Raw genomic sequence first — 45,969 nt, 5'->3', positions numbered from 1 at the left:
GTGCCCTCGGCATTCGTGGTGCTGGACGCTCTGCCGTTGACGCCGAACGGGAAGCTGGACCGGCGGGCCCTGCCGGCCCCCACGTACGCGTCGGACGCTTCCGGGCGGGCGCCCCGCACACCGCGGGAGGAGATCCTGTGCGGCCTGTTCGCCGAGGTCCTCGGCGCGGAGTCGGTCTCCATCGACGACAGCTTCTTCGACCTCGGCGGACACTCGCTCCTGGCCACTCGGCTCGTACGCCGGATCCGGCTGGCGCTGGGCGTGGAAGTCACGGTTCGGTCGCTGTTCGAGGCACCCACGGTGGCTCTGCTGGCGACAGAACTCGCTTCAGCTGTCACGGCGAAGACGCGACCCAAGCTGCGACGTATGCGCCCCCTCCAGGAAGACGGCGATTGACGTCGCCTTTCCACCCGATCGGCAAGAGCGGCGGAGCCTGAGGAGCAATCCTCCGGCCCGCCCGGCCCGCTCGCACGTTCTTCATGTAACCCGCTGCCTTGGTTGGCGGTGATCCCTCTGTGTGAGGGAGCAAGCGAAAGGTTGTTCCTGTGATTCCGGTGTCGTTCGCGCAGCGCCGTCTGTGGTTCCTCGGTCAGTTGGAAGGCGCGTCCGCGACGTACAACATCCCGCTTGCTCTGCGCCTGAGCGGGGTGCTGGACGTGGATGCGCTGCGGGCGGCGTTGGCGGATGTGGCTCGCCGGCATGAGACCCTGCGGACGGTGTTCCCGCAGGTGGACGGTGAACCGCGGCAGGAGATCCTGCGGGGCGCCGCGGGCGTACCCGAGGTCGCCGTGAAGTCCGTGGCTGCCGAGGACGTTGCCTCGGAAGTGGCCGATGTGACAGGCACGGGATTCGATCTCGAGCGTGATCTGCCGTGGCGGGTGACGCTGCTCGACGTGGACTCGGTCGATGAGTGGGTTCTGGTGATGGTGGTCCATCACATTGCGGCTGATGGCTGGTCGATGGCGCCTTTGGCGAAGGATCTGTCGGTGGCGTACGCGGCCCGTTGCCAGGGTGCCGTGCCGGCGTGGGATGCGCTGCCGGTGCAGTACGCGGACTACACGCTGTGGCAGCGCGAGGTCCTCGGTGACGAGGACGACCCGGAAAGCGTGATCGCGGCGCAGGTCGCCTACTGGCGCGAGGCTCTGTCCGGGATTCCGGAGCAGCTGGAGTTGCCGGTCGACTTCCCGCGTCCGGCGGTCGCCTCCCACGAGGGTGCATCCGTGGACGTGCATGTTCCGGTTGAGGTGCATGCCCGTCTCGTGGAGCTGTCCCGCGCCTGCGGTGCGAGTGTATTCATGACGGTGCAGGCCGCGCTGGCGGTGCTGCTGTCGAAGATGGGCGCCGGCGAGGACATCCCGATCGGGACCCCGATCGCGGGACGCACCGACGACGCCCTGGACGAGCTCGTCGGGTTCTTCGTGAACACGCTGGTCCTGCGGACCGACGTGTCGGGCGATCCCACGTTCCGCCAGATCGTCGAGCGGGCCCGGGAGACCGACCTGGCCGCCTTCGCGCACCAGGACGTGCCGTTCGAGCGACTGGTGGAGATCCTCAACCCGGCCCGTTCCATGGCCCGCCACCCCCTCTTCCAGGTCATGCTCACCTTCCACAACAACGCGCAACCCGACCTCGACCTCCCCGGCATCCACGCCCAGGCCGAGCCTGTCGGTGATGCGGCGGCCAGGTTCGACCTGTCGTTCAACCTCGGCGAAATGCACGCGGAGGACGGCACACCCGCAGGATTGCGCGGGCGGCTCGACTACCGGACCGATCTGTTCACGGCACAGACCGCGCAGAGCCTTGCGGACCGCTTGGCACGCGTGCTCGAAGCAGTTGTTGCTGTGCCCGATCGGGCCGTCCGCGAGCTCAGTGTTCTGGGTGCCGAGGAACGTCGGCGGGTGCTGGTGGATTGGAACGACACGGGTCGGGAGGTTCCGGATGTGACGCTGCCGGAGCTGTTCGAGGCACAGGTGGTGCGGACTCCGGGTGCGCCGGCTGTGGTGAGTGGCGGGGTGGAGCTCAGCTACGCCGAACTGAACAGTCGGGCGAATCGTCTGGCCCGGTATCTGGTGGCGTGTGGTGCGGGTCCGGAGCGGCTGGTGGCGGTTGCGCTGCCGCGCTCGGTCGACCTGGTCGTGGCGTTGCTTGCGGTGCTGAAGAGTGGTGCGGGGTATGTGCCGGTGGACCCGGAGTATCCGGCGGACCGGATCGCGTACATGCTGGCCGACGCCGACCCGGTCCTCGTGGTCACCGATTCGGTCACGTTGTCGGTGCTGCCTCAGGACGGTGTGTTCAGCGACCGCGGTGTGCTCTTGGACGAGCCCTCGGTGCGGGAAGCGGTTGTGGCGCTGAGCACGTCTGACCTTCTCGATGCGGACCGTTTGTCTTCGGTGGTTCCTGTGCATCCGGCGTATGTGATTTATACGTCGGGGTCGACGGGGCGGCCGAAGGGTGTGGTGATCGAGCATGCGGCGCTTGTGAATTATGTGGTGCGGTGTCCGCTGGTGTATCCGGATCTTGCGGGTTCGACGGTGTTGCATGCGTCGGTGTCGTTCGATGCGGGTGTGACCGTGTTGTACGGGGCGTTGGTTGCGGGTGGTTGTGTGGTGGTGGCGGCGTTGTCCTCGGCGGAGGCCGAGGAAGGGGTTGGTGCCGGGTTGCCGGTGTCGTTCCTGAAGGTGACGCCGAGTCATCTGCCGGTGTTGGAAGGTGCGGGGCGTGGTTTCGTGCCGGGTGGCCAGTTGATGCTGGGCGGGGAGGAGATTCCCGGTCATGTGGTGGCTCGCTGGCGTGAGGCGCATCCGCGGGTGTCGGTGGTGGCGCATTACGGTCCGACCGAGGCAACGGTCGGCTGCACCGACTATCCGGTGCCCGAGGACGCGGTGCTGTCTGCCGGGGCGGTTCCGATCGGCCGTCCGATGTGGAACACGCGGGTGTATGTGCTGGATGCGGGTTTGTCGCCGGTGCCGGTGGGCGTGGCCGGTGAACTGTACGTCGCCGGTGCGCAGTTGGCGCGTGGCTATCTGGGCCGTGCCGGTCTGACCGCTGAGCGGTTCGTCGCGGACCCGTTCGCGCACGTGTCTGGTTCGCGGATGTACCGGACCGGGGACGTGGTGCGCTGGAACACGGACGGAGTCCTGGAGTTCGTGGGCCGGGCGGACGCCCAGGTGAAGGTACGCGGCTTCCGTATCGAGCCCGGCGAGATCGAAGCAGTCCTGGCAGGGCACGGGCAGGTGGCCCAGACGGCGGTCGTCGTACGGGAGGACCAGCCGGGCGACAAGCGCCTGGTGGCCTACCTCGTGGCGGCATCCGACGGTGGCGCTGTCGACACGGCCGTACTGCGCGGATTCGTAGGGGACCGGTTGCCTGAGTACATGGTGCCCTCGGCGTTCGTCATGCTCGACTCGCTGCCGTTGACGCCGAACGGCAAGCTGGACCGGCGCGCCCTGCCGGCCCCCGAGTACACATCGAACGCGTCCGGACGGGCTCCCCGGACGCCCCGGGAGGAGGTGCTCTGCGGCCTGTTCGCCGAGGTCCTCGGCGTCAGCGCCGTTTCCATCGACGACAGCTTCTTCGAGCTGGGCGGTCACTCGCTGCTCGCGACCCGTCTGGTCAGCCGGATCAGGTCGGTGATCGGATCGGAGGTGAGCATCCGGTCCGTGTTCGAGGCACCGACCGTCGCCGGGCTCGCCGACCGACTCGACGAAGTCGACGTCACGGATCCCTTCGACGCCCTGTTCCCCCTGCGTCGCCAGGGCACGGGCAACCCGCTCTTCTGCGTGCACCCCGTGGCGGGTCTGAGCTGGTGCTATTCGGGCCTGATCAGGGAGTTGCCGGCCGATGTGCCGATCTACGGTCTCCAGTCCAGGGGAGTGGGCGGAGGAGAGCCCGCTGCCACCGTCGAGGAGATGGCCGTCGAGTACGCGCAGCTCATCCGCTCCGTGCAGCCCGTGGGGCCGTACCGCCTCCTGGGATGGTCCTTCGGCGGGCTCGTCGCGCACGCGGTGGCCGAAGAGCTCCAGAGGCAGCAGCAGGAGGTCAGCCTCCTCGCGGTCGTCGATGCCTACCCGACGTCGCAGGTACCCGACATGGACGACGACCGGCAGGGCCTCATCCGGGCCCTCGCCGAGGCCGCCGGCCTGACCCTTCCCGACGAAGCTGCCGGAGGCGATGACGCCGAAGGGTTCTCCAGCCTGTTGGAGGCCTACGCCGCGGACCAGATCGGTGAAGTGGCCCGGAGCCTCGACGTCGATGCGGACAAGGCCGCGGGCCTGATCGCCGTGATCGAGAACAACCGCAAGCTCGCCCGTTCGCTGACCCCGGGTGCAGTGGACGGGGGCCTCCTCTTCTTCCGTGCAGGTGTCGACAATCCGATGCCGATGTCCGGTAGCGAGGCATGGACTCCCCATGTTTCAAACGGAGTTGACGAACACGTGATTGAATGTGATCACGTCGCCATGATGCAGCCCGAGCCGCTTGCGCACATCGGCCGTGTACTCCGGGACCGGCTGCAGCCCGGAAGAGACCCCGATGCCTGATCAGCCGCAAGGGACAGGGCGGGCGCGCGTCCGTCACGTGACGCCGCCCTGTCCCTCGTACGGCCCCCGTGGGCCGCATCAGGTGCCCCGGCGCCACCCCCTGACCCCGCCTGTGCCCGCGCCCTTGCCTGTGACTGTGCCCGTGCGGGGGGCGACCTGAAATCGAGAGTGCTTTTGTCCTTTCTTCTTCTTTTCAATGCTTTCTCACCACGCAAGAGAACTGGAGTTTCTGTGACGTCTTCCCAGGTGAACACGGTTGTCGACGACTTCGAGCTGGACTACGTGGAGATGTACGTCCGCGACCTAGAGGCGCAGATCGCTCTGTGGCGTGACTCCTACGGCTTCGTGCAGGTCGCGGCGGGTGGATCCCCGGAGCAGGGGTTCCGGGCCGCGGTGATGAGCCAGGGTGCGATGAGGCTCGTACTGACGGAGGCGACGGCCGAGCAGCATCCAGCCTCCGACTACGTGCTCGCCCACGGTGACGGCATCGCGAACATCGCTCTGCGCACGGGGGATGTGCGTACGGCGTTCGGCCAGGCCGTGGAGAACGGCGCACGGGCCCTCGCGGAACCCGTGGAGCACGCGGGGGACGACGTCGCGGTCAGCGCGACGGTCTCCGGATTCGGCGATGTGGTGCACACCCTGGTGCAGCGGCGTACGGGCAAGGGCGCCGGGCTGCCCGCCGGGTTCCGGCCGATTCCCGGCGCCGGCCGGCCCACGGAGGCGGAAGCGGTTGCCGCGGACGGGCTCCGTCTCCTGGAGATCGACCACTTCGCCGTGTGCGTGAACGTCGGCGAGCTGGACCCGATGGTGGAGCTGTACCGGAAGTCGTTCGGGTTCAGCGAGATCTTCGCGGAGCGGATCGTTGTGGGAACCCAGGCGATGCTGTCCAAGGTGGTCCAGAGCCGGTCGGGTGAGGTGACCTTCACGATCCTCCAGCCCGACCCCGCGGCGGACCCCGGTCAGATCGACGAGTTCCTCAAGAACCACGTCGGATCCGGTGTGCAGCACGTGGCCTTCGCCGCGGACGACGTGGTCCGATCCGTCGGTGCGCTCGTCGGCCGCGGAGTGGAGTTCCTGACCACCCCGGACGCGTACTACACCCTGCTGAAGCAGCGCATCACCCTGAGCAAGCACTCCCTGGAGAGCCTGCACGCGCTGAACGTCCTCGTCGACGAGGACCATGCCGGACAGCTGTTCCAGATATTCGCGCGCTCCACCCATCCGCGGCGCACCCTCTTCTTCGAGGTGATCGAGCGGTGCGGGGCGGAGACCTTCGGAAGCTCCAACATCAAGGCCCTCTACGAGGCAGTGGAGATGGAGCGCATCGCGAAACAGGGTCAGCCGCTGTGAACCGCACCGGGCAGGACGCAGCCGGCTTGCGGGCATCGGCCGATGCACCGTGGGACGTCGAGCGGGACGTGCACTGCACGGAGGACCTGGAGCGGGCGGCACGGCAGGCCCTGGCCGCCGACGTGTGGGACTTTCTCGCCGGCGGCAGCGGCGCCGAGGTGACGCTGGCCGCCAACCGCGCGGCACTGAGGCGGATCGCCCTCGTCCCGCGCATCCTGCGGGACGTGGCGCACTGCGCCCTGGAGACCACGCTGTTCGGAGTGGAGCAGGCCATGCCGGTGGCCACCGCCCCCATCGCCTACCACGGCCTGATCCACCCCGAGGGCGAGCTGGCCGGCGCGCGAGCGGCCAAGGCGGCGGGAATTCCCTTCACCGCGAGCACTCTGAGCAGCTGCCCGATCGAGGACATCGCCGGGATCGGCGGCACCGTCTGGTTCCAGCTGTACTGGCTGCGCGACCGGAAGGCGACCTTCGAGCTGGTCGAGAGGGCGGAGGCCGCCGAATGCGCGGCGCTGGTGCTCACCGTCGACGTGCCGTGGATGGGGCGCCGGCTGCGGGACGTCCGGAACCGGTTTGTCCTGCCCCCCGGGGTCGAAGCTGCCAACCTGGCATGGGGATCGGCCTCCGAGGCCCACCGGGCGCGGGCGTCCGGATCCGCGGTCGCAGCCCACACCCAGGCCGCCTTCACGCCCTCGCTGACCTGGTCCGACGTGGAGGAACTGCGGCGGCTCACCCGGCTGCCGCTCATCCTGAAGGGCGTACTCGACCCACAGGACGCGCGGCGCGCCGCCGACACCGGGGTGGACGGCGTCGTGGTGTCCAACCACGGCGGCCGTCAGCTGGACGGCGCCGTCGCCGCCATCGACTCCCTCGAGGCGGTCGCCGAGGAGGTGGGGGGCGACTGCCGGGTTCTGCTCGACAGCGGGATCCGGAGCGGGACCGACATACTGCGCGCCCTCGCGCTGGGAGCCGACGCCGTACTCGTGGGGCGGCCGGTGCTGTGGGGGCTCGCCGCGGCAGGGGAGCGGGGCGTCGGGCGCCTCTTGCACCTCCTGGCGGAGGAACTCCGCGACGCCTTCGGCCTCGCGGGCTGCGACGGAGTGGCGGCCGCCAGGAAGATCCGCACCTTCAGGGGGGTCGGCTGACCCCCGGCCGCCAGGCGTCCTCCGCGCCACCGCGCCCCGCGGCGGCCGGGGGCGGACCCCGGGCGGATCCACACGTCTCCGGATGACATGTCAGTGCGGGCCCTGAGAAAGGAATGCGGAAATGGAGCAAAGGGTGAGCCGCCACTACGCGGTGTTCTGTCCGATATGCGGACGGCGCAGTATGGATGACGGACTGGCACTGTCGTGCAGTCGTGATCACGGGCCGGCGCTGCTCCGGTCCGACTACTTGGTGAAGGAGTTCGCGCCGAAGACCGATTGCGAGGGTCTCTTCCGCTACCGGGACTGGCTTCCGGTCACCCGGACGTTCCCGACACGGGCCCGCACGGTCGTGTTCCAGAGCGAGGAACTCTCCGCCCAGCTCGGCCTGCCGAACCTCTGGATCGCCTTCAACGGCTACTGGCCCGAGCGCGGTGCCTACCTCGAAACCGCGACCTTCAAGGAACTGGAGGCGTACGCGGTCCTGGGGCGCCTGCCGAGCGACCCGCCGGTGCTGGTGGTGGCCTCTGCGGGCAACACCGCCGCGGCGTTCGCCGCGGTCTGCTCGCGGTACCGCCGGCCGTGCCTCCTTGTCGTGCCCAGGCGCGGACTGGCCAGGATGAGGTTCCGTACGCCACTGGACCCGGCGGTGAAGCTCGTCGTGCTGGACGGCGCCGACTACTCCGACGCCATCGCCCTCGCCGAGTCGGTGGCCGCGCTCCCCGGCTTCCAGGCCGAGGGCGGCGTACGCAACATCGGCCGGCGCGACGGACTGGCCACGGTCCTGTACGCGGGCGTGGAAGCCATCGGCAGGATGCCCGACCACTACGTCCAGGCCGTCGGCAGCGGAGCCGGCGCCATCGCGGTCCACGAGGCGGCGGCCCGGCTTCTGGCCACGGGCCGCTACGGCAGTGACCTGCCGCGGCTCCTGCTCTGCCAGAACGCGTCGTTCGCGCCGCTCGCCGACTCCTGGAAGTCGGGGACGCGCCACCTCAGCACCTGCAGCGCCGATGACGCGCGGGCCGCGACGAGAACCGTCTTCGCCGACGAGCTGACCAACCGCTTCCCTCCCTACGCCGTCCGTTCCGGCGTCTACGACGTGCTCACCGAAAGCGCGGGCGACGTGCTGACCGTCGAGCGCAAGGCGGCGGAGTACGAGAGGGAGGTTTTCGGCAAGGCCGAGTCCGTCGACATCGAGCCGGCCTCCGCCGTGGCGCTCGCCGGGCTCCGCAAGGCCGTCCTCGACGGGCGGATCCCCGAGGAGGCCTGCGTCCTCCTGAATGTCACGGGCGGCGGCCGGGCCCGGCTGGCACAGGACCATTCCCTCTACGACGCGGAACCGGCCCTGGTCGTCGACCTCCAGGACGAGGCGGTGGAAGGCCTCGTGCCGCGGATCGCCGGACTGTTCCCGGACCGGATCCGCTAGACCGCACGCTCTCACGCACTCATTCACGTACGCAGGCACGCACCGCACGCAGGCACACAGGTCGCGCAGCGGGGAGACGTTACGGCGGCACCGTCACCCCTCGCCGAACTCCTCCTCCTGCGGTGCCCCCGCGTTGCGTACCGAGAGCCGCCACCCCGACGGCTCCTCGCTCAGTATGTGCCAACGGCAGTTGGACAGGCCGGCCAGCGACATCCAGCGTCCCGGATCCATCCCCAGGATGCGGCCGGCGGTCGCGCGGATGGTCCCGCCGTGGCTCACCACGACCAGCGTCCCCCCGTCCGGAAGTCGCTCGGCATGGCGCTCCACGACGGCGACCGCCCGCTCGGCCACCTCGGTGTCCAGCTCGCCGCCCCCGCGCCGTAGGGGCTCACCCCGCTTCCATGCCTCGTACTCCTCGCCGTACCCGGCCACGATTTCGTCGTGGGTGAGTCCCTGCCACCGGCCGGTGTACGCCTCGCGCAACCCCTCCTCGGGGGTGGCCGGGAGGAGCGTCAGCGCGGACAGCTCCCGTGCGGTGGCGGCAGCACGCTTCAGACGGGAGGTGATGACGGCGTCCGGGGCCAGGGCAGCCAACACCCTTGCCGCGCGCCGCGCCTCCTGCACGCCCTCGGGGTTCAGTTCGATGTCGGTGGTTCCCTGGAAGCGCTGTTCCCGGTTCCAGGCCGTCTGACCGTGACGCCACAGCACGATCCTGCGGCCTCTTGAGCTTGTGGCAACCATGTCCCGATGAAATCCCTTCTCGCGGTGCGGTGTTCGGTCCGACAACGGACGGCGGGGACGGATCCCCGCCCCGGGGACCCGTCCGCGCCTTCGGGGACGCTTCAGCGCCCTCGCCACACGGGCGGGCGTTTCTCCGCGAAGGCCCGCGGGCCCTCGCGGCATCCGCACTGTGCCTGCGGCGCTGCTCCCACGGGAAGGCCTCGGTGAACGCCTGCTCGAGCGGCAAGTCCACGGAACGCATCACGGCCTCCTTGATGGCGCGCACCGCCAAGGGGGCGCTGCGCAGCAGGGCCTCCGTCCACGCGCCGACCGCGTCGTCGAGATCCTCGTCAGGGACGTCGTCGTCGGCCTCGATGTCGTCCCAGACCTCGGCCAGCGTCTCGTGTATGCGCCGGTTCATCGCGTTGAGCACGGCGGGCCGGTCCAGGGTCACGTACGCGACGTGTCCCTTCTTCTCGTACCGGACCCCGCTCTGCTCGCCGCCGGTCACCGGCCCGGTCCCGCCTTCCCGGCCGAGGCCGCCGAGAAGCGGCCGACCTTGTCGAGCACGTCCGCGTCGTACAGGCTTCCACGCACAGCATGACGGCCACCCGACCAGGATGCGCGGTGGCCCAGCCGGCCGACGCCTGGCGGGCGTTGAGCCCGGTGTTGCAGCCCATGCCCACGACGTCCACGCGGCTCGTCTGCGGGCGGAGCCCCATGGAGTGGATCAACAGGGCGCTCAGGCCGGGAGTGAGGAAGCCCGTGGTGGTCGTCACGCAGAGGTAGTCGACCTCGTGCGGGTCTATGCCGGTGTCGGCCAGGCACTTCTGGATGGCTCGAGCCCCCATGTCGAGGGCGAGTCTCTTGTGCTTGTCCAGCAGCGCGCCCTGCGCCTCGGGGCGGCAGGTGCCGTTCGCGTCGCGCGGAGGCAGGGAGAGGAAGCGCCTCTCGATGGAGCTGTTGAGGAAGACGGACCGGACCTTGGAATCCGATATCTCGAATATGTCGAGTAACTCGTACTGGGTGTAAGAGGTTTCGGTCACTGCTGTCGCGACGCCCGCGATACGGGGTGCGGTCAGTGTACGGACGGGTGGTGCCTTGGATGGTTCGGGGAATCCGGTGTACGGGGGGTTCACCGATATGGTCATCGGAAGGTCCACCCCCACATTCGCGGCTTGCTGCGAACCAGCGTGTGCACGGTCAGCAACTTGTCGGTTTCCTTGTGGGTTGTGACGGGACCCGGGCAGCGGTCTCATCCCTGATGAACCGTGCCAGGCGCTTGACGCCGTCCGTGATCTCCGACTGGGACAGGTAGCTGATGGACAGTCGGATGCAGTTGGCTCCGCCGCCCTGGGGATAGAAGTAGGACATGGGCGTCCAGATGACGCCGTAGTCCTCCGCCGAACGTTCCAGGGCGGAGTTGTCCACTCGGAACGGCACGTCCATGGTGAGGAAGAATCCACCGGTGGGCCGGTTCCAGCGGACGCCGAGCGCGGTTCGCTCGTCCTCGGGGAAGGTCTCGTCGAGTTCCCGCAGAATGGCCTGCATCGCATCGCCGTAGTAGCGGGACGTCTCGACGTTGATGTCCGCGGTGCGGCCGTCGGCTGCCAGCAGCATCCCGCCCACGGCGGCCTGGCCGAGCGCGGACGTGTTCACCGTCACCATGCTCTTGATCTTGGTGATCTCGTCCACCAGCAGCCCCGTGGAGCCGTCCCGGTCGACGACGACCTGGTCCGCGACGGCGAACCCCACCCGTGCGCCGGGGAACAGCGTCTTGGAGTACGAGCCGAGGTGGACGACGCGGCGGTCGCGGTCGAGGGACTTGAGCGTGGGCACCTGGCGGCCGGGGCTGACCATCCGGTACGGGCTGTCCTCCAGTAGGAGGACGTCCTCGCGGGCGGCGAGCTCGAGGAGCTCTCCGCGCGCTTCCAGCGAGAGCGTGACGCCGGACGGATTCGAATGGTCGGGGACCACGTAGAGCGCCCGCGGGCGGCGCCCGCGGGCCCGCTCGGCCCGGATCGCGGCCTCCACATCGGCGCACCGCAGGCCGTCGGCCCGCTCTTCGACGGGGGTGAGCTCGATGTCGAGGAGGCGTGCGGCTCCGGTGATCCCCACGTAACAGGGGCTCGCCACCAGAAGTACGTCGTCGCGGCTCGCGAAGAGGGCCCGCAACGTCAGGAGCATGGCCTCCTGACAGCCGACCGTGACGACGATGGCCTCGGGCGGCACGTCGATGTTCTCGTCCTTGAGGAGCGAGTCGGCGATCAGCTCCCTGATCTGGCCGTGCGTGGGACCGTACTGGAAGACTGCGTCACGTATCTCGCCCGGGGAGTGACCGTTCTCGGCAAGGTGGTCCAGATAGCGGCGGATGTGCCCGAATATCTCTTCTACGTCGAAGAATCCGTCGTACGGGCGGCCCGGAGCGAATGAGATCGCCTCCGGATAGCGGTGCGTGATCCCGTTCAGGAAGTTCATCGTGTCGAGCGCCGGATCGGAGATGCTGGCGTGCAGCTCCTCCTTTAACAGATGATCGGCTGCCACGCAGGTACCTCCGCCAGGCGGCCATCAGATCGGCCGCCCGATTGTGATCTCGTAGGAACAAGATTTTTTGGGAAGGCTACCAGCATGTAACTCGGCAGCCCAGAGATTTCTGATCTTGTTCTGGGTGGTTGCCGCACCGATCACGACATGCTGTGGGGTTGCGTGGTCACCAGGAGACTGCGTGAGAGGTTGCTTGATGCAGGTGAATTGTCATTTTTTTCCCGGTAAGTTCCTCGCCGGGTGGGTGTGGTCTCGTCCGTTGCGCGCTTGGCGAGGTTGCCGATCGAGATGATGTGGATCATGGCTTCAGGGCTGGCGTTGACGGTCTCGTAGTCGCGGGCCGGGCGGCGGTGCATCATGATCCATCCGGATGGGTGGGCCGCGCAGCGAGGTTCTCACCGAGGCGAGTGCTTTTCCGTGCGGGCCTCCCGTCGAGCAGCAGCCCGTCCGATCCGCACGACGTATCACCCTGCACCTGCCCCACAACTGGCCCTGGCAACATGCCGGGACACACCTCATTCGACACCGTCCACGCCCCACCCGCACCAACCTGGCCCCCTGACCACCCCGCCAGACCGGCGGAAACAACCTGCCTATCCACGACCACCGACCGAAACCAGCTCACAAAACAATCGAGAGATCATCTTCGGAGCATGTCGGTGGATCGAGGCTTAGGAACGGGTGGCGGTCGCACAGCTGTTGCCCGTGGCCGTCGTGCCGTTGCTCGTGTCGATCGGCTTGCTGCGGTCGTACGGATCGACCTGGTGGGCCTCGTCGGCGGGCTGCTCGTCGGCCGTGCCGAAGGGTGGCACGAAGTAGCCAGTCGGGGCGGAGCAGCCGCCGTTGGTCATGTCGAGCGTGTACGAGACGAGGGACATCGTGCCTGGTTCGGTGATGACCTTGGCCGGGTCGTCCCAGCTCATCACCACCTCGCGCCGCACGATCGTACGGACGACCTCGGCGTCCCGCCCGCCGTCGCCTGCCGGGGTGACCGGGTACACGAAGGTGACGTCCGCCGTCACCTCGACCGCCCCCCGTTTCCCTTCCCGGTAGGTGAGCCGGCCGCGCGTCTTGACCACGTCACCGACCAGTCGGGACTGCTCCGGCCGGAAGCGGCTGAACAACAGCAGCGGGTCGGTCTTGTCAGTGGGCGCCGTCGACGACAAGGAGGTACGGAGATACTCCTGGACGTCCTTCTGATGCGGGTTCAGCAGCGCGATCGCCTTCGTGGGCCGCTCGCCGCGCAGCACGCGTGAGTTTAGCCCCGCGGCCACCAGGAAGTCCCGGCTCTGCCGCAGTGCCCGCTCGACCTGGGCGGCGTCCATCCAGCCGGTCGCCTTGGCCGGTGGCACCGTGATCCCTGCCGCTCCGTCGGCCCAGCGGGCGGCAGGCGAGCCCCGGAAGGGTTCGGCGAGGGTAGGCGGCAGATCCCGCTCGGCGCCGGGAGCCTCCCTGGGGCTTTCCGACTCGGCGGCCAACGGCGCCCCGTCCTGCCCACCGTCGTTGCCACCGAACCAGCCGACGACCTGCTGCGGGAAGAGCCCCACGACCAGAAGGGCCACGACCGCCACCAGCCCGGTCACGTACCAGCCTGTCCTGCGCCGGGGCCGGGCCGGTGAGTACGTACGCCAGCCTTCCGGCTGCCCGGAGCGCTCCCGCAGCCGCCGCTCCACCTCACGGGCGCGCGCCGACGGCTCCACGGGGGCCTCGGCCGCACCCGTCACCGATTCACGGAGGAACCGCTCCCACTCCTCTTCGGACACGGACGACCCGTCCTGCCCCCCAGCCCCGCTCACACCGCACTCCCGTTCTCTCTCGATTGCTCGATGCCCGATGGCTCGATCGCTCGACCGTCTGATCAGTTGACTGTGCACCGGTCCATCGAGAGCCGCCCGTATGATCGCATGAGCAAGCCGCCGGCCCGCCGGGGCGGTGAGATCCATCGAGCGCCTGCCGGAGAGGGCCTGGGGCGACTGTGCGCCGGACAGGCCGAGTTCGTCCGGGAAGACGGGGATGTCGCAGAAGCTGGAGTGGTTCTTACCGGCGACGGTCAGCCGGCGTTTCCAGCCGTCCAACCGGTTCCACGCTTTGCCCCAGATCGCGTCCGCGCCGCCGGGACGGTGCGTCTCGTCGTCTGTGCCGAGCATCATGAACGGCCTGCCGCCGAGTCCGTCAGCGGGCACGGCAGCGTGGAAGGCCCCGTCGATGTCGACGCCCGCCCGGATGCGGCGGTTGCCTGCCATGGCCGCCGCCGCGCTCGCACCGCCGACCGAGTGACCGGCCATGCCGATCCGGTTCCTGTCGATCAGGCTGGCGTACCGCCAGGTCGGGCGGGGTCCGGCGAGCCGGTCCAGGACGAGGCAGGTTGCGGTGTTCAACACTCCAGTGATTGACGCTGAAATGACGCTCGTTCCGATGGGGTGTCAGGCGTGTTGTGCGCTGGTCAGGCGGTCTGTCGGCCAAAGCCGGTCAGGCAGGATCCCCGAGAATTTCGTGGTGCCTGCTCGCCGCACGCAGGCGGGACCGCCTCCAGGAGTGGCTGGAGGATCTGCCGGTGATCCTGGAGTGCTCCGCATATCCGCCGCGGCCCCGGGCCTCGTTTGATCTCAGCGCGGGGAGAGGTCCTCGGGGAGGAGCAGCCGCAGGTCGTCCAGGCTCGGTACCGCGACGGTGCTCAGCCGTCCCGCCTGATGGGTCATCATCTGCTCCAGCGTCTGCCGGGCCAGCCGGGCGTTGCCGAACGTCGCCCCCCTGGGGATGCCGTCGAAGTGGGTCCGCAGCGCGTTGGCCGTGCCGGGCGCGCACTCGTAGCCGTTGTCGGCCGCGTGCATGCGGACGATCGTGACCAGTTCGTCCGAGGAGTAGTCGGGGAACTCGATACGCCGCGGGAAGCGTGAGCCGAGGCCCGGATTGGAGTTCAGGAACCGGTTCATCTCCGCGGTGTACCCCGCCGCGATCACCACCACCTCGTCGCGGTGGTCCTCCATCAGCTTCAGCAGTGTCTCCACCGCCTCCTGGCCGAAGTCCGAGGAACCGGCGCCCGAGCGGGGCGTCAGGGTGTACGCCTCGTCGATGAACAGGACGCCTCCCAAAGCCCGTTCGAAAACCTCCCGGGTCAGCTGCGCGGTGTGTCCGACATAGCGGCCCACCAGGTCCGCACGTGAGACCTCGACGAGCTGGCCGCGCGGCAGTACGCCCAGGGAGGCCAGCAGTTCGCCGTAGAGCCGCGCCACGGTTGTCTTGCCGGTGCCGGGCGGGCCGGCGAAGACCAGATGGTTGCTGATCCGGGGTGCGGGCAGGCCGGCCTCCTTCCTCCGGCGCGCGGTGGCGAGCAGATTGACCAGGTCGCCCACCTCGCGCTTGACGGCCGCGAGGCCCACCAGGGCGTCCAGCCGCAGCAGCGGATCCTCGTCCTGCCCGCCCTCCGGCGCGCCGCCCGCAGGGACGCCCACATCCTCCGCGGTCAGCACGGCCAGCTCCCGCTCGCCGGCCTCCGGCAGGGTGGCCAGCCGGGATGCCTGCCGGTCCACCATCTCCTCGAAGACCTTGCGGGCGGTACGGCCGTTGCCGAAGCCCGCGTCACGGGGAATCCGCTCGAAGCGGGTGAGCAGTGCGGTCCGCGCCGCCGGATCCAGCTCGTAGTGGTGGCCGGTGCACATCCGCTCCACGATCGTGACCAACTCGTCCGAGGTGTAGTCGCTGAACTCGACGCTGCGGGTGAAACGCGAGGCGAGACCCGGGTTGGACGCAAGGAAGTCCGTCATCTCCTTCGGATAGCCGGCCGCCACCACCACCACGTCCTCGCGGTGGTCCTCCATCAGCTTCACCAGGGTGTCGATCGCCTCGCGCCCGAAGTCGGCGCCACTGCCGCCGCCGTCGGAGAGCAGGGTGTACGCCTCGTCGACGAACAGCACCCCGCCCAGCGCCTTGTTGAAGGTCTCGGTGGTCTTGATGGCCGTCCCGCCGATGATCTGCGCCACCAGGTCCGCACGCGACACCTCCACCAGGTGCCCGGAGCGCAGCACGCCGAGCGAGGCGAGGATGGAGCCGTACAGCCGGGCGACGGTGGTCTTGCCGGTGCCGGGCGGGCCCGCGAAGACCAGGTGGCGGCTCATCGGCGGAGCGGGCATGCCGATGCTCGCCCTGCGCTGCGCCATCCGGTTGAGGTTGATCAGCGTCAGCACCTGCTGTTTGACCTCGTCGAGGCCGATCAGCGACTCCAGCTCGGCCACCGGGCCCGTACCGGAACGGGTTTCGGCCGCCGCCGGGGCCGCTCCGCCCGGCAGCCGCCCGTCGCCCGCCGCCTCCGCGTCCTCCGCGGTGCCCCAGGCGTCCGGGGCACCGTTCTCCGCACTGGCCAGCCCCTCGACGGCGAGCCGGTCGCCGGGCACCGTCTGGCGCACTCCGCTGCCCCGGTTGGCGCGGACGGTGCAGCCGGTCAGCGACACGGCGTCGGTGCCCTCCACCCGTATGCCGTCGGCGCCCGAACCGGTCACCTCGCAGCCGTTGAGGGAGGCCCGCGCGCCCGCGGACACCAGTACGCCGCACTCGGCGGACCCCGTCACCACGGCACGCACGGCAGCCAGTTCGCCCTCGGGTGCGATGTGGACGCCCGCGCCGCCGGACTCCTCGACCCCGGTGTCCCGCAGCGTGAGCGTGCCGAGCGCCCCGATGTGGATCCCGGCCCCGGCGGAGGTACGCAGCCGGCCCTTGCCGATGAACAGATTGCCGTGGCCCGAGACATGGACCGCCGAGTCGCCCGACCGCTCGACGACGCCCTCCTCCAGCCGCCCCCTGCCGTCCTTGGCGACCTCCACGCCGTGCCTGCCGGCGCCGGTGACCGTGGCCCGCAGCAGCAGCGGGTTGGCACCGCCGCGGATCACGATTCCGGACCCGCCGCTGTCCCGTACCTCAAGGCGGTTGAACTCGGCGGCCGAGTCCTCGTCGAGCAGTACGCCGGTGCCCTTGGCGTCATGGACGACGGTGTCCGTCAGCACCGGTGAGGAGAAGCCGGTGACGCGTACGCCGGGTTCCTCGGCGGTGGCGAACACGCACTCCTCGAACGTGCCACGGCTGCGCTCGGTCACCAACAGGCCGTGTCCGCCGGTCCGTTCGGTACTGCACCGGTCCAGCGTCGGTGAACTGCCGCCGCCCAGGACGAATCCGTGCCCGGTGACGTCGCTGACGGCGACGTCCTCCAGGACGACCGGCCCGGCGCTGTTCACGAAAACACCGACGACGGCCTTGCGGACCGTGCCGCGCACCATCCTGACCGAACTCTCCTCCTCGACGGCGACGCCCGGCTTGCCGGTCGCCGATATCGCGCATTCCTCCAGGAGGACGTGCGCCTGTCCGTTGGTGAGGACACCGTTGCCCTTGGTGTCCCTGAGCCGGCTGAAGCGCGCGGTGATCCTGCCCTGCTCACCGGCCACCACGGCGGACGTACCGAGGTGTTCGACGACGCAGTTCTCGAGGAAACTCTCGGCCGAGGAGGTGGACACCACACCGGCGCCCACCGGGTTGCTGATCCGGCACTGACGCAGCGCCAGCGACCCGCCGTCCCGCGCGAAGAGCGCCGACCAGGCCGAACCGTGGATGTCGCACCGGTCCATCGCGAGCTGCCCGCGCGGCGCGTCGACCACGGGCAGTTCGTCGTCGTGCCCGCGCAGCACGAGATCCCTGACCATCACCGCCTCCCCGGTGAGTGTCAGCGCCGTACCGCGCCGGGGCGCCAGCTCCACCGTCCCCTCGCCCTCGGCGGCGGTCAGGGTGATCGCGGCCGAGACCGTCAGGCTCTCCTCGTACCGCCCCGGAGCGATCCTGACGACCGCTCCGGCACGGGCCCGTGCGACGGCCTCCCCGACGGTGCGGTGGTCGCCCGTCCCGTCGGCGGCGACGGTGAGCATCTGGCGTGACACTTATCTGACCTCCCGGACCCCTGCGCCGTGGGTACGGGGCGGAGACACGCGGCATGTAGGGCGTGGGAAACTGCTTTGCCCATCATGCCTGTTGCCGCAGGTCGCCCGCCATGGTGGTCGGCGTTCCGGGCCCGCCGGGGCACGGGTCCGGGGAGCGTCGTTACCATCGGCGCATGCGATCTTCGAGGTCCTCGGTGTCCCACGCACTCGGGCCGGCAGCACTGGCCGCTCTGCTCCTGATACCCGGCACCGCGGCTCCGGCCGGTGCGGCGGGGGACGCCGACAGCCCCTCGCTGCCGGGAATTCCCGCCACTGTCGCCGACGGCCACCCGTGTACTCCGGGATCCGCCAAGAAATCTGCCCAAGTCCCCTGGGCGCAGAGCTTCCTGGGGATCGACAGGGCCTGGGAACTCAGCCGTGGCGCGGGGGTCAAGGTCGCCGTCATCGGCACCGGAGCGGACCTGCGGCGGGTTCCGGCGCTGGACGGCCGGGTCACCGGCGGCCCGGATGTGGTGGCGGGCGGCACCGTGCGGGACGACTGCGTCGGATACGGCACGTTCCTCGCCGGGATCGTGGCGGGCGGGCAGCAGCAGGGTGTCAAGGCGGCCGGCGTCGCCCCGGAGGCCGAGGTGATCGCGGTGCGGGCCACCGACAAATACGGTGCGACCACACCCGAGGCGCTGGCCAAGGGCATCAGGGCGGCCACCGACTCCGGGGCGCTGATCGTCCACGTGGCGCTGAGCGTCCCTTCCGCACCGAAGCAGCTCAAGGACGCCGTCCTCGCCGCGCAGAAGGCCGGTGCGCTGGTGGTGGCGCCCGCCTCGGCACGGGAGTGGGAGCGCGGCGCGGCGGCATCGCAGACGGTGAACGGGCCCGCCTACCCGGCGGCGCTGCCCGGGGTGCTCGCCGTTTCCTCGGTGGGGCCGGGCGGCGAACCGGAAGCACCGGGCACGGAGAAGGGGCGGCGTACGCAGCCCAGGCTGAGCGCCCCCGGTGTCTCGGTGATGGGGCCGGGGCCGGGTGGCCGCGGCCAGTTCACCGGCCGCGGCGACGCGGTGGCCGGCGCCTTCGTGGCCGGTACGGCGGCTCTGGTCCGCTCCTACCACCCCCGGCTGACCGCCGAGCAGGTCGCGCACCGGCTGGAGTCCACCGCCTACGGGGCCGTGGGTGACACGCCGGACCCCGGCATCGGGCTGGGGATCGTCGATCCGGTGCGGGCGCTCTCCGCCGTACTCCCCGAGGAACACACACAGTCCCCGGCCGTAACGGAGAACGCCTCCGCACCGGCCGTCCCACCGCTCGACCCGCCGGAGGCGCGCAACCGGGCGCTGGCCGTGGCCGGCGGGGCGACAGGGGTGACGCTGCTGGTCGCCTTCCTGGCGTTCGTGCTGCCCAGAGGGCGCCGCCGGGGATGGCGGGCCGGCCGGGCGGCAGGCCGTCCTGCCGTGGAAGCGGACTGAGCCCCGGCCATCACCGCCGGGCGGCAGCGGCCTCGACGTCCGGCGATCCTTTCGGCCGGTCTCGACATCCGGTGACCCGCTCGGCCGGCCTCAACGTCCGACGATCCGCCGCAGCCACCGGGAACGGGCATCGCGGGCGTCCTGGCTGAGGACCGCCTGCGGCGCCAGGGTGTCGAACCCGTGGAAGGCGCCGGGCCACACATGCAGTTCGGCCTCGCCACCGGCCCGCCAGATCGCGTCGGCGTAGGCCACGGCCTCGTCCCTGAAGGTCTCGGCCGACCCGGCCTCGATGTAGGCCGGGGGCAGCCCGGACAGATCCGTCGCGCGGGCGGGTGCGGCGTAGGGCGACAGGCCGGCAGCGCCGTACCGGTCGCCGAGCACCGCCTGCCACGCGGTCGCGTTGGAGGTCCGGTCCCAGGTGTCGAGGCCGGCCATCTGGTGGCTGGAGAACGTGGTGCCGCGGTCGTCGAGCATCGGGCTCAGGAGCAGCTGACCGATCGGGACCGGTCCGCCGCGGTCACGGGTCAGCAGGGCGAGTGCCGCGGCGAGACCGCCGCCCGCGCTCTTGCCCCCGAGAATGACGCGGTCCGCGTCGAGGCCCAGTGCGGCCGCGTCGTCGGCCGCCCGGACGAGTCCGGCGTAGCAGTCCTCCACAGGACCGAGATACGGCGCCCATGGCGCCAGCCGGTACTCGACGGAGATGACAGCGAGCCCCAGCGGCAGAGCCCATTCCCGGAGCAGCCGGGGAAGTACGGACCAGGCGTTGCCCATGATCATGCCGCCGCCGTGCATGTAGTACAGCAGCGGCAGGGGCCCGGTGGCACCGGCGGGCCGTGCGCTGACGAGCCCGACCTCCCGCCCGTCCCGGTCCACGGGCGTCCGCAGCTCCTCCACCTCGAACCGGCCGTCGGCCCGGAGTTCACCGAGGGCCGGTCTGGGGCGGGCGGCGGCATCCCGCTCCTGCCTGGCCGCGAGACCCTCCGGCGTCAGCGGCTCATGTGCCTCCGCTCCCATGGCCGCCAGCGCGGCACGCAACTCCGGGTCGAACGGAGGCGCGTGCCGCGCCGGTGAGTCGGGGCGGTGCTCCGACGGCCTTCCACCGGTATCCACGACAGGACCTCCCCGGACCGGAGGATGCCCGGCGGCATCCCGACCGGGACAGCCTGCCAGCACGACCGCGCCGGCAGCACCCGGGGGCAGTGCGCCGGACGAATCCCGTCCGGCCGTGCACGCGAAGTCCCGTCGCACGCCCGGTGGATGAAGTGAGCGGCACGGGACTTCGCGTACATGCCTAGGCTTCGCCCTCCGGGTCCGGCAGCAGCGGGGTCTGCACCTGCACCACACCCCTGCGCGTGATCAGCTGTGCCCGGCCGGGCGGCAACTGCCTCGGCTTGGTGTCGTTGAACAGATATCCCTCCGAGGGCGGGCAGGAGAGCAGCGCGGCAGGTGTGTTGACCTCCAGCAGACGGCGCAGCAGCGGGTCGTTCATCGCTCGCGCCGCGCCGTTGGCGCTGCGCGCCACGATCAGGTGCAGACCGAGCTCCGCCCCCTGGGCGAGGTAGTCGAGCAGCGGCCCGAAGTGGTTGCTCATGCTGCCGCCGGACACCATGTCGTAGTCGTCCACGACCAGGAAGACCCGCGGGCCGCTCCACCAGTCCCGGCGCTTCAGCTGGGCGGGCGAGATGTCCGCGCCGGGCAGGCGCTCCTTCATGGCCCGTGCGACGCCGTCCACCGCCTGCTTGAGTACGTCGACGGAGACGGCGTAGCCCAGCCGGTGCGACTCGGGGACGCTCTCCAGCAGCCCGCGCCGGTAGTCGATCAGCAACACCCGTGCCTCGGCGGGGGTGTAGCGGTCGGTGACCGCCCGGCAGACCGAGCGCAGCAGGTTGGTCTTGCCGGTCTCCGCGTCGCCCACCACCACCAGGTGCGCGGTCTGTGCGAAGTCGTGCCACATGACGTCGAGCTGGTTGCCCTCCAGGCCCAGCGGCAGGCGCAGATCGCCGTCCGCGCCGACCTCGGCGTCGGGCAGCTCGGAGGGTTCCAGGACCGATGGCAGGGTGCGGACCGCGGGTGCGGGCGGGCCCTGCCAGTGCTCGGCCACCTGGGCCACGGCGTCGGCGACGCCCGCCCCGAGGTCCGAGGCGCTGTCGCCGCCGTCCAGCCGGGGCAGAGCGGTGAGGAAGTGGTGCTTGGAATCGGTCATGCCGCGGCCGGGCGACTTGGGGATGGTCGCGGCGGCCCGCATATTGATCATGGAGTCCATGCTGTCGCCGAGCCGCAGCTCGAAGCGGGTGCCGAGCTGGTCCCGCAGCGCGGTGGGGATTTCCGACCAGCGGCCCGCCGCCACGATGAGGTGCACACCGTAGTTGAGGCCCCGCGCCGCCAGCGCCGTGAAGGTGTCCATGATGTCCATGAAGTCCTGGCGGATCGTGCCCCAGCCGTCGACGACGAGGAACACATCGCCGTACGGCTCGTCGGGCATCTCACCGGCGGCCCGGCGGGCGCGCAGCATCGCCATGGAGTCGATGCCCAGCTCGGCGAACTGCTTCTCGCGCCGGGCCACCAGCCCGTGCACCTCGGCCAGTGTGCGCTGCACCCGCTCCAGGTCCAGCCGGCCCGTCACACCGCCCACATGGGGCAGGTCGCGGAGCGAACCGAGCGAACCCCCGCCGAAGTCCAGGCAGTAGAACTGGACTTCGCGCGGAGTGTGGGTGAGGGCGAGCGACATGATCAGGTCGCGTACGAGGGTGGACTTGCCGCTCTGCGGACCGCCCGCGATACCGACGTGCCCGCCCGCGCCGGACAGCTCGGCCACCAGGGGCTCGCGGCTCTGGTCGAAGGGCCGGTCGATGATGCCCACCGGCACCGTCAGCCGGCCGTGCAGCTCGGGATCGATGGTGGTGAGACCCCGCTCGGCGTGCGGCTCCACACCCATCAGCAGGACGTCCAGCGACAGCGGGCTGTCCAGCGGCGGCAGCCAGACCCGGTGCGCGGGCCTGCCGCCCTCCCGCATCCGGGACACGGCCAGCGCGAGCAGGGACTCCTCGCTCTCCTCCACCGCCACCGGCTGCGGGTCCGGGTCGGGCGCGGGGAGCCGGGGCGCGGTCCACTCCGTGCGGTACGGGACCACCTGACCGGCGACGGCCGACGCACCGACCCTGCGGGCCCCCTGATAGGGCCCGGAGACGTACGCGGCCTTGAACCGGACCAGGGTCCCGGTGTCCTTCTTCAGGATGGCGCTGCCGGGTACGGAGGGCAACTGGTAGGCGTCCGGCACCCCCAGGACGCCACGGCTCTCCATCGAAGAGAACGTCCGCAGTGCGATCCGGTACGAAAGATGCGATTCCAGCTGGGTCATCCGGCCTTCGTCCAGCCGCTGCGAGGCAAGCAGCAGATGCACACCCAGACTGCGGCCCAGCCGTCCCACCATCACGAACAGATCCATGAAGTCTCGGTGTGCGGAGAGGAGTTCGCTGAACTCGTCGACCACCACGAAGAGCGTCGGCAGCGGCTCCAGACCGGTCCCCGCCGCCCGCGCCGTCTCGTACTCGAACGCCGACGTGTAGTTCCCGGCGCTGCGCAGCAGCTCCTGGCGGCGCATCAGCTCACCGTGCAGGGCATCCTGCATGCGGTCCACCAGGGAGGACTCGTCGGCGAGGTTGGTGATGACGGCCGAGGTGTGCGGCAGGCCGTCCAGGCCGAGGAACGTGGCGCCGCCCTTGAAGTCGACCAGGACGAAGTTCAGCTTCTCCGAGGAGTGGGTGAGCGCCAGCGCCAGCACCAGGGTCCGCAGCAGCTCCGACTTGCCGGAACCCGTCGCGCCGATCAGCACGCCGTGCGGGCCCATACCGCCCTGCGCCGCCTCCTTGATGTCCAGTTCCACCGGGGTGCCGTCACCGGCGAGCCCCAGCGGCACCCGCAGCCTGGCCCGTTCGCTGCGGTCGTCGCGCACGGCGTCCAGATCGACGGTGTGCAGGTCGGGAAGGCCGAGCAGGGTCGTCAGCTGCACGTCCGAGGTGAGTGCCTCACCGTTGTCCGTGGTGATGCCCATCCGATAGGGGGACAACTGCGTGGCCAGTGCCCTGGCCCGCCGGGGACCCAGCACATCGGGCCTGCCGAGCGCGGACGTGGTCTCCTTCCCCGACCGGTCGGTGCTGACCAGTTCGAGCTGCTGCCCGGCGATCCGCAGCCGCAGGGTGTGGCGGGACTGACGCCAGGGCAGGCAGCCGGACACGTCCAGCGTCACCGTGTTGCGGTAACCGTCGGTGGCCAGCCGGGAGTCGGCGGGCGTCCGGGTGCTGTCCAGGACCACGACGCAGTAGGGCTCCTCGGTGCTCGGGACGGCGTCCGTCTCGAATGCGGGCCGGCCGGTCAGTTCCTCGCCGAGCAGTGATTCGAGACCCAGGACGGAATCGGTGACCAGCCGCACGGGGCCCCCGCCGTCGACGTCCGTCGGATGCTGGGCGTGCGGCAGCCACTTCACCCACTCCCAGGAGTCCCGGCGGTCATGGTCCGCCAGCACCACGATCCGCAGGTCCTGCGGCGCGTGGAACACACTCAGCTGGGCCAGCAGGGCCCGCACCATCGCGTGCGCGGCCTCCTCCTGCTCGGACTGGAGCAGGACGCGTGCGTAGGTACGCAGATAGACGGCGACCGGCTGGTCGGGCACCGTGCCGTACGCCTTGATGAAGCGCCGCAGAGCGTGCGCGGACAGCGGCTCCAGATCCTCGACCGGCTTGGTGCTCAGCGGTGTCAGCTTCGTCGCCAACTGCTGTTCGCCCACCGCGATCCGCACCTCGGCGAAGTCCGCGTGCGCCGCCCGCCGCTCCCACAGCCTGGCCGTCGGCACCAGGCTCCACAGAGATGCCGGGTCCGGGTGCGACCATGCCTGCGCCTCCCGCTGCTGGACGATCACCTTGCGTATGCGCCTGCGGCTGATCGACAGGTACCGCATGTAGTCGCGCCGCTCACCGAGCAGCGCCCGCTTGCGGTCCCCGGAAGCCCGGACGATCTGCGACACCAGCATGCCGACGGCCGACAGCGCCATCAGGCCGATGGCGACGTACATCATGGGGCCGCCGCCACTGCCGGGACGCAGGAAGATGAGCACCATGCCGAGCGAGCTGAGCGCCATCGGCATGTACGTGATCATGTTGCCCATCGCGCTCTGCGTCTCCGGCACCGTGGGCGGCTCCTGGAGGCTCAGTTCGCCATGGGGCATCTCGGGGCCAAGACGCCGGGGAGGCCTCTTGAAGAGGACCACGCTCAAAGGGAATCGCCTTCCTGAGGGGTGCCGGCGGTTGCCGTGACGTGTCTTCGGGATGACGGAACGTCAAACGTCGGCGATACGGCCGACGATGCGGGAGTGCAGGCCGGGTGGTGGGTGGGGACGGGGCCGCCGATCTCGACGGCACCCCACAACGTACAGACTGCACGCGCAAGTTAATGTGATCAATCTGACCGCGTCGACCACCGTCCTGGAAGGCGATGAAACGCGCTTGACCGACATATCCGCGGCACCCCTGTGCCGCCTCACGGTGCTGACGCCCGACCGCTCCGTCGAACTCGCCGTACCGTCCGACATCGTGCTTGCCGATCTGATGCCGACCATCGTCGACCACGGGGGCACCGACCTCTACGAACGTGGCGCGCAGGCGGGCGGCTGGGTGCTCCAGCGCCTCGGCCAGGAACCCCTCGACGACGAGAACACCCTCGGCGACCTGGGCCTGCACGACGGCGAAACGGTACATCTGCGCCTGCGCGGGGACGCCCTCCCCGAGATCCATTACGACGACCTCGTCGACGGGCTCTCCAGCCGGCTGCGTGAACGCCCCGACTCCTGGCGGCCGGTGTGGTCGCACCACCTCATGACCGCGCTCACCCTGAGCACCCTCGCCACCGGCCTGCTGCTCCTGCTGCTGCCCGGTTCCACGGGGCTCAGGACGGTCTGCGCGGCGGCGACCGCGATCCTCCTGCTGGCCGGTGCGGCGGCCGCCTCACGGGCGGTCGGCGACGTCGGCGCGGGCGCCGCGCTCGGTGCGGCGGCCGTCCCCTTCCTCGCCCTGGCCGGAGCCCTGGTGCCCCAAGGGGCCCAGTCCGACGCGGAACTGGGCGCCCGGCTGCTCGCGGGCTGCTCCGCGGCGGCCGGCGCCGCCGTGCTCGCACTGGCCGCCGTGGGCGCGTGCGCACCGCTGTTCCTGGCGGCCGCACTGGCCGCGGTCCTCGGGGCGGTCGGGGGAGCCGTGATGCTCTTCGGCGTCCCGGCCACCGGCACGGCCGCCCCGCTGATCCTGGCGGTCGTCCTGCTGGGACACTTCCTGCCGTCCCTGGCGTTCCGCCTGTCGGGACTGAAGGTGCCGCTGCTGCCCACCAACGCGGGCCAGCTCCAGGAGGGCATCGAGCCCACCCCGGACGAGCGGATCGCCGCCCGGGGCGCCGTCGCCGACAGCTACCTCACGGGCCTCTACGGTGCCACCGGGCTGGTGGCCGCGGGCTGCCTCACGGTGCTGGCGTCCGAGACGTCCTGGGCGCCGCTCACCCTGGCGGCGGTCCTGTGCGCGCTGATGTTCACGCACGCACGGGCGATCGGCGGCGCCTGGCAGCGTCTCGCCGTCGTCCTGCCGGCCGCCTACGGTTCCGTACTGCTGACGGCGCAGCTGGTCCTGCGGACCGACGACGGGGCCCGGCCGCTGCTGCTCGCCGGTCTGCTGGCCGTCGCGGCCGTGCTCGCCATCACGGGCTGGACGCTCCCCGGCCGTCGCCTGGTGCCCTACTGGGGGCGCGCGGTCGACCTGCTGCACCTGCTCTTCGCCATCGTCCTCGTCCCGCTGGCCCTGCTCGTCGCCGGTCTCTACCAGTACCTGCGGGGCCTCAACAGCTGAGCCCGCTCTCCGGCGTCCGCCGCCGGACAGCCGGCGGATCCCGGGTTCCGGCGGCCGAAAGCCCCGGTACCCCGGGCCCTCGCGCGCCGGGCCGATGCCCGGTCGGAAAGGCAAGGAATGCAGTCCAGGCGGGACCAGGTCCACGCGCACATGTTCGTCATGAGCCGGCTGTCACTGGGAATGCTCCGGGACGACCCGGACGCCCCCGAGTCCGCACACCGGCGGACCACGAAGGGCTTCGTCATCGGCCTCGTGGTCGCGGCCCTGGCCGCGCTCGTCGTCGCGGTGTACGGGCTGGTGGTGCCCGGCGGCTCGAACGCGTGGAAGGCCACCGGAACGCTGGTGCTCGACGAACGTTCGGGCGCCCGCTACCTCACGCTCGACGGAGTCCTCCACCCGGTCCTCAACGAGACCTCGGCCAGACTGCTGGCGGGTGACCGGATGAAGGTGGTGAGCGTCAAGCCCGCCTCCATCGAGGACGCCCCGCGCGGCGCGACCCTGGGCATCGTCGGCGCGCCGGACCCGCTGCCGCAGGCGGGCGCGCTCAGCCGCGAGGCCTGGTCGGTGTGCGCCACCCGGCCCGATGCCGCCTCGGAGCCGCTCCTCACCCTGGCCGTCGGCCTGACCGCCGAGGGCAGGCCCGTGACCTCGGACGGGGCCACCCTGGTCCGTACCGTCCCGGGCGGCACCACGTACCTCCTCTGGCACGGCACCCGGCTGCGGCTGAACACCGCGAACTACGCGGTCCAGGCACTGGGTTACGACCCCGACGGGGCGTATCCGGTCCCGGACGCGTTCCTCAACGCCCTGCCGGCGGGCCCGGATCTGGCGGTGCCGGAAGTGTCCGGACGTGGCAAGGCGGGCCCCTCGCTGGCCGGCCGCCCGACACGGATCGGGCAGCTCTTCGACGGTTCCGGCGGCCATTACCTGCTGACGGAGCGCGGGCTGACCAAGGTCACCGCGCTGGAGGAGGCACTGCTGAAGGGCGATCCGCGTACCCAGCGGACCGCCTACGCCCAAGGAGCAGTCGTACTCCAGAAGATCGGTCCGGACGACCTGGCGCGCCACCAGGACCCGAAGGCGACCCGGCTCGTGGGAGCCGGGGGCGGTGCGGTCCCGACCGGTCTGCCCAGGCCCAGCCCGGTCGGCGCGGGGGAGGGCGTCTGTGCCGTCGTCGGCACCGCGGACGGCAGGCCGACGGTCTCGGTCGTCCTGCCCCGCGCGGACGCGGTGGGCGGCCGGGCGGTGTCCAACCAGCCCGGAATCACCGCGGGTTCCGGAGCCGCCGACCTGTTCGCCGTACGTCCGGAGGGCGGTGCCCTCGTCGCGGCACTCTCCTCGGCGGGCACCGGCACGGCCTACTACCTGGTCACCGAGTCGGGTGCCAAGTACCCGGTCCCCGGGGGCGAGAAGGGACTCCAGCGGCTCGGGTACAGGGCCGATCAGTCCGTGCCCATCCCGTCCGGTGTCCTCGGGCTGCTCGCGTCCGGGCCCGCGCTGGACGACACGGCCCTGCTGACGCAGGGACTCGTGGAAGCATCGAAGAACACGATGCCTCGATAGCCGATTCCCCCCGGTCTTAAGGGAATTGAGGTTCCTCTGAGGATAGGAGGGCCGGGGGCATGCGCTTTCTCCGGCTTTTCCGCAGCTCACGCACGTATCGCAGATGAACACTCAGATTGTCGGCGAACATTCGTGCCAAGATCCCGTACAGCGTATTAACCTGATGATCCGTCGACTCCCGGAGGGCGTGATTCCGGTGTGGTCGGCCTGTCGTGCGCCCGTGGTGCCGCCGTGTTCCCGCAGTGTCCAGGAGGACCCCCCCATGTCTGATGTCTCCGGCTTCAACGTCAACTCGGCCGACGGCCTGTCCAACGATGAAACAGCGATGCTCGAGACGCTGAAGACGCTGGATCAGCATCTTCGCGATATGGATGAGGCGGGCCGCAAGGTCAGGACCATCCAGGGTCAGGTCCGGGCTGCCTACCAGGCGGTTTCCTCGGAGACTCACGCGGCGGGCATCGACGAGTGGCTCAGGGCGCACGGCCGGGTCATGGAGCGCACCCAGTTCTTCCGCGAAGGCACCGCGATGGCCAACCGGCTCCTCACGGACGCCGAGCACGAGGCGAACACCTACGCCGCCGGTATCGCCGGCGAGATCAACCCCGGGTGACCTTCCCCGCCTTTCTCCCCGTCTTTCCTTCCCCGCTCTCTTAACCGCCTCACGAGGAGTTCCGCCATGACCGTCAAGATCAGCCACCAAGGGGTCCTGGACGCCATCAAGAACATGGACGCGGCCCAGCAGGAGATGAAGGAGGCGCTCGCCTGGATGGAGAAGAACTTCGGCGCGCTGCGCGACACCCTGAGCGGTCAGACCCGTACCTCCTGGGAGGAATTCCAGGCGGAGCTGGGCCGGATCAAGCTGCAGCTCGACGAGCAGTACGGGGTCGCCCGGACCACTCTCCAGCGGATGCACTCCCGGCAGATCGACGGGGACCTCGACGGCGGCCGCGGCCTGAACAACCTTCAGGGCAGCTGACCCGACCGACCGAATCGACTTCTGTGAGGTGTGAGCATGGCTGATGACGAGAAACCGGGCGACATCTTCCAGTCGACCGACGGCGTCTATCTCAGGTACGCGAACCAGGAACTCCCCACGTTCCGCCGCGACCTCACGGTCAAGCCGGACTATGTGAGCCTGGGATCGAAGATCCCGCTGGCTGTCGGAAACCCCGAGAAGTGCACGCAGGCGAAGGCACTCGAGGGCCAGATGGAGACGTACCGCGCCAGCATGCGTACGCGCTACGAAACGGCCATCACGCTCATGAACAACTTCTCGGCCAGCCTGCGTGACGTGGAGACCAAGCACCAGGACGCCGAGGACGACTCCACAGGCATGGGCGGTGCCCTCGCCGACGAGTTCTCCGAGATCTTGACCCCGAAGGGAAAGTGAAACCATGGCTGAGGTGCCCCCCGGGATGCCGGCCAAGTGGGAGGACATCCTCGCCATGTTTCACGACGGCACCACCAAGCTGCCGGACCGGAACCTGGTGGCGGGCCCGGGCGCCAAGAAGTGGATCACCAAAGAGGTGAACGGCCAATGGTTCAGCGGCACTCCGAAGCTCAAGGCGGAGGAGTGGGGGCTGGACGGCTACTACGCGTTCGCCTTCCCCACCAGGGAGGACGAACAATGGCTGATGTTCGGATTCGGTTACAACTGGACCGACTTCGGAAACGGCTCCGGGGCATTGGCCGAGTTCACCGGAGCGGCCGGCCCGATCCTCGGATCGGTGGCGGCCGGGACGAACAAGGACGCCAATCCGCTGTCGTCGAGCAAAGCGTCCCAGATCCTCAACAACATGGATGTCTGGACGGGCGGATGGGCGGCCAAGTTCAATGAATGGGCAGAAAAGGTGGGGAACGGATCGGAGGAACTGCAAGGGGAGTCCGCCGAACTCTTCGAAGCCGTTCTCCTGGCGGTGAAACGTTCGCTGCAAGAGACTCAGTCCTTTTACATGGGTGGTGCGATAAAGGAGGATCTCCAGGCGGTGAGCGATCAATTGGCGACCACCATAGGAGTGCTGAGGAAGAACTCCTGGGAGTGGTTCGACAAGCTGGAAACCGTGGGCACGGGCATCGAGTACCGAGAAGCCGGTGCCATCTCCATGGCGTTCACCCACCTCAAAGCGCAGTTCCTGAAGGTAATGAGTACCCAGAACCCCACGTCGGACCACGACGCGACGGTCAGTGGGCCTGACTGGATCGGTATTGAGGCCGCCGCGAAGGCGAGCTGGCTCGACGGGGTCAAGACCGAGCTCGACGACAAGTCCTCCCAGACGATGCTCGACCTGGCGACGGCCTACGACAAGGCGAGCGGGAAGCTCTCCGACGCGAATTCCGTCGTGAAGCCGACGTTCACCATCTCGCTGACGGCCGAGGAGCAGAAGGACTTCTACGGCGACACGGGTGCGGGCGGTGACGGTGGCGCGGGCGGCGCCGACGACATCCTCAACAAGTTCAAGGAGATGCTCGGCGGCGGTGACGGCGCGGGCGGTGACGGCGGCGGCACCGGAGACGGCTCCGGCGGTGCGGGCGGCAGCGATCTCGATCTCGGTGCCCCGCCTCCGGTCACCGGGCCGAGCGGTGGTGTCTCCGGTACCAATCTCCCGAAGACCAACAAGCTGGGCCTCGGCCCGCCTCCGGTCACCGGACCCAGTGGCGGCACTTCCGGTACGAGCAACCCTCTGGGCGGCGGCGGATCCCTGACCGTTCCGGCCGGATCGCGCATCGACCCCAAAACTGGTGCCGTCACCGACTCCAAGGGCAAGCCGGTCCTCGGCGCGGACGGCAAGCCGCTGATCGTGCCGCCCGGTTCGACGATCGGCCCCGGAGGGAAGATCATTTCCCCCGCGACCGGTGGACCGAAACCGCCGACGCTTCCCAGCGGCTCCACCTCCGGGGACCTGACGCGGGGCTTCGGAGTCGACGCCGAAGGCAACGTCATCGTCCCCAAGGGCACCAGAGTGGATGCTCAGGGAAATCTGATCGGCGCGGACGGCAAGCCGCTGACCAACATGTACGGCGGGAAACTCACCGTCCCGCCCGGCTCGCGGATCAACGCCGACGGAACCATCAGCGACCCGCAGGGCAAGCACATCACCGAGAGCAGCAACAACCTGAAGACCCGCAACCCCAAGACGCTCGACGAGCTGCTGAACGGCCAGCGCCGTCCGTCCACGTCGGGCGGCGATCTCTTCAGCGGTTCGAAGGGGGGCTCCGAGAACCTCCGCAGGTTGGTCGACAGCAACGGCAAAGCCCTTCACGAGCCGACGTCCGTGGTGTCCGGGCTCAGCAACCGGGCCCGTGCCGCCATGGGGCTGCCCGCGACCCCGGGCGTCCCGCCGACGCAGGGCAATGTGTCCACGCAGTCCCTCGGCGCCCTCGGGCGGGGCGGAGCGGGGGGCGGGACGGGGAGCGGCATGCCCTTCATGCCGCCGATGGGCATGGGCGGCGGCGGTGCCCCGGGTGGCGGCGGCAACGGCGGTGACCGGCAGCGCAACGTATGGCTCTCGGAGGACGAAGAGGTGTGGGGCACCGAGCCCGACGCCGGAACGGGCGTGATCGGACGATGAGTTCCGCAGGTGCAGAAGCGGGCGGGATACCCACCGGGAGCGAGGATTCCGCCATGCCGCCGGTGCCTGCCGACATCCGCGCGGCGGCGCGCACCGCACCCGAGCACTGGTTCGGCACGGTGGACCCCGCATGGAGCGGAGAAGGTGAACCGCCGCTGTGGGCGGTGATCGGGCAGTGGCGCTCCGACGCCGACGGCGAGATCGTCGAATGGCAGCGGAACGACAAGTACCGGCCGTCTCCCGGCATGCTCGGCTGGCCCGAACCGACCGACGACGTGGATGCCGCCATGCAGCTCGCGGCCACCGGCTACGGCCCGGTCGAGGGCGTCGCCCTGGCCGTGGTCACGGCCGAACTGGCCGTCCTGACCGCTCCCGGCGGTGGCGCGGTCAGCGCCTGCACCCCGGACGGCGACCCGGTGGTGCCGGTGTTCACCGCGCCCGCCCATCTGGAGCGGGCCGGCGCGCTCGCCCACCGGGTGCTGCCCGTCTCGGAGGCGTTCGCACTCGTACCCGAAGGCCAGGACCTGTACCTCAACCCGACGGGCCCCGTCGCTCTGCGGCTGTCCGCGGACGACCTGTCCCGCGCGGTCGACGTGCTGGAAGCGGCGGCGGAAGGCAAGGAGGAGCAGTACTGATGGTGTCGTTCCAGGAACAGCTCGCGGAGGCCATGGCCGGCCTCGCGGAGCAGACGAAGAAGATCCAGCAGGTCCAGGAGGAACTGGCCAGAGCGTCCGCCTCGGCAACCTCCAAGGACCGGATGGTGACCGCCTCGGTCAACGCCCACGGCGAGATCCTCTCCTTCAAGTTCCACACCGAGGGCTACCGCACGATGCCGGGGGCCCAGCTCGCCGAGGTGCTGAAGACCACCGTCAACGCGGCGCGTACGGAGATGAACTCCAAGGTCAGCGGCTCGGTACGGCCGCTGATGGGCAGTCAGGAGGAGCTGGCGAGCGGACTCTTCGGCGGTGGTGAGCTCGACGATCTGCTCGCTCCGCTGCGCGCGATGCAGCCCGAGGGGCTGACGGAGACGGTGCTGGGCGGCGGGCGCAAGCCGTCCGGCAACCGAGGCGAGGAGGACGAGTTCTATGGCTGACGGAACCCTGAGCGTTCCGGGAGATCTCCCGCGCCGGTTCACCCAGTTCGGCGCCATCTCAAGGATCGTCGGTGAACTGGGCGTCCTCAACGACCACATCAACCAGGAGAACAGGACTGCGGGCGGCAAGGACGATGTGTACGCGAAGGAGTACCACAAGTTCGTCGACTCGACGGGCAAGGGGCTCACGTACGGCCTCGAAGGCCTCTCCGATCTGCTCGAAATGGTCGGCATCAGCGGCAACAACGCCTCGGTCATCCTGAACGACGCCGAGGACGACGCCAACCACATTGCCGCCGGCTGAGCCGGCCGAACCCCGAAGACGCGGCACCACACAATGGCGATTGAGGTTTCCGAGGGGTGGGCGACCCTCCTCAAGACTCTGACCGGCATGCCCTTCCCGCAGGCGAACGAGGACACCCTGCGGGTGGTCAGTGACGAGTATCGCCAGATGGCCGAGAAGTTCCGTGAGGTGGAGGAGCTTCTGCGGCAGGTCGTCGGCCGCGTCGACGAGGACTTCGAGGGCGAGACCGCGACCCGGTTCGTGGCGTACGCCCGGCAGTTCGTCGAGAGGACGAACGGCAACGAGAGCATCCTCGAGCGGGCCTACGAGGACGCCATCAAGCTGTCGAAGAACGCCCACAAGACCGCTGCCGACATCGAGTACACCAAGTGGATGATCTTCGGCCAACTGGCCCTGCTCGTCGTGCAGATAGCCCTGGCCCAGGCCCTGATGCCGGTGACCGCCGGGCTGTCCGAGATCTGGGCGGCCGCGGCGATCGCCGCGTTCCGTTCCATGGCGGTGCTGATCCTCAAGTTCCTGCTGGCCCAGATCATCATGCAGACCATCACCGGCCTCGTCGGCGGCCTGCTGCTCGACTCCATCCTCCAGCTCACCCAGATGGGCCGCGGCGACCGTACGGAGTGGAACAAGAACTTCACCGCGGACGCCGCGAAGTTCGCCGCCATCGGCGGTGCGCTCGGCGGGCCCTTCGCGCTGCTGGGCGGCGGACTCGGCAAGCTGCTCGGCAATCTGACCGGCAAGGGCCTGGGGAAGATCCTCGGCAACGACGCGGGGAAGGTGCTGGGCAAGGGGCTGAGCGGGGGCGGCAAGGGCGCGGGCGGTGCCGCAGGCGGTGCGGGCAAGGCCGCGGGCGGGCTCGGTAAGGGTGCCGGTGGCGCGGGTGCGGGCGGTCTGGGCAAGGGTGCGGGCGGCGCGGGTGCGGGCGGTCTCGGCAAGGGCGCCGGTGGTGCGGGAGCCGGTGCCGCGGGCAAGGGCGCGGGTGCTGCGGGTGCGGGCGCCGGAAAAGGTGCCGGCAGCGCGGGTGCGGGTGCGGGCAAGGGCGCGGGTGCCGCAGGAGCGGGCCTGGGCAAGGGGGCGGGCGCCGCGGGTGACGGTGCGGCCGGAGCGAGCGGAAGAGCGGGAGCGGGCGCCGCAGGCCAGACGATCTCGGAGGAGTCCGCCCGCAAGCTCGGCGAGCGCCTGGGCAACATCATGGGCCGGACCAACGAATCCCTGAATCATGTGGGAGCGGACGGTGCGAGGGGGGCGGCCGCCGGAGCGGTCGGCCGGGAGGTCGTCAAGGACTTCGCGAACGCCTTCGAGAAGAACCTCGGGGACTCGCTCGGCAATGAGACCGCCCGGAACCTGGGCCGCGACTACGGCGAGGCGCTGGTCAAGAACTGGGGCGGCAAGGCCGACTGGCAGGGTCTGACCCATTCGCTGGACGACGCGCTCAAGCCGTACGTGAAGGACCTGGGGGAGAACGGAGTACGTGCGCTCTCGCATGACCTGCCCGGCTCCTTCGTACAGACCATCAGCAAGAACATCGAAGGGAACATCGGCTTCCGGATCGGTAACTTCGTCGGCGAGATCGCCGGTGAATCGGGCCACGCCGTGGTCACCGAGGGCATGTACAACCTGATCTTCGGGCCCGAGCACAAGTTCACGGTCAGCGGCTGGACCGCGGCCGCGGGCGCGGCCGGCGGCGTCATGGGCCGCGGAGTGGCCCATGGCTTCCAGGCCGTGCACCACGCGGTCTCGGGCCCCCCAGCCGCGCCGCCGCCGCGCCCCCCGGTCTTCTCGTCCGACTCGCCCACGCCGCCGTCCGGCGCGTCGCGGCCGAGCGCGGAGTCGAACACGACGGTGCGCGACGGCTCCGGCCCGAGGAACGACGCCGACAATCGCACGCTCACGGATTCGGCCTCGGACTCCGGTTCCGACAACGTCTCGCTGCGGAGCGGCGACGACAACGCCTCGGACGGCGACAGCCTGTACTACCTGGACGTGGACGACTTCTCGGACAGCCGGACGCTGTACTCGGGCGACGACGACGGGAACGCCGCACCGTACGACGTGTCCGGGGCGTCCGCCCCTTCCTTCGCCACCAGTTCGAACGACACGAACTTCACGAACGACGGCAACTACACGAACAACACGATCGAGACCAACAACACGATCGAGACCAACAACTCGAACAACAGCGACACGACGAACAACTCCGGCGACTCGACCACCAACTTCCTCACACCCGAGCCCCCCGTTCCGCCGGACTCGGTGTCGGAGCTGGACCTCCTGCTGAACAGCCTCCCCGACGTACCCGAGACGCTGCCCGCCCCGGACCAGGTACACGAGAACGTGACGCAGGAGCTCACGGACGTGAACACGCTTCTGGACGGCCTCCCGGACGTACCCGATACCCCGCTGGGCACGGTGCTTTCGCCGGAGGCGGAGCGGCTCCTGGCGGACCTGCCCGACGTACCGCGGAACGACCTTCCGCAGACGTCCGACGACGACGCGGGCGTGGGGTCGACCAGTCGGTCCGACGACTCCGGGCCGGTGAACCGGACCGCGAACGACCTCGATCGCCTCCAGGAGCGCCTGGACCGGCTGAAGGACCGGCAGAATTCCGACGACTCGGACTCCGACGCCGACCTGGCGGCACGGATGGCAAAGCTGCGGGAGGGCGACGCCGACGGCCTCGGCCGCCCCGCACGGGTCGACGAGCTCCGTGAGCAGTACCGCGCGGCCCTGGAGGAGGAGGGCGCCGACGGGCTGGAGCCCGACGGCACAACGACGGGTATCGAAGGCGACGGAGTCCTCCCGTACAACGGCGCGGGTGGCATCGCACCACCGCCGCGCCCCGTACCGACCGTGCCCACGGCGCAGGGTGCCGGCACCGCCCCCGGAGGACCACGGCAGCAGACACCCACAGTTCCGTCCCCGGACGGGCTCGATGTGGTGTTCCCGGACGTCCCGCAGAACGAACCCGGTGCCCAGCCCTTCACGGGGGACGAGCCGGACCTCGTGTTCCCCGACGTTCCCAAGGCCCCGCCCGGCACCGAACCCCCGGCCGGGAGCCGGCCGGATACGGAGCGGACCGAGAGCGACGGGAGGGGACCGGCCACCGAGGACTCGCCGAATCCTCTCCGTACGGAGTCGCAGGACGAACTGCCCTTCCGCGACGGCTTCGACGTGCACAACGACGGCGATGTCGATGCGCTGATCGCGCGCCTCGACGAACTGGGCAGCCTCACCGACGACCCGGTGAACCGGCTGGAGCAACTTCCCGACGTGCCCGAGGGCTTGACCCCCACCGAGCAGCGCAGGCTGACCAAGGACGTGGAGCGGGAGACCGATGCCCTGCTGGCGGATGCCCGGCGGGTGGGCGTCGACAGGGAGACACGGCAGCGGCTGAGCGAGCGCATCCGGGACGACGCCGGGGCGGGCAGGCACGCCGACGCCGCCGACGGCCTGCGGGAACTCGGCGACCTCGTCGCCGTGCACGGCCTCGGTGAACGCCTCCAGCAGTTCCGTCGTCACATGGACGGCGGATACGAGGCGCGGGCCGCGCAGCTGGGAATGCGCCGCACGGAGTGGCTGCGCCATGCCCTCGACATCGAGCAGTCGGCTCTCGCCAACGATCCCCGTCGGACGACCCAGCTGCTGGACGACTTCGAGAACCGTCTCGGCACCCTCGGGTCCGAGCTGAGCGCCCGCGCCGACAGCGCCCCCGAGGCGCTCCGGAAGCAGTTGGCCGACAACCGCCGGGCCGATGCGGAAGAGGCGGGCATGGACCGCGAGCGGTTCCTCGAATGGGAGGACCGCAGGGAGCAGGCGGCGACCCCCGAGGATCTCCGCAGAGTGCAGGTTGACTACGACGCCGAGCTGGAGACGTCGCGACGGCTCGCGACCTTGCGGGATCTCGGTGCATCCGAGACGGAGCTGGCCACCTGGAAGAACCGGTTCGAAGGACCGGGGCGGGGAAGCGACCTCGACGCGCAGTACGAACGTCGTGCGGCCACCCTCGGCAGGGAGGCCGAACTGGCGTCCTTCCGGGCGAGGCTGGACGCCATGCGCGAGGGCGGCCTTCAGCAGGAGTCCTCGGAGCCGCTGCCCCCGCCGCAGGACGGTGACGGCGGTCCCGGCGGTGACGGCACCCCCGGCCGGGACCGGAATGAGGACTCCCGGGCGGAGAATGACCGGATCCTGGAGGAGCGGCTCGACCGGCTGCGCGAGGGTACGGACGACACCGGGATGTCGCGCGAGGAGCGGCAGCAGTGGGAAGACCGGCGCGCGAACGCCGAGGACGACACGGCGAGGCAGGCCATTGAGCGGGAACAGCTCGACCGGATGGCACAGCTGGAGCGCGACCGGCGGCTGAAGGCCATCTCGGACGGCGACCCCGAGGGGGCGGAGCGCGGCACCGAACGCCGCGCCGCATGGCAGGACAGGCTGGACGAGGCGGCGGGCGACCCTCAGGCCATCGACCGGGTCCTCGACAGCTACGACGCCGAGACGGCGGAGCTGAGGCGTGAGGGGCAGGAGCGCCTGGAACAGGAACTGCGTGCTCCGGACCGCTTGCGGGACCTCGACCGCCGTATCGACCGCTCGCTCGACAAACTGCCCGAGGAGGTACGCGAACAGGCTGCCCACGACGCCCGCACGCTGGTGGAACGCCTGCGGAACCTGGTCACGACCGGCAATGAGCCCGGTACCCCCAAGGCGGACGACGCCGTGTCGGAGAAGCGCACGGACGTCCAGGACACGGATCTGGCGGATCTGACGGACACGTCGGGCCCGTCGAATGCCGGACCGTCGGCAACCGTGCGCAATCCGGTCTCCCGGACGAACGTCGACGAGGGTGCCGGCAACTCGGCGAAGACCCCGCGGCCGGCCGACTCCGAACGGGACAGGCGTGCTCCGGTGCAGCCGGGCGAGCAGCTGATGGAGGCTCCGCGGCATCTGGACGATGCGTCGGAGTCCGGAGGGAAGGACGGGGACAGCCTTCACTCGCGGGAGCGGGACAACCTGCCGTCGCCGAACGCCCGTCGTGTACGTACACAGACCGAGGACGACACGCAGTCCCTCCCCGACACGCGGACCACGTCGGAATCCGAACCGAACAACGACGTCGATCCCAAGTCCGACGACGCGTCCGACTTCACGTCCGAGGACGCTTCCGACCTCAGGTCCGACGACGACGCCGACTCCGTGGCTTCCGCTCCCAAGGACTCCGACATCCCCGTGAAGGAGAACGAGGAGCCGCCGGGCGGCCCTGGCGGTGACGGCTCCTCACCGGCGGGCTCGTCGGGCGCGCAGCAGCCCACGGCCCGCGACAAGGCCCTGAATGCGCTCTCGGCGGACGAGTACGAGCAGCGGATGTACCGGGTACGCCGCGACCGTCCGGACCTGACGACAGAGGAGGCACGCCGCGACGAGGTGTTCCGCCGGATCGAGAACCCGGGCGTGAAGGTGGAGAAGGCGGCCTTCGCCCCTCCGCTGCTGAGCGACAACGTGGATCCGCTCCCGCAGGAGCAGTCCAGTGAATTCGTCACGTTCGACGACAACGCGATGCTGCCGAAGTCGATGAAGGGCCACGGGCACGGACGGATCACCATCAGAGGTGCCGACGTGCTGGCCGAATCCGTCGCGAGGCGATGGAGTCTGCGCCCCGACGGGCTCGACGAGTTGAAGCGCGTGCTCGTCCAGAGTCCGCATACGCTGCTCAGCCCCCGGACCTTCATCCTGCCGACCACGGACGGCGGCCACCGGGAGATCTCCCTCTCGATGGAGAGCTACGGAAACTGGCGCCGCCACGCCGAGCCGTCGGCGTTGGCCGCCGTGGACGACGTGGCCGAGTCCGTACTGCACAAGGACGGAAACGGGAACGAGGGCAGTTCGACCACCTCGAAGACGGAAGGGCCGAAGGCCGAAGGGGCCAAGGCCGGCGAGTCGAAGACGCAGGAGCCGAAGGCGGAGGGGTCCAAGACCGCCGCGTCCAAGACCGACGAGTCGAAGACGGACGCCTCCAAGACGGACAAGTCCGAGACCGACGAGTCGCAGAAGAGCGCGTCGAAGACCGCCGAGGCCAAGGCCACCGACGCCCCCGTCAAGATCGAGACCGAACTCCGCACCCGCCCCGGTGCGACGGAGACCAAGACCCTCGGCACCTCCCGCGCCTTCGGAGTGGCGGTCCCGCTGGGGCCCTCCGCGGGGGCCGTCGGTGCGTTCGGGTCGGTGTCCCTCAGCGCACGGCGTATGGAGGCCTCCTACACGTACACCCAGGAGAGCCGCGCCCAGAGCAGTGTGACCGCGGTCGGCAAGGACGGCAGTCATCTGCATGTGAGCGACCTGCACATCGTCGTCGAGTCCTCGCGCGTCTGGGACAAGAAGGGCCGTGAGCTGTCCCCGGACCAGCAGCAGCCCGGCACCGCCGCGCAGCGGCGCTACCGCATCCAGGACGGAGTCACCTGGCGCGTCCCGGACAGCGTCACCGACCCGGCGATCCCGGACCGGCTGCCCATCGCCTTCGAGTTCGCGCCGGGCGCCCGGCCGCACCTGCTCGCACCGCTGAGCGTCACCACGGAGACCCGGCTGCTGGACTGGGCGCTCGCGAACTTTCCCGAGGCGATCCCCGGCAGCTTCCTCCGCCACCAACTGGCCGAGCTGTTCGGCGAGGAGAGCCTGCGCACGATGATCGCGCAGAGCTCCGGCGAGACGGTGGTCAGCGCCCCGCTCTTCGCCGGTCTCGGCAACCGGTCACTGGGCTCTGTCGAGCTCCGGCTGATCCCGGTCGACGCCACACTGCTTCAGGCGTCCGACAAGACCGAGGTCAAGAAGGCAGACGCACAGCGCTCCACCGCCACCACGGAGAAGAAGAACACCCAGGGCGCCGGGGTCGGGATCTCCGCCGGTCCTCAGCTGGCGCTGCTCCAGCCCGCGGGCACCCTGAGCCTCCAGATCGGGGGATCGGCCGCCCTGACGACCCAGCGTGCGGAGAGCAGCTACAGCGGCAACACGGCCGAGTCCGTGCGGACGCTCAACAGCCGCGGCCACTCGGGGCTCTACGACGTCCGCTTCCGGATCGAGCTGCGCAGGCAGGGCGGCGCATGGGAGTCGCCCGAGCCGGCCGAGAGGACCGCCCAGGCCAACCGGAACGACCCGAACGAGGAAGGCGCCTTCCTCACCGCCACCGTGCAGTTGCCACGGGCCGACGCACGCAGACTGGCCGGCTGGGACGACGGCACCGCACCCGTCCCGGATGCCGAGGCGCCCCCTGCCCCCGCGTATCTGTCGCCGTCGCATCCGGCGACGTTCGGTCTGCACGCGGTCCTGGACCTCGCCGCGACCCGTGACCCGGAAACGGTCCCGCCCCAGGTCTCCCTGACGGACGAACTGGTCGACCGCATCCAGGCCGGGCTGCACCGCGCCTACCCCGACCTGGTGCTTCCGCCCCGGCCGGACACCGCGGTCGACGGCGACCGGAACGGCGGCAGCGACCGGAAGTACAACACCGCGGTGCGCAACACCCATCTGCTGCGCCAGGCACTCTCCCGTACGGTGCTCGAAGGCTCCCTCGACCGCCTGACGAGCACCGGACTGCGGATCCAGCTGGAGCAGCTCGACTCCGTCAGCAAGCGGTACGTCGTTCTCACCGTGCGCGCGGAGGCGACGAACCGTCAGTTCGTGGGTGCCCACCACGATCTGGGTCTCGCGAACAACGTCCTGTCGACCCGCCGCGCGGACAGCGCGACCACCCGTACCCACGGCTGGTCGGTCGGCGTCGACGTGGGACTGACCGGGATCGAGCGCTTCGGCGGCACCGGGAGTATCGGCTACCGGTACGGCAGGCAGACCGCCTACGGCATGACGTACGGCCCGACGCTGACCCCGGACGGCGGCATCACCAGCTCCGGGTCGCAGCACCTGTGGTCGTACGACCTGGCCTTCACCGCCGAGGCCACCAGTTTCACCAGGCCGCGCCAGATCGCGCGGACCATGACCGGCGAGCTGCTCAGCACCCGGTGGTTCGTGAAGCAGGCCGCCGGGAGTGTCGACGTCCTGGCCATCGAGCAGGGCGACGGACAGACCGCCCCGGCCCCCGTCACCGGCCGCGTCACCCTTGCCGTACCCGCGTCGCTGTCCGTCCCCTCCACACTGCCTCTCCACCGGCCGGAGACGGTCACGGCCCCCGTGTCCGTGCCGATGGACCCGGCTCTGGCCGAACTTCTCTCCTCCGGGAAACCCGTCTCCACGGATGACTGGACGCCTCACGCCCTCTTCGGTGGCCTGCACTCCGTGCAGAGCGTCACCTCGCCCGAAGTCGTGGTGCACCACCTCAAGGAACTGCTCGCCTCCGTCTCCGGCAACTCCTGGATCTACGGGACCGACGGGACCTCCGCCTCCGGCGCGCTGGCCGAGGCGTTCACCACCGGTCGCAACGAGGCGGACTTCAGCGACGCGGCGCAGACGGGCAAGCATGTCAGCGACCTGTTCGGGAAGACGGCCGTCACCGACATCACCGCGTCGGTCAGCGCCTGGCCGCAGGTGCGCGGGACGCGCGTGCTCGCCGTCGTCGACTCCAGCGACCTCGCCCTCTCCAACATCGGCTCGGGCACCAGCGGGGCGGGACACTCGGTCGCCCATGTCCGCAGTCACGCCATCTCGTCCCTGCTGGCCTTCCGGGCCAAGCACACCGACGCGTTCCAGACCTCCGGCACCTACGGTCTCACCGCGTCGCCGTACCAGCGCACCAGCACCGCGACCTCGGCCGAGACCTTCTCGGCGAACCCGGCCCACACGGTCCAGTACACCGGACCGATGGTCCTGGTCGGCGCCGATGTGGCATGGCACCTCGCGGCCCGCTCCCAGCCGTCCGGTCTGCTCCGGGCGCCCGTGGAACTGATGCGCGGACGGCCGCCCCAGGGCCGGGTCGTGGAGATCCCCGACGGCCTGCTCGTGTGGATGCCGCTCGCCGAGGCGAGGAGGGCCGGTCTCTTCGACGACGGTCTCACCGCTCCGCCGCCCCGGCAGCTCTTCACCGCAGTCGATGCGGCCGCGCACGCCACGCTCACGGTCGGCCGCATCGACATGTCCGAGGCGGTCAGCCGGTTCATGGGCACCCTGATGGAAGACCTGCCGCAGCACAAGAGCTGGCTCGGGCCCAAGAGCCTGCTGGCCGATCAGCTCGGCGGCCTGGCACGGCAGATGACCACCCTGTCGCCGTCCGGTATCCGCGCTCTCCAGACGGGCATGGAGAACGGCGGCACCTCCCTGCGTCTGGCCCGGAACAAGATCGGGCCGACCAGGGACGCCAGTCTCACGGTGACCCTGGAACGGTCCGGATTCACCCCCGGTGCGCTGCGCCACGACGTGAAGCCCACGATCACCCGGCCCACGTCCACGGCGGAGACTGTCACGGAGAAGCTGGCGCGCGGGTACGAGGCCGGCTACCGGCTCGGCGAGGTGCCCACCATCTGGGACCGTCCGGGTCTCCGGAGCGGCGGCTTCACCCTCGACGACCGGGTCGGGTCCACGCGCTCGTCCGCCCTGGCACACGCGGTCACCGACGCCGTCAGTGCCCAAGTGGCCTTCGAGGGGCCGGTGGTGACCGGTCGGACGACGTTCAGCGTCACCTTCACCCTGGAGCTGCCCGACGGGACAGTGGTCCCTCGCACGTATCCCGTAGGCGAAACCGAGGTGGTGCTGCCGCTGAGCCTCGCCCGGCCGCAGAAGACCGAACAGCAGACAACCGAAGCCCGGACGACCGAACCGCAGAAGACGCAAACGCAGAAGACCGAACCGAAGAAGACCGAACCACTGGCGGCCCGCACACCCCGGGATGCCGCACGCCCGATGCTGCTTCCCCCGGATCAGCAGCAGGCCGTTGCGCTCCGGGAGCGCAACGCGGCGGGCAGGAAACTGTTCGCCACCGGCCCGGAGAGTGTCGTCGTCACCACCGTCGGCGGCATCACCGCACTCCGGGACGCCGCAGCGTACGCCGTCGACCTCGCTGTCAAGGGACGCGGCGCCACGACCGACGCCGCGACGGAGATGCCCACGAACAGCCATGGCCGTTATGTGCGGAAGACGGTACTGACGCGGCCCGGCACCGCCGCCGGTGAAGTCCTCAAGGGGGGCATCAGCACCGACGTGCTGAGCGCCTACCTTCCGCAGATGATCCGCGACAGCCTGACCGTCACGCTGCACGACACCACGTCGACGATCGGCGGGACGGACGCGACCCTGAAGATCTCCGCCGACGTCGATCTGTCGCGGGCCCGGCTGCTGGCCGTGGACCCGGGCGCGGGACTCGGCGGCAGCCGGCGGACCATGGACAACGACACCTACACGGGTGACACCACCGAATCGCACATGCCGTCGATGACCGCGGGACCGGCCTTCCAGACGCAGCCCCTGGTGCAGGCCACGGCCGCCATGCCGGGCTGGACGGACTCCGACGCGGCGGGCGGTGCCGCCGACCGCCGTACCTCCGCGCTGACCACGCTCAAGCCCTTCGCCGGCGGCGCCGTGCTCATCCAGGCACCCCTGCACATACTCCAGACGGCGAAGGCATCGCACCGCATCGCGGACCTGCCGGTCGTCCCGTCGTTGCTCAGGCCCGGGACCCGGCCGCCCGTCACCGTCGAGCACATGGTGCAGGACGGGGTGACGATGTGGGTGTCGTTCGACGTCGCCCGGGAGCACAAACTGCTGCCGCCCGAGGTCGAGGCCGCTGCGGACACCGTCAAGGAACAGACCAAGAAGTACACCAAGGCCGCCACGAAGGCGGAGACGGCCGAGCGGCGCCTGCGCGCACTCGACAGCGAGGTCACCTCCCTCCACACGGAGCTCCGGCGCCTCCTGGAGACCGGCACGGACGTGGCCGCGGCGCCGGAGAGGCTCGCCACGGCCCGCTCCCGGTACGCCGAAGCCCAGCAGGACCTGGCCAACCATCGCCGAGCCCTCGCGACCGCCGAGCAGCACCTCGCCGCCGCATCCGAGGCCGCCTGGAACGCGGTCGACCACTACACGATCACCGGTACCCGCCCCTCCGGCACGCCGCCGGTCGCCTGGAGCGAGCCGGCCGCCGCCGCGGCCACCGAACAGGCTCCGGCCACCGTCGCCGGATACCCGCCGCTCACCGAAGCCCTCGAAGGGCCGGTGTCCCTCGAAAGCACGGTGTCCCACGAGGGCCCGGCCGCCGGCCTCACCGGACCGCCGCGCCTCGTCACGCGGGAGGACGTCCTCGCCCGCACGGAGGTCTGGCTCGACGACGCGGGGCCGCTGTCGGACACGGACGCCGTACGCCGGGAACAGATCAAGGCGGCAGGCTGGGCGCAGCGCCTGCGGACGGCGGACGCCGCCTACCGGTCGTCGCTGGAGGCCGTACTGGCCGCGCGGTCACCCCTGAGGGCTGCCGAGCTCCAGGAGGCCCGAGCCCGAAAGGCAACGGAGCGGGCGGAGACCGAGGGACGACTCGACGCGGTCGATGCCGAGCTGAAGAACGCACGGTCGGTGTATGACCGGGCAGTCGCACAGCTGACGGCCGACTACCGCGAACTCGCCCTGGTGCAGACGAACTTCGAAGCGGTGGACGTATCCACCCGAGGGGTCCTGGAGCCGCAGGCCGAAGGCAGCGCCCCCCGCGTCGTCACCCCCTGGCACCCCGCGCCCGAACCCGAGGGCTACGTCCGCCCGGCCGACGCGAAGTCCGCCCCCGAGCCCTACACCGCCGAGGGCGAGGACTCACAGGGGCGCCCGGTCAGTCTGAAGTCGCCGGACGGCCGCGTCCTCCACCTCGTGGAGCCGCCCTCCACCGGACCCGCGCACCTCGACATCGGTACGAGCTTCCACCGGTCCCTCCTCGACGCGGTCGAGCGCGCCCATCCGGGGCTCCTCGCCGAGATGGGGCTCCACGCGTCCGGCAGAAGTCTTTCCGCCGCCGATGTCGAGCACTTGAGGCAACGCCTCGCCGACCGGCTGATGGCGGACCGCGACGAACTCGCGGAGTTCCTCGCGATCGATCCCCAGGAGCGGTTCACCGCACAGGAGCTGGCCGACGCGGGAATCGTGCTCAGCGAGGCACAAGCCGCCGAACACGCCGCCTCGCGCAGCCGCCTCCCGGATACCGTGGCCGCCCGGCTGACCCCCGACCAGCGCCTGGACCTGGCCCGTACGACACTGCTGCGGTCCGGCGACGGGCAGATCGGCGACCGCAAGGACGCGGGCTGGAACCACTCCGCGGGAGACCTGGCGGCACTGCTCGCGGCCCGTGTGCTCGGGGTCCCGGTCACTGTGGTCGAGTCGGACCTGAACCATCTGACGTTCGCCGCTCCTGGAACGGACACGGGAGGAAACACGCGGTCGGGCGTGGTGCTGCACCTCGCGGACGACCGGTACCGGCCCGCCGTGCCTCGCGCGACGGACGGCCTGCTGCTCAACGCCGACTCGGAGATCACACAGCAGCTCTCGGACACGGTCCTGTCCGAGAGCACCGCGACCGCGCCGGCCCGCGACGCGCTCCCCGCCGGTCCGATCCACTACGTGGGCGCCGGTCCCGGTCCGCTGGCCGTGGTCCCCAAGGAACTCAATTTCATCTGGCTGGGTGGCGAACTGACGGACGGTGCCCGCGCCAACCTCCGGACATGGGCGGCCAAGGCAGAAGAAGCACAGTGGAAGCTGACGATCTGGACGGACGAGGGCGGCCGGCGCAACAACAAGGAGTTCCTCAAGGGCCTGGTGGATTCCGGCACCGTTCATCAAGGCCGGGTCGAGGACCTGTTCAAAAAGGACAAGAGCTCCGGCGGGGAGAAGCTGCCCTCCAAGGTGTCCAAGCTGTACGAGGCCGCGCGTAAGGAGAACAGCTTCGCGATGGCCTCCGACATCGCCAGATACACCCTCCTCCACAAGCACGGCGGGGTGTATCTCGATGTGGACCTGGGGCCGGGAGAGGCGGTGCTGCGTCCCGAGGGCGTGACAATGTCCAAGAGCGACGAAACCCTGCCGATGTTCGGTCCCATGCTTCGCGATCCCAACAGCGTACGGAAACTGCTCGGACTCGAAGAGAACGCACCCGTGACTGCGGACCGGATCCACCAGGCCGCCGAAGTCGCTTACGGGGAGGGACGCTTCGGGAACCAGTTCATCGTCACACACCCCCGGAGCCGCTTCATGAAGCAGGTTCTGGACAATCTGCCGGACATCAACAACAAGGACGCCTACGCCAAGGGTGTCCTTGAGCTGGCCATAAAGTCGAAGAACGTGGGCGCCAGTACCGGTCCGATATTCCTCCTGCGGCAGTTCAACGAGCACATCAAGTCCCTCGACACCACGCAGGCCCCGAACATCAGGTTCGGGCCGCCCGCCGAGTTCCGTGTCCGGGCAGCCGAGTGGGCGGACTGGACGCGTCTGGACTGGCTGACCGACGAGAGCGAGAACCAAGAAGCCCCCCAGAGCACGTCCGCGCCCGCCCGGCGG

At 70.2% G+C, this 45,969-nt stretch carries 21 protein-coding genes and 3 pseudogenes; 16 read left to right on the top strand and 8 right to left on the bottom strand.

Going from position 1 to position 45,969, the window contains the following annotated elements:
• The 5 genes and pseudogenes from ACFVYE_RS41155 to ACFVYE_RS41135 all read left to right on the top strand — a co-directional run.
• Window positions 1-396, top strand: a 396-nt coding sequence (locus tag ACFVYE_RS41155; RefSeq protein WP_389608657.1) for a phosphopantetheine-binding protein, incomplete at its 5' end; no start/stop codon positions are given.
• Window positions 397-551: 155 nt separating this feature from the next.
• Window positions 552-4,538, top strand: a pseudogene (locus ACFVYE_RS41150) (amino acid adenylation domain-containing protein); the annotation flags it as partial.
• A gap of 231 nt (window positions 4,539-4,769) precedes the next feature.
• A complete protein-coding gene (gene hppD, locus ACFVYE_RS41145; protein ID WP_383966713.1) occupies window positions 4,770-5,891 on the top strand; it encodes a 4-hydroxyphenylpyruvate dioxygenase in 1,122 nt (373 codons plus the stop codon).
• The gene (locus tag ACFVYE_RS41140; RefSeq protein WP_383966716.1) at window positions 5,888-7,036 is read left to right on the top strand and encodes an alpha-hydroxy acid oxidase; all 1,149 of its coding nucleotides are present in this window, start codon (window positions 5,888-5,890) and stop codon (window positions 7,034-7,036) included. The genes hppD and ACFVYE_RS41140 overlap by 4 nt, the downstream gene beginning before the upstream one ends.
• Before the next feature lie 181 nt (window positions 7,037-7,217).
• Window positions 7,218-8,459, top strand: coding sequence for a cysteate synthase (locus ACFVYE_RS41135; RefSeq protein ID WP_383966719.1), 1,242 nt, complete (start codon window positions 7,218-7,220; stop codon window positions 8,457-8,459).
• Window positions 8,460-8,552: 93 nt separating this feature from the next.
• Here ACFVYE_RS41135 and ACFVYE_RS41130 read toward each other — a convergent pair whose 3' ends face one another.
• The 6 genes and pseudogenes from ACFVYE_RS41130 to ACFVYE_RS41105 all read right to left on the bottom strand — a co-directional run bounded on the left by ACFVYE_RS41130 (window position 8,553) and on the right by ACFVYE_RS41105 (window position 17,629).
• The gene (locus ACFVYE_RS41130) at window positions 8,553-9,200 is read right to left on the bottom strand and encodes a histidine phosphatase family protein (protein WP_383966722.1); all 648 of its coding nucleotides are present in this window, start codon (window positions 9,198-9,200) and stop codon (window positions 8,553-8,555) included.
• Window positions 9,201-9,811: 611 nt separating this feature from the next.
• Window positions 9,812-10,030, bottom strand: a pseudogene (locus ACFVYE_RS41125) (type III polyketide synthase); the annotation flags it as partial.
• 352 nt (window positions 10,031-10,382) lie between these two features.
• A complete protein-coding gene (locus ACFVYE_RS41120) occupies window positions 10,383-11,723 on the bottom strand; it encodes a PLP-dependent aminotransferase family protein (RefSeq protein WP_389608656.1) in 1,341 nt (446 codons plus the stop codon).
• Window positions 11,724-11,947: 224 nt separating this feature from the next.
• Window positions 11,948-12,091, bottom strand: a pseudogene (locus ACFVYE_RS41115) (IS5/IS1182 family transposase); the annotation flags it as partial.
• Between the two features lie 303 nt (window positions 12,092-12,394).
• Window positions 12,395-13,486, bottom strand: a complete 1,092-nt coding sequence (locus ACFVYE_RS41110; RefSeq protein ID WP_383966760.1) for a hypothetical protein — start codon at window positions 13,484-13,486, stop codon at window positions 12,395-12,397.
• An 843-nt stretch (window positions 13,487-14,329) separates the two neighbouring features.
• On the bottom strand, window positions 14,330-17,629 hold the full coding sequence (locus tag ACFVYE_RS41105) for a right-handed parallel beta-helix repeat-containing protein (protein ID WP_389608659.1): 3,300 nt from the start codon (window positions 17,627-17,629) through the stop codon (window positions 14,330-14,332).
• A gap of 185 nt (window positions 17,630-17,814) precedes the next feature.
• Between ACFVYE_RS41105 and ACFVYE_RS41100 the strand changes: the two genes are divergently transcribed.
• Window positions 17,815-19,101 carry a S8 family serine peptidase gene (locus ACFVYE_RS41100; RefSeq protein WP_389608655.1) on the top strand — a complete coding sequence of 429 codons (1,287 nt, stop codon included), beginning with the start codon at window positions 17,815-17,817 and terminating at the stop codon, window positions 19,099-19,101.
• Between the two features lie 90 nt (window positions 19,102-19,191).
• Here ACFVYE_RS41100 and ACFVYE_RS41095 read toward each other — a convergent pair whose 3' ends face one another.
• On the bottom strand, window positions 19,192-20,211 hold the full coding sequence (locus tag ACFVYE_RS41095) for an alpha/beta hydrolase (protein ID WP_389608654.1): 1,020 nt from the start codon (window positions 20,209-20,211) through the stop codon (window positions 19,192-19,194).
• Between the two features lie 181 nt (window positions 20,212-20,392).
• Entirely contained in the window at window positions 20,393-24,322 is a 3,930-nt protein-coding gene (gene eccCa / locus ACFVYE_RS41090) for a type VII secretion protein EccCa (RefSeq protein ID WP_389608658.1), read from the bottom strand.
• Between the two features lie 277 nt (window positions 24,323-24,599).
• Here eccCa and eccD point away from each other — a divergent pair, with 277 nt between their 5' ends.
• The 10 genes from eccD to ACFVYE_RS41040 all read left to right on the top strand — a co-directional run.
• A complete protein-coding gene (eccD, locus tag ACFVYE_RS41085; RefSeq protein WP_383966733.1) occupies window positions 24,600-25,982 on the top strand; it encodes a type VII secretion integral membrane protein EccD in 1,383 nt (460 codons plus the stop codon).
• Between the two features lie 117 nt (window positions 25,983-26,099).
• Window positions 26,100-27,545 (top strand): type VII secretion protein EccB, encoded by a 1,446-nt coding sequence (gene eccB / locus ACFVYE_RS41080; RefSeq protein ID WP_383966736.1) that lies wholly within the window; start codon window positions 26,100-26,102, stop codon window positions 27,543-27,545.
• Between the two features lie 262 nt (window positions 27,546-27,807).
• Window positions 27,808-28,155 carry a hypothetical protein gene (locus tag ACFVYE_RS41075; RefSeq protein WP_383966739.1) on the top strand — a complete coding sequence of 116 codons (348 nt, stop codon included), beginning with the start codon at window positions 27,808-27,810 and terminating at the stop codon, window positions 28,153-28,155.
• A 66-nt stretch (window positions 28,156-28,221) separates the two neighbouring features.
• Entirely contained in the window at window positions 28,222-28,521 is a 300-nt protein-coding gene (locus tag ACFVYE_RS41070; protein WP_383966742.1) for a hypothetical protein, read from the top strand.
• A 36-nt stretch (window positions 28,522-28,557) separates the two neighbouring features.
• A complete protein-coding gene (locus tag ACFVYE_RS41065; protein ID WP_383966745.1) occupies window positions 28,558-28,935 on the top strand; it encodes a hypothetical protein in 378 nt (125 codons plus the stop codon).
• Between the two features lie 4 nt (window positions 28,936-28,939).
• Entirely contained in the window at window positions 28,940-31,114 is a 2,175-nt protein-coding gene (locus ACFVYE_RS41060) for a hypothetical protein (protein WP_389608653.1), read from the top strand.
• A 53-nt stretch (window positions 31,115-31,167) separates the two neighbouring features.
• The gene (locus ACFVYE_RS41055; RefSeq protein WP_383966751.1) at window positions 31,168-31,749 is read left to right on the top strand and encodes a type VII secretion system-associated protein; all 582 of its coding nucleotides are present in this window, start codon (window positions 31,168-31,170) and stop codon (window positions 31,747-31,749) included.
• On the top strand, window positions 31,749-32,207 hold the full coding sequence (locus ACFVYE_RS41050; RefSeq protein ID WP_266364628.1) for a YbaB/EbfC family nucleoid-associated protein: 459 nt from the start codon (window positions 31,749-31,751) through the stop codon (window positions 32,205-32,207). The genes ACFVYE_RS41055 and ACFVYE_RS41050 overlap by 1 nt, the downstream gene beginning before the upstream one ends.
• On the top strand, window positions 32,200-32,511 hold the full coding sequence (locus ACFVYE_RS41045) for a hypothetical protein (protein ID WP_383966754.1): 312 nt from the start codon (window positions 32,200-32,202) through the stop codon (window positions 32,509-32,511). The genes ACFVYE_RS41050 and ACFVYE_RS41045 overlap by 8 nt, the downstream gene beginning before the upstream one ends.
• A gap of 87 nt (window positions 32,512-32,598) precedes the next feature.
• The coding region (locus ACFVYE_RS41040; RefSeq protein WP_389608652.1) for a glycosyltransferase at window positions 32,599-45,969 on the top strand (13,371 nt) is incomplete at its 3' end.

It is taken from the genome of Streptomyces sp. NPDC058239 (assembly GCF_042882185.1).
Lineage (GTDB): Bacteria > Actinomycetota > Actinomycetes > Streptomycetales > Streptomycetaceae > Streptomyces.
This window is presented reverse-complemented; position numbering and strand designations above follow the sequence as displayed.

Excerpts from the sequence above, each read along its gene's own strand:
- eccCa (WP_389608658.1), bottom strand. The coding sequence starts at position 24,322 with ATGCCCCATGGCGAACTGAGCCTCCAGGAGCCGCCCACGGTGCCGGAG.
- ACFVYE_RS41060 (WP_389608653.1), top strand. The coding sequence starts at position 28,940 with ATGGCTGAGGTGCCCCCCGGGATGCCGGCCAAGTGGGAGGACATCCTC.
- eccB (WP_383966736.1), top strand. The coding sequence starts at position 26,100 with ATGCAGTCCAGGCGGGACCAGGTCCACGCGCACATGTTCGTCATGAGC.
- ACFVYE_RS41135 (WP_383966719.1), top strand. The coding sequence starts at position 7,218 with ATGGATGACGGACTGGCACTGTCGTGCAGTCGTGATCACGGGCCGGCG.
- ACFVYE_RS41075 (WP_383966739.1), top strand. The coding sequence starts at position 27,808 with ATGTCTGATGTCTCCGGCTTCAACGTCAACTCGGCCGACGGCCTGTCC.
- ACFVYE_RS41105 (WP_389608659.1), bottom strand. The coding sequence starts at position 17,629 with ATGCTCACCGTCGCCGCCGACGGGACGGGCGACCACCGCACCGTCGGG.
- ACFVYE_RS41070 (WP_383966742.1), top strand. The coding sequence starts at position 28,222 with ATGACCGTCAAGATCAGCCACCAAGGGGTCCTGGACGCCATCAAGAAC.
- ACFVYE_RS41065 (WP_383966745.1), top strand. The coding sequence starts at position 28,558 with ATGGCTGATGACGAGAAACCGGGCGACATCTTCCAGTCGACCGACGGC.
- ACFVYE_RS41050 (WP_266364628.1), top strand. The coding sequence starts at position 31,749 with ATGGTGTCGTTCCAGGAACAGCTCGCGGAGGCCATGGCCGGCCTCGCG.
- ACFVYE_RS41055 (WP_383966751.1), top strand. The coding sequence starts at position 31,168 with ATGCCGCCGGTGCCTGCCGACATCCGCGCGGCGGCGCGCACCGCACCC.
- ACFVYE_RS41130 (WP_383966722.1), bottom strand. The coding sequence starts at position 9,200 with ATGGTTGCCACAAGCTCAAGAGGCCGCAGGATCGTGCTGTGGCGTCAC.
- ACFVYE_RS41100 (WP_389608655.1), top strand. The coding sequence starts at position 17,815 with ATGCGATCTTCGAGGTCCTCGGTGTCCCACGCACTCGGGCCGGCAGCA.
- ACFVYE_RS41045 (WP_383966754.1), top strand. The coding sequence starts at position 32,200 with ATGGCTGACGGAACCCTGAGCGTTCCGGGAGATCTCCCGCGCCGGTTC.